This is a genomic window from Ruegeria sp. AH12 (assembly GCF_056541465.1).
This window is the reverse complement of record NZ_JBQFYL010000010.1, coordinates 54,674-110,176: the sequence shown is the minus strand read 5'-3', so window position 1 is coordinate 110,176 and position 55,503 is coordinate 54,674. Positions and strand designations below refer to the sequence as shown.

Genomic DNA, 55,503 nt, shown 5'->3' with positions numbered 1-55,503 from the left:
GACCGCGTAATCGCCGCCGCCGATATAGTTCATGAACTTCTCGGCATCCGGCCCTTCAACGCGGATTTTGCCGAAGGAAGACATGTCATACATGCCGACATTTTCGCGCACGGCCCGGTGTTCGGCGGCAGAGTTTTCGAACCAGTTCTGTCGTTTCCAGCTATACTGATACTCGCGTTCCTGCCCGTCATTGGCGAACCAGTTGGCGCGTTCCCAACCGGCCAATTCGCCGAAAACGGCCCCTTGTTCCTTCAGGTGATGATGGAACGGCGTCCGGCGCACACCGCGTGCGGTGGCCTTTTGGCGATAGGGGTAGTGATCAGCGTAAAGTAGGCCCAATGTCTCTTTCGAGCGTTCAAACAAATACTGCTTGTTGCCCTGAAACGGCTGCATCCGGCTGATATCCACATCGCCCAGATCAAAGGGTTTCTCGCCCGTATCCATCCACTCGGCCAGCGCCATGCCTGCGCCACCGGCGGATTGGATGCCGATGGAGTTGAACCCGGCGGCGACCCAGACATTGTCCATCTCAGGCGCAAGGCCCAGATGATAGGCATCGTCGGGCGTAAAGCTTTCCGGTCCGTTAAAGAAGGTATGAATCCCTGCTTCGGCCAGCATCGGCATGCGCTCACAGGCAGCTTCGAGGATCGGTTCGAAATGGTCGAAATCCTCGGGCAATTGATCGAACTCGAAGCTGTCGGGGATGCCGTTCATCGCCCAGGGCTTGGCGTTTGGCTCAAACGCGCCCAGCAGGATTTTCCCTGCGTCTTCTTTGTAATAGGCACATTCATCCGGTACACGCAGCACCGGCAACTGAGTCAGACCGTCTATCCCTTCAGTCACGATGTAGAAATGCTCACACGCGTGCAGCGGCACATTCACACCCGCCATGCGTCCAACTTCATGTCCCCACATTCCGGCACAGTTCACCACCATTTCGCATTCGATATGGCCCGAAGTACTGCCATCGTCGGCGACCCAGTCCACGCCCGTGACCTTGCGGCCCTGTTTGACGACATCTGTGACTTTCACCCGTTCCTTGACGACACCACCGCGCTGGCGGGCACCTTTGGCCAGCGCCAGCGCAATGTTCGCCGGATCACCCTGCCCGTCCAGAGGCAGGTAAACGGCCCCTTTTACTCCTTCAAGATTGATGTGCGGATACAGCTCTTGCACGCGCTCGTTCGAGATCTCTTCGACCTCAACACCGAACGCGCGGGCCATGGCGGCCTGACGGTAGATCTCTTCCTTGCGCTCATCGGTCAAGGCCACGGTGATCGAACCGCAGCGTTTGAACCCGGTGGCCACGCCAGTTTCCTCCTCCAGCGCGCCATAAAGCTCCTGACTGTATTTCGCCAGTTTGGTCATGTTTGCCGTCGCGCGCAGCTGCGCGATCAGGCCGGCCGCATGCCATGTCGTGCCGCTGGTCAATTGCTTGCGCTCAAGCAGGACAACATCTTGCCAGCCCTTCTTGGTCAGGTGATAGGCAACCGAGCATCCAATTACACCGCCACCGATGATGACCACTCGGGCTTTGCTGGGCAGATCAACCATTGTGCAGACTCCGCTTTGTCAGGTTTTCCCCTGCATCGCATGGAAGATCGACAGAAAACCTGTCAAAAACGTCAGCACAACTACAAAAATCACCTATGCGCGGTTTGCCTCTTCTGGCGCCGCATCGCGAAAGGCGTGACCCCAAAAAAGCTTCGGTAGACCGACGAGAACCCGTTTGGAAAGCCGCAGGCGAGGCCGATCTCACGGACGCTCATGGTTGTGTTCAGCAACAGGTTGTTGGCCTTGGCCAGCCGCATTTCCCGATAAAACCCATTGGGCGTGGTGCCGAAGAAGGCTTTGAATTTCCGTTCCAGCGACCTGTTCGACAGGCCCAGCAGGTCTACGATCTCATGAATCGGCAGCGGTTCTTCGATATTGGCCTGCATCAGCTTGATACATTGATCCAGCTTGAGGTCCCCGGTCGCCGTGGTCTTTGCCCCGGAAAACGGCTGTAAGGACGAAAAATCGCGGATGTTTTCATGCAGCATGATATCAGCCACTGTCATTTGCACAGCGCCTGAGATGTGGCGCCCGATCACCGCCAGCGCGATATCTGTCGTCGCGCCCATCCCGGCGCAGGTGACCACCGCTCCACGTTCGGTTGCGATTGATAGTTTGGCCTCAAAACCTGCGCCACGTTCGCGCAGGAAAGAAGCGTTTTCCCAATGCGTTGCCAAATCGGCTGTGCCCTGTTCGTCTATGTAACGGCTGGCTGCTTCGGCCAATAGGAATACCTGCGCACCGCGATAGGTATAGTCCGATACGACACGGCCCAGTGACAGGTCTGGCTGATCCGGGTTGGTATTGCCTATGACAAAAAGGTAGGTCGCCGTCGGGTTGGGCAAAACGGCTTTGGTCTCAACGGTTGCGTCGCTGCTGCTGGCAATAGGTCCGCCGCGCAGGGATCGGTAGCTGAAAGAAAATCGGGGCGACGGGCAGACCCGGTTTGCAATGCGCAAGACATCCACCAACGAGGCCAGTTCTAGCAGCACATAGCCCGGCGCGACCAGTATGTCGAAATGAACAAGATCAGCGCCTTGATCGGCAGAGGCTGAAACGGGTGTCTCTGTCATTCCGCCCCGCACATGTCTCAGACGATCTTATGGCCGGCAGATTTAAGGCGCTGTGCTAGTGCTTCGATATGGTCCGGGCCGATCTCACAGCATCCGCCGACTATCGTTGCACCTTGATTGACCCAAGCCATGGCATGATCGGCATAGGCCTCGGGGCTCAGGTCATTGCGCCGTTCCAGCGCATCAACAGTCGGGGCGTCTTTCAGGAACCCATCTGCGATATGGGTGAAACCATTGGCATAGGCCCCGAATGGCAGATCCATACCGGACAAAACATCCAACGCCGCCGGGACTGCCTCGGGCCGCGAGCAGTTGATCAGAACGGCGTCGGGGTGATGGTCGGCGACCAGTGGGGCGATTTCCTGCAGCGGCTCGCCTGAGCGCAGGCGTGTTCCGTCCTCATCCATCACCGACACGGCCAGCCAGACAGGCTTGCCACAGTTGGCCGTCCCGCGCAGGGCTCCTTCAGCCTCAAGAACCGAAGACACGGTTTCATGCAGGAACAGATCCACGTCATCCGCCATCAACGCGACCAGTTCGCTGAACTTTTGGGCCGCGTCGTCCGGGTCAGGCATCAGGTCGGGCCGGTATGACGCCAGCAGAGGCCCCAACGATCCAGCGACCCGCCCGACCCCATCCGGCCGCGCGGCCTTAGCCTGGGTCACAGCGGTTTGAATCAGCAACGACAGCTGATCCTCGATCCCTTCGCGCACCAGGCGCGAGCGGTGAACAGCATAGGTGTTGGTCGTGGCAACGGTTGCGCCGCGCGCGAAGTATTCGGCATGAACCTCACGGACCAGTTCGGGATGATCGATCATCACTCGCGTTGACCACAAGGGTGTCGGGCGCTTGCTGCTGCGCTTCACCAGCTCTTGCCCGATTGAGCCATCCAACAAAGTAATCTCCGCCATACCAAACCTTCCTTACGGGATCAGCACCAGTTTCCCCGGCAGCGCTTTGGACTGAAACGCCTCTTGCGCCTGGGTGATATCCTTTAAGGGATATGTTTGGGAGATCAACGGTTTGATGTGACCAACATTCATCAGTTCGACCAAGCGGCCAAAGACCTCGGGCGATTGATGCGTGCAGCCGTGGATGGTGATGTCACGCAGATAGATATCGCGCAGGTCTGCCTGTACAATCGGGCCTGCAATTGCGCCGGATACGGCGTAGTGGCCGCCGGGTTTCAGCGCAAGGATCAGATTTGCCCATGCCGGGCCACCAACCACGTCGATTACAACATCGAACATATCGGTAGGCAGAGGCGCATCGCGGTCAAAGGTTCCGACTGCGCCTTGAGATTTCACCACCTCGGCTTTGACTTCCCCGGTAACGCCCCAGACCTGCACGCCCCGCAGACGGGCCAGTTGCACGGCGGCCAGGCCAACGCCACCCGATGCGCCGGTAATCAGGGCCTTGTGACCAGCGGTGACACCCGCGCGGGTTAGCAGATTCTCGGCGGTCCCAAAGGCGCAAGGTATGGCCGCGATCTCGATATCTGACAGGGGCGAAGCGGAGACGTCATAAAGATCATCCGCCTCAACCAGACAATATTGCGCAAAGGCGCCATCGATCTCGGACCCCAGCGCAATGTACCCGTGTGGGTGACCGGGGCGCGGACGCGGCAGGTTGATCGGGCAGGTCACACGCTGCCCCGGTTTGAACCCCACATCAGAACCGATAGCTTCGACAATGCCGCACAGATCACCCCCCTGAATCCGAGGGAATTGTAACGCACCGTCCCAGCCCCCGGCCTCGACATCCTGATCGACGTCGTCTGTGGACCCCTTTACATCCGAAGAGTACCAGCCGACCCGTGTATTGATATCCGTGTTATTGACCCCGGCAGCTGCAACGCGCACCAGAACCTGCCCTGGTCCAGGTGTTGGCACTGGAATATCCTCGCGCCATTCCAGCGCCTGGGGCCCACCATGGTGGGTCAGGTAAACGCCGGACATTTTGGTCGGGATGGTCATAGGGGTCGCTGGTCAATCTGCGTCATCGGGATGGGGAGGAACGGGGCCCATCGGGACAATGTCGTAGCGGGCATTGAGTGCTGCCATCTTCGCTTCATCGGCAAAGTCAGCCTCACTCATATTCGCCATCTCAGCCAGAAAATCATCAAAACCCGAAGGTTGGTAGATCATCAGCATCCTTGCGGGTGCATTGCCCGCTGTTCGGCACGCGTGCGGTACACCGGGGGGCACGTGCATCGTTGTCCCTGCCCCGCAGCGATGCCAATCGCCATCGATGTAAAAATCAACCTCACCATCCAGAAAATAGAACGTTTCAGCGTGAGTTTCATGACGATGAAGGCCAAGCGCGAAGCTGGCCTTCAGGTTGTCCTCCATCAGGGTATAAGCGCCATTCGTATCGCGACCGGACACTTTCACAAACGTATGGTCGTTTTCCCAGTCATAGTTGGGGCCTTCACCAGGCCCCAGAACTGAATAGCGTTTGCCCATATGGTCTTCCTTTCAACGGTCAGGCGCGCAGCCGCTCGTTCGCCGGATCCCAGAGCGGTTGGTCCTGTTCTACCACAGCGCGGTATTTCTGGCCGTAGATTTCCACCTGAAGCTCGGTTCCGGGGTTCGCAGCATCAGTTTTGACCATGCCCAGCGCGATGGACTTTCCAACGCGATAGCCCCATGCGCCCGAGGTCGTTTCACCCACGATCTGATCGCCCTGCCAGATGCAGGACATGTAAGGCGCGTCGCAATCGCCCGCCTCAACGGTCAGCGTGACAAAGGCTTTCTTCACCCCTTGCTGCTTTTCGTTCAGGATTGCAGCCTTGCCGGGGAAGTCCTGGGGCTTGTCCAGTTTAACGAACCGCTCCAACCCGCCTTCGAGCAGCGAGTAATCGGTCGACAGATCGCCCTTCCACGCACGGTAACCCTTTTCGATGCGCAGGGAGTTCAAGGCATACATGCCGAACGGTTTGGCCCCGGCGTCGAGGATCGCGTCGTAGATGGCTGGCATATCCGCGTTCAGGGCATGGACTTCCCAGCCCAGTTCTCCTGCGAAGGACACGCGGATCAGATGGGCAGGCTGCCCGGCCACAGTGGCGCTTTGATGGGTCAGCCATCCCAGCGACAGGTCGGCATCGGTCAGACCCGAAAGAACCTCGCGCGATTTCGGGCCGGTCACGATCAGCGTGTCGCGTGTTGTGGTGACATCCTCGACACTGACGTTAGCGGGCATCGCGGCTTTCAGGATATCACGGTCATGCCACTGTGCTGTCGCGGCGGTGATCATGACGAACTCATCCTCGCCCAGTCGCAGGCAGGACATCTCGGTTAGGATGCGACCTCGCGGATCGGAGATGTAGACCAGGTTGATACGACCGACCTTGGGCAGGCCGCCCGCGACCAGCCCGCGCAGCGCTTCGGCCGCGCCGTCACCCTTGACCATGAACCGAGAGAACCCGGGCAGGTCCAGCACGCCGCAATGGTCACGCACCGTCTCGCATTCTTCCTTGACCCGCTGCTCCCACGGACCCGAACGTCCCCAGGTATGGGTGGCAGCCAACGAAGTATCGTCGCCCGGCTTCGCGAACCAGTTGGCGCGTTCCCAGCCGTTGTACGCGCCCATGACGCCCCCTTGTGCGATGATCTTGTTATGCACTGGAGACAGCTTCTTGTCTCGCGCGGCAGGCCATTCGTGGTGGGGGAAATGCATGGCGTATTCGTTGCCATAAACCTCCAGGCCCTTCTGGTTACAGTAGTCCTGATCGGTATAATCTGTGTATCGGCGCGGATCGACGGCCCACATATCCCATTCGGTGGCGCCATCAACGATCCATTCGGCCAGCACCTTGCCGGCGCCCCCGCCCTGCGCGATGCCAAAGGTAAAGGTGTGGGCTTCAAACGCGTTCTTCACACCCGGCATTGGGCCGATCAACGGCAGACCGTCCGGCGCATAGGGGATCGGGCCATTGATAACGCGGCCAACGCCCGAGGTCGCCATCAGCGGCACCCGCTCCATCGCATCGGTGACGATGTCTTCGATCCGGTCCAAATCGTCGTTCCAGAGTTGGAACGAGAAATCCTCGGGCATCGGGTCATCTTCGGTCATCCAGTGGCCCTTACAGTTGGGCTCATACGGGCCAAGGTTGAAGCCGTGCTTCTCTTGTCGCAGGTAGTAAGAGATATCCACGTCGCGCAGTAGAGGCAGTTTCTTCCCACCGTTTTCCTTCGACCACGCTTCGACTTCGGGGACTTCGTCGGTCAGCAGATACTGATGGCTCATGACCATGGCGGGCACGGTGCGGCCGCCGAAGGGCTTGAACCATTCACCCACGCGCTGTGCGTAGTAACCGGCGGCATTGACCACATAGTCACAGTCGATGTCGCCTTTGTCAGTATGCACGGTCCAGGTGCCATCATCATGCTGGGTCACACCTGTCGCCGGGCAGAAGCGGATGATCTTTTGACCCATATCGCGGGCTCCTTTGGCCAGCGCCTGTGTCAGCTGTGCCGGATCGATATCACCATCTGTTGGGTCATACAGAACACCTTCAAGATCATGCGTTTCCAGGAACGGATAGCGTTCCTTGGCCTCTTCCGGGGTCCACATTTCCATCGGAATGCCCTGATACAGGCCCATCGACATGGCGTGCTCGAATTCCTGCATCCGCTCTTTGCTGTGAGCCAGACGGATCGAGCCCGAGACGTGGTAGTTCATCGGATAATCGACCTCTTCGGCCAGCCGTGAATACAGCTCGGTCGAATAGCGCTGCATGTTCATGATCGCCCATGAATTCGAGAAGGTCGGCACGTTGCCCGCCGCATGCCATGTCGATCCAGCAGTTAGCTCGTTCTTTTCCAGAAGAACGCAATCGGTCCAGCCCTTCTTGGCCAGATGATACAGCGAGGAGGTCCCCACCACACCGCCACCGATGATAACCACGCGGGCTTTTGTTGGAAAATCGCTCATGTGTCTTGATCCCTGTTACTGTGCCCGTTGGGGCAGGTCGTCCGTGATGTCGTAGTAGTCGCCCTTGTCGACGACGAAGATGTGTTTCGAAAGCGTCAGGCCCGTGGGTTCCCTCAACGCGCCCATGGAGATGGAAATCGTGTCCTCGTCGTTGTGCTGCCAGAACAGGAACGAGCCGCACGTGCTGCAAAAACCGCGTCGGGCGGCCTCTGAAGCACGAAACCAGCGCAGCGTGTCACTGGCGGTAAAACTCAAGTTGTCGTGATGGGTCGAGGTCGACGACCAGATATGCCCCGATTGCTTGCGGCATTGGCCGCAATGGCAGACCGAGGGCGGTGACAGGTCGCCGTCGATCGAAAACGCAACCGCACCGCATAGGCAGGAACCGGACTGCATGTGTCTATCCCTTTGCTGCTGGCGTTGAGCTGGCTCCCAGCAACACGCCATAGATGATGAAACAGGTCGCCATCACGCGGCGCACCCAGATGTTGAACACGGCCCCTAGCGCGGCTTTGCCCATCAACGCACCCAGCACCGTGAACCCGGTATAGCTAAGTGTGGTGATGACCAGCGCGGTCGGCATGATCACCCCCATCTGCTGCCAGATCGGCACATCCGGCTGCACAAACTGCGAGAAAGCGGCAAGATACCCGGCCACACTTTTGGGATTGATCGTCGCGACAGCCAGCGCATGCAGATAGACATGCCGCGCGGGTCTTTCGGATGCCGGTGCCGGTTTCGTCGCGTTCATCCAAGCCCGAACACCAACCCAGATCAAGAACCCCGCCCCCACCAGTTTGGCGATGAAGAACCCGGTCGGCGAGGCCGCGATCAGCGCAGTGATGCCCAGCGCGGACAGGATCAGAAACGCACTGGCTTGGGTTAGGATGGCCAAAACCCCCAGCAGTGCTTTGGGTAGCGGCAGGCTCATCCCATTCGAAATACAATTGACCGCATTCGGCCCCGGGGTGGTGACGAAGACCACCCAGAACAGCGCGAATATGGTCCAGGCTTCAAAGCTCATCAATACACCGGCGGAGCGATCACCCAGATAGCCACTGCAGGCTCATCATAGGGGTTCGCCCATTGATAGGGTTCATGCTTAATCCGAAAACTGTCGCCCGGTTCGACGGTGTATTGACGCGCGCCGATGGTCAGATCCAGCCGGCCCGAGATCATATATCCAACTTCCTGCGTCGGTCGATTGGCAGGCTTTTGCATTTTCGATCGAGGCTCAAATGTGGAATGGACCATTTCGAAATCGTCTGTCAGATCGGGCGAAAGCAGCTCTTCAATCAGCCCTTCCTCGCCCGAGCCCATTGGTCGGCGTGACCCGGCACGGACCACATAACCTTGCTCTTCCGCGGGCACCGAGGAATGCGCAAACAACATTGACATCGGCACGCCCAGACATTCTGCAATCTGGCGCAGGTCCGAGATCGACGGATCGGACATGTCGCGCTCAACCTGGCTGAGCCACCCGACGGAGCGGTTAAGACGCTCGGCAATCTCGGACAAGGTTAGCCCCCGCGCCTTGCGCAGGGCGCGCAGGTCCGCGCCGAGTGTGGCGCTTTGCGGGGCCTGACTGTTCAAAGGGATCTCCGAATCTCGTGAAATTTACATCTCATTTTTCACGATGGCGCAGTTCTGTGAAATTTCCAAGAGTTTTTTCACGACCACTTAGACGGTGTTAATGTATGGATAAGGGCGCGTGAGAATTAGCCGCCGAACGTCTGGGTCAGGATCGATGCAAGGCGATTTGCATCGGTTTGATCAAATGCGTCGGGCTGATCACTGTCTATGTCAAATACCGCGATCAGCGCACCCGTGGCGTCGCGAACCGGCAGAACCAGCTCGGACCGGGTGGACGAGGCACAGGCGATATGGCCGGGAAAAGCGTCCACATCCGGCACCAGTTGCACCTCACCCGTGCGCGCGGCGGCCCCGCAGACGCCGCGTTCAAACGGAATGACCAGACAGCCATGGCCCCCCTGATACGGTCCGATCTTCAGCAGGCCGGGCTCGGTCACGCGGTAGAACCCGGTCCAGTCAAACCGATCATCGGAGTGATGCACCTCGCAGGCGATGGTGGCCATAAGGGCAACATGATCCGTTTCCCCCTCAGTCAGGGACGCAATGGTTTTGGCAAGGGTATCGTAGTCGACGGTCATGACGCACTTTCCGGCAGAGGATACGAGAACCAGCCTCGTATCCCCGAACTATGTAGAAAAAGATAGAGCGTCAAACACGTTCAATGGCGATGGCGGTGCCTTCCCCTCCGCCAATACAAATCGCTGCGACACCGCGTTTGAGGTTCCGTTTTTCAAGCGCGTTCAGCAACGTAACCATGATCCGCGCGCCCGATGCGCCAATGGGATGACCCAGCGCACAGGCGCCGCCGTTCACGTTCACCTTCTCACGTGGCAATCCCATTTCATGCATGAAAGCCATAGGGACCACGGCAAAGGCTTCATTCACCTCCCACAGATCGACATCCTCGGTCGACCAACCGATCCGATCCAGCAGTTTCCGCGCTGCGGGAACCGGAGCCGTCGTGAATAGACCCGGTGCCTGCGCATGATTGGCGTGGCCCAGGATGCGCGCACGGACAGTCAGAGACTGCGCTTCAGCCTGGGCGGCAGACGCCAGTACCAACGCGGCAGCACCATCCGAGATTGAGGAAGCGTTGGCCGCAGTGACTGTGCCATCCTTGCGGAAGGCAGGTTTCAGGGTCGGGATTTTCTCAGGCCGGGCGGATTCAGGCTGCTCATCGGTGGACTGGGTCACCTCACCCTTGCGGGTGCGCACGGATACGGGCGTGATCTCTTGGTCGAAGGCGCCGTTTTCCTGTGCAGCCAATGCGTTAGACAAAGATTGCAGGGCGTATTCGTCCTGCGCCTCGCGCGTGAACTGATACGCCTCGGCACAGTCTTCGGCAAAGGTGCCCATCAGGCGGCCTTTGTCATAGGCGTCTTCCAGGCCATCAAGAAACATGTGATCCACAACCTGCCCATGCCCGATGCGCGCGCCCCCCCGCATTTTAGGCAACAGATAAGGTGCATTTGTCATGCTCTCCATTCCGCCCGCAACCATCAGGTCCGCATGACCCAGCGCGATCTGATCAAAGGCCATCATGGCAGCTTTCATACCCGACCCGCACATCTTGTTCAGCGTTGTTGCGGGCACGTCTTCGCCCAAACCAGCTGCAAACCCGGCCTGGCGCGCGGGGGCCTGCCCCTGGCCTGCGGGAAGAACACAACCCATAAGAACTTCATCCACTGTCTGGGTGCCTGCCTGCGTAAGAGCTGCCCGGATCGCCGTTCCACCAAGCTCTGCCGCCGAGACGCCATCAAACATGCCCTGAAACCCACCCATAGGGGTACGAGCGGCCCCTGCGATCACAACATCTTTCATCCCGGCTTTCCTTTGTTCGATTTCCGCACCCTGAATACCGAATGGTAAGATTTGCCGTCTAGCGTATTTCTACGACGTAGTTTTAGCAAAGAGGGCGGTCACAATGGGTCTGACCAGCAAAACGACCGGGGCCACTCAGGTCATAACAGTTGAATCTGACCGAATCGATGCTGCCATGGCCATCCAGTTCAAAGAGGATATGCGGCGCGAAACCGAAACGGATTGCGACCGCGTCATACTAGATCTGACAGGGGTCGAATTCATCGACTCGAGCGGGCTGGGTGCCATCGTTGCCTCGATGAAACAGCTTGGGGACGGGCGCAGGCTGGATTTGTCAGGCCTGCAACCGGTTGTCGAAAAGGTCTTTCGCCTGACGCGCATGGACACAGTGTTTAAACTGTTCACCACTCTGGACGATGCCTTGGCAGAGACGTTGGACTGATCTGGCAGGAGTGGACTGCGTGACGCCGATACGGAACGAAACCTGCTTGGAGCTCAGCTTTCCCGCCACAGAGGTAGAAGCCAGCGCCGGGATTGCACAGCTCAGCGCCGGGCTATCGCAGCAGGGGTTGCCTGATCATATGGCAGATGATGTTAAGATTGCCCTGGCCGAGGCAATCAATAACGTCGTTGAACATGCCTATGAGGGGATAGCGCCCGCTAAGGTGCAGGTAACCTGTAGGCTGGAACGTGACCGATTGGACATTTTGATCTCGGACACCGGGAACCCGATGCCCGGGTATCAATTGCCTGACGGAACCCCAGCCTCGGTCGAAACGGACCTACAGGATTTGCCCGAAGGTGGTTTTGGTTGGTTTTTGATCAATCAACTGACCAGTGATATCTGCTATGAGCGACATCAGGGATGCAATCGCCTGTCTCTAAGATTCGACTTTGAACGCCAGCCTTAACTGCAGACATAACGCCACAATAACGCCTTTTTCGAACCATTGTGGCGCCGCAAACAACCATCATAAAGTGACTCGTAGCTCAGATAGCTTCCCTCGGCGCCAAGTGTCACAGCCCCCACCCAGTGAACGGCGCCGAGGAACCTCCCTCGCCTTGAAATCACTGGACAATCCCTCCCCTCACTCTACCTTCGCCACGGCAAGGAAGAGGAGAGATGTTATGCGCGATTTGCACCTGCCTGGACGTTCCGAGGTTCTGGTAACCGAGGGAATGTGCGCAACATCGCATCCTCTGGCGGCAAAGGCCGCGCTAGATATTCTGGAACAGGGCGGTAACGCGATGGACGCGGCCATTGCCGGGGCGGTTCTGCTGGGCATTTGCGAACCACAAATGACCGGGCTGGGCGGCGATTGCTTTGTCCTGTTCAATCGGGCGGGCGAAAGCAAGGTGCGCGCGCTGAACGGATCAGGCCGAGCCCCGTTCAGGGCCAATGCTGATGCGTTGCGTGCCCGGTCGCTGACCGCGATCCCCCTGACCAGCCCCGATGCGGTCACAATTCCCGGCGCGGTCGATGCCTTTTGCCATCTGTCTGAAGCTGAAGGGCGGCTAGGTCTGGACGCAATTCTGCAACCCGCCATCCACTATGCCGAGTTGGGTGTCCCAGTCGCGCCACGCGTTGCATTCGACTGGAAAAGTGGGGCACCAACCCTGCAAGGGGCTGCCAAACAACACTATCTGATCGATGGAAAGGTGCCCAAGATTGGTCAGGTTTTCCGATCCCCCGGTCAGGCCGAAGTGTTGCGCCGCCTCGCCAAAAACGGGCGCGAGGCCTTTTACACAGGTGAAATTGCGCAGGATATGCTGGCTGCCCTGTCTCAACTCGGTGGTGTCCACACTGACGGTGATTTTGAACGTACAGAATGCACGCCAACAGATCCGGTGAGCGGCAGCTACGGTGGCATTGATCTGCTTGAACATCCACCGAACGGACAAGGCGCAACCGCCATCCTGCTTCTGAACATCCTGAAACACTTCGATTTGGCGCGCATGGATCCGTTGGGCGCAGATCGGGTTCATATCGAAGCGGAGGCCACCAAGCTAGCCTATGATGCCCGTAACCGATTCATCGCCGATCCGGACCACACCGCGCGCGCGGAACAATTCCTCGACCCAGACGTGGCCGAACGCCTCGCTGCGCTGATCGATCCCAAACGCGCAATGGGGTCTCCCGCACCGCTGACCGAAGCCATTCACAAAGACACGGTTTACATCACAGTTGTTGATCGGGACCGGATGGCGGTGTCGCTGATCTATTCAATCTTTCACAGTTTCGGCTCGGGGATTGCTTCGAAAAAATACGGTATTCTGATGCAAAACCGTGGAGCGGGCTTTACGCTGGAACGCGGTCATCCCAACGAATTGGGCGGCGGGAAACGCCCGATGCACACAATCATTCCGGGCATGCTGACCGAGAAAGGGCGCGTCATGATGCCGTTTGGAGTGATGGGCGGGGCATATCAGCCAACGGGCCACGCCCGGTTTGTATCGAACCTGACAGATTTCAACCTTGGGCTGCAAACCAGCATCGATGCCCCCCGTGCTTTTGCCGATGGCGGAGTTCTGAAACTGGAACGTGGCTTCTCAGAGAAGGTCGCTCAACAATTGGCGGATATTGGCCACACTGTCACGATTCCAGAAACCCCGCTTGGCGGGGCCCAGGCTATTCGAATCCGCGAGGATGGTGTGTTGGAAGGCGCAAGCGATCCGCGCAAGGATGGATGTGCACTCGGCTACTAGACACAGTCGCCTTTGGCCCCACGGGCCCAAAGGTTCAGTTCAGATGAAAGTGCAGCGGATAGGACCCATCTTCGAAAGGACCAAACATATTGGGGATATCCGGATGCTCGACCGGCTCGCCCGATTGATCCTCGATCAGATTTTGTTCTGAAACATAAGCGACATAGAAGGATTGATCGTTCTCGGCCAGCAGATGATAGAACGGCTGGTCCTTGATCGGCCTACTGTCTTCGGGGATGGCTTCGTACCATTCCTCGGTGTTCGAAAACTCCGGATCGACGTCAAAAATCACCCCTCGGAAGGGATGTTTTTTGTGTCGAACAACCTGTCCAAGGCCGTATTTGGCGTGTGTCTTTAGCATTGTTTCAGCCCCCAAAGAAGTTACTACCTCTTTCCGGGCGGAAAAGCCAATCATTGATCTGAAATTCGGGGAAACAGTCTGTGAACCTTCTACTGACAGTGTTCGAAATCGTAGCGCCGGTCTTCATTCTGGCCGGGATCGGCTTTGCCTGGATCAAGTTGGGGTTCGAATATCGACTGCAATTCGTCACCCGATTTGCCATGACACTGGCGGTCCCCAGCCTGATCTTTGTCGCCCTTATGCAAACCGAGATACCCGGCGGTGACCTGTCGCGCTTTACCATCGCTACGATCGTCGCCAACCTTGTTCTGGCAGCTGTCTTCTGGGTCCTCGTTCGCGTACTGAAACTGGACCAGCGCACCTATCTATCACCGTTGATTTTTGGCAATACCGGCAATCTCGGGCTGCCGCTGTGCATCTTCGCCTTTGGTCAGGCGGGACTGGGGTATGCCGTGATTTTCCTGTCGGTGACGGCTTTGTTTTCCTTCACCTACGGTATTTATTTGGTTGCCGGAAAAGGCGCGCATGGGCAGGTCATCCGGCAACCTATGGTCTGGGCCACGATTCTCGGCGCCCTGTTTTTGTGGCGCGGGTGGGAGACTCCAGTTTTTTTGACCAACACGTTGGATTTGCTGGGGCAAATGGCTGTGCCGTTGATGCTGGTCACTGTTGGTGTTGCTATTGCACGGCTCACCACGCGCAGTCTGGGTCGAGCAGTCTGGCTGTCCCTTCTGAAAGTCGCTGTCTGCTTTGCACTGGGTTGGTTTGTTGCTGTTGCATTCGATCTTGAAGCGATCGCCTTTGGTGTGTTGGTCCTGCAGATGTGTACTCCGGTCGCGGTCACATCTTATCTGTTGGCCGAACGGTTTGAAGCGGATGCAGATGCGGTGGCCGGGATGGTTATGGTGTCAACGCTGGTGTCCGTTGCAACACTGCCACTTGTTTTGGCACTTGTGCTCTAGCGATTGTGATTCCATCCACGCTCAATCTGCGCTAGAATGCCAGAAAAAAGGCATGAGGCACATGAGCAGATTTCTTTTCGTACTCCTTGGGGTGCTGCTTTTGGCATCCTGTGGGGGTGGTTCCAAGCAACCGCCCAGCAGATTGAATGACGCGTGCAGTATTGCGCGCGAAAAGCCCGACTATATCCGGGCCTTCCAAAAAACCGAGCGTAAATGGGGTGTTCCCGTTCACGTTCAGATGGCCACCATCTATCAGGAAAGCCGGTATCGCCACGATGCGCGCACGCCACACCGCTATGTTCTGGGCGTGATCCCGATGGGCCGTCAAAGCAGCGCCTATGGCTATGGTCAGGCCCTGGATGGCACGTGGGAGCAATACCAGCGTGAAACCGGCAAGCGCCGCGCCAAGCGGGATCGGATCGGCGATGCGTCGGACTTTATCGGTTGGTACATGAACAAAAGCTACGAGCGGAATGGCATCCACCCCTCCGACACGCGTAACCAGTACCTAGCCTATCACGAAGGGCACACGGGGTATGCGCGTGGCAGCTACAATCGCAAATCCTGGTTGCTTGGCGTGGCCAGCGACGTGGATGCGCGCGCTGATATGTACCAGTCTCAGCTGGCAAACTGCCGATACTAAGCGTGATGGGGTCAGCGGTTTTGCTGACCCTTATTCGCTATTTGTCTGAAAAGAGATCCTGGTCAAAGGTACCGCCCTTGTTCAGCGGGCCCAGCAGCACAGTGGTTTGGGTGCCTGCATTGTCGTGGATCACCCATTTTCGCAGCTCAACAGGATTGTCGGTAAACATCAGCTCGATCCGACCTGAGTCTGGGTTCTTGGGATCCTGCGCCGTGACAACCGTTGCCGTACCGTCAAACTCGTGCCCAACCACCATATTGGCCTGCCCCAGATTGACGTTGCGTGCCAGAACCAAGGACAAAGGTGTGCGCTTCAACGGATATTGCTCGGGTGGTTGGTTTGATTTGGGATCGAAGATCAGAACGCTGCCCGTCCGTGCCAGAACAACAGCGCTGTCCGGCGGATCATATTCGAACCGCATCTTGCCCGGTCTTTGAATCCAAAGCTGGCCGGTGCTCAGCGAGCCATCGTCATTGACCTGGGTAAAACTCGTCTGAACCGTTTTCATTTGGTTCAGGTAGTTCGAAATCTCTGACAACGGCAGTTTGTCCGCCGCCCAGGCCGCAGGCGCGGCCAATGTCAGTGCAAGGGCAAAAGCAATCTGTTTCATAAGGTCCAGATAAGCCTTTTGCCCTTGTTATTAAATATCCTACTGTTCGGGGACGAGGATTTCCCGCTTACCGACGTGATTTGCCGCCGAAACAACGCCTTCGTCCTCCATCTGCTCAACCAGCCGCGCGGCTTTGTTGTAACCGATGGCAAGTTTCCGCTGGATGTATGAGGTCGAGCATTTGCGATCCTTGATCACAATTGCCACCGCTTGGTCATACAACGCATCTTCGCCGTTGGTGTTGCCACCAGTGTTCAGCCCCAAAACGGCGTCTATGTTGTCGGCCTTTTCTTCGGCCGGTCCATCGACGACGCCGCTCATGTAATCCGGCGGGCCGAATTGCTTCAGGTGGTTTACGATTTCCTCGACCTCTTCATCCGAGACAAACGGTCCGTGGCAACGGGTGATCTTGGCGCCACCCGCCATATAGAGCATGTCACCCTGCCCCAGCAGTTGCTCGGCGCCCATCTCACCCAGAATGGTGCGGCTATCGACCTTCGAAGTTACCTGGAACGAAATCCGGGTCGGGAAGTTCGCCTTGATCGTACCGGTGATCACGTCGACCGAGGGGCGCTGCGTGGCCATGATCAGGTGAATGCCCGAGGCCCGCGCCATCTGCGCCAGACGCTGGATGCAGGCCTCAATCTCTTTGCCTGCCACCATCATCAGGTCAGCCATCTCATCGACAATGACGACGATGTAGGGCATCGCCTCGGGCGCGAATTCTTCAGTCTCGAACATCGGTTCGCCGGTTTCATCGTCAAAGCCCGTCTGGACCGTGCGGCTGAACATCTCACCCTTGGATAGCGCATCCTTCACGCGCCCATTGTAGCCCGCGATGTTACGCACGCCCATTTTGGACATCTTGCGATACCGATCCTCCATCTCGCCCACGACCCATTTTAGAGCGACAACCGCCTTTTTCGGGTCGGTCACAACGGGCGACAGCAGATGCGGAATGCCATCATATACGGACAGTTCCAGCATCTTCGGGTCGATCATGATCAGGCGGCATTCATCCGGACTCAGCTTATACAACAGCGACAGGATCATGGTGTTGATCGCCACCGATTTACCGGAACCGGTGGTCCCCGCGATCAGCAAGTGAGGCATCTTCGCAAGGTTCGCCACAACGGATTCGCCGCCGATATCCTTGCCCAGCGCCAAAGGCAGTGCATGGTTACCGTCACCAAAATCACGGCTGGCGAGGATCTCGCGCAACACCACCATCTCACGATTTTCGTTAGGTAGTTCGATCCCGATGACCGAGCGGCCCGGCAAGGTCGAAACCCGCGCCGACAAGGCAGACATCGAGCGTGCGATATCGTCGGCCAAACCAATCACACGGCTGGCTTTAAGGCCCGGCGCGGGTTCTAGTTCGTACATGGTGACCACAGGACCGGGGCGGACGCTGACGATCTCACCTTTGACGCCATAATCGTCCAGCACGTTTTCCAGCATCCGCGCATTTTCCTCCAGCGCTTCGTCGCTCAGGTGGTGGCGCTGAATGGTGGATGGGTTGGACAACAGGCCCAAGGGGGGCAATTCGAAATCTGAATGCCGCTCCTCAAAGGACAATGTCGGCTGCGCCTCGGCCTGCGCACGGCGTGATGGCTGCGGCGTGCGACGCACGGGCTGGGCAACCACCGGCTTGCGCGGTTCAGCCACCGGGATTTTCATCGCAGGGCGCGCCTGCGGTTCAGATGCGTGCATATCTTCGAACACAGTATCGTCGTCTTCAAGTTCCGGCTCAGCCGCAAAATCCTGATGCAGCGGTTCTTGCCACTCTGTCGTGGCATCGGCGCTCAGGGTCGGCTCGGGTGGCAGATCGGTCCAGCTGATCGGTGGTTCGGGCGGCAGTTCCGCCGCAGCACCTGTATTCAGGATCAGGGGATCAGGCCCCCGGCCCCGGCCTTTGGTAAGCGGCAAGTTCGGATCAGGCTCGGGTGTTACTTCACCCGTCGCCACCTTGCGATTACGCACCGCGGCCGAAATCTTGGAACGGATACGATCTTCGCCCGGCATTTCGTCAAAACCTTCGACCGGCATTGCTTCGATCAATTCCGGTTCAGGCATCGGATCAGGGCGGCGGATCAAGGCTGGCATACGAGCCAGCAGGCCGGTTTTAGGGGCAGGTTCGTCCGCTTCCTCTTCCAGCTCTTCAAAGACGGGATCACCAAAAGCAACCGCATCCTGCAAGACAGGCTCAACCCGCGCTGCTCGGTGCTCTTTCCACTGCGCGCGACGATCCCGCGCCGCTTGCGCCGTGGCCGAAGCTCCACGACCCAGCAGGGTCATCAGCATGTCATAGGACACCACCAAACCCAGCAGGAAGGCCCTAAACCCGCGCTGTACATCACTTCTGATGAAGCCCAGGACGAAGACACCTAGCGCAAGCATGCCAAGCGCCATAACCAATGACATCAGTTTGACAACAAAAGCCGACGAGATCGGGAGGATCAGCAGGATAAAGCCCAGCACAGTATCACCACCCAAGCCGCCCAGGCCGTAGCTGTGGGTCGCGCGCCAGGCCTCTCCGGGCACCAGCGTTGCTGCGTAGACGGCCAGAACTGCGATCCAGATAGGTGCAAAGATCAGCCGGGCAATGGCGCGATCCTCGCCGAAATGACCGGCGAACCGCACGCCCCAGACGATCAATGCCAGGGCAAAGCCCCAACTGCCCCAGCCCACAACCATAAAGGAAAACGCTGCAATCCAGGCACCGACCCGGCCCATCCAGTTCTGCACCGGCGCATCGGTCGAAACCATCCAGTTTGGGTCCTCGGGTGTGTAGGACCAGATCATCGCGGCAGCTGCAAAGCCTAGCAGAATCAAGGCGATCCCGATCAATTCCTTGCTGCGCCGCTCGATGGCGGCCTGTGTGGTGCTATCCAACAGCGGATCGCGGTTGCGCGCGTTCAATGATGCCATTTTGCCCTCGTACCTCACGAATAGATGCAGTCGCGGAGCGTGATCAGCCCGCGCTGCAACTCTGTTTTTGGGGCCACCATGGCGGCCCGGATAAAGTGTTCGCCCGGGTTTTGCCCCGGATCACCCTGAGAAAGATATGCGCCCGGCAGAACCCGCACTCCGGTCTCCTGCCACAGCTTCAATGCGGTTTCTTCGCCGTTTTCGACCGGCAGCCATAGGAAAAATCCGGCCTCGGGCGGCATGTAGCCTTGCACATTGGCAAAAACCTCGTCCGCAAGGGCGTATTTTTCCTGATAGAGCGCACGGTTCTGCGCGACATGCGCCTCATCCGCCCAAACCCGCGCGGCAGCGGCTTGCAAAGGCAAAGGCAACGGCGCACCGGCATAGTTGCGCAGCTGTTTGACACGTTTGATCGTTTCGGGCCCGCCAGCAATCAAACCGGACCTCAGACCGGCCAGATTCGACCGTTTCGACAGCGAATTGAACAGAGTGATCCGTTCAGGGTCAGCGCCCATCTCCTGCGCAACGGTCAAGACGCCTATGGGCGCTTCGTTGCGATAAATCTCGGAATAGCATTCATCCGCAAAGATGCGGAAATTGTATTTCTCAGCCAAAGCAATCAGCTCGGCCCAGTAGTCGCGTGATGCAACGGCCCCCTGAGGATTGGCCGGAGAGCAGATATAGGCAACCGCCGTTCGGTTCAGCACGTCCTCGGGCAGCGCGGCATAATTAGGCAGATGACCTGTAGCCGCAGTCGCAGGTACAAAGACAGGCTCTGCCTCAACCGAGATCGAAGCGACCATATAGACCTGATAAAACGGGTTCGGGCACAGAACGACCGGCTTTTGCCCATTCTTCTGCTCGGGGCACAGGGCCATCGCGGCGTTGTACAGCCCCTCTCGGGTGCCGTTCAGGGCCATCACATTGATGTCGGGGTCCATGCTCACGCGATAGCGGCGCTTGATCCAGTCGGTGATCGCACCGCGCAGCTCGGGCGAGCCTTCGTTGGGCGGATAACCCTGAAACCCTGCCGCGTTCTCAGTGATGACATCTGTCACCCAAGCAGGGAAATCATGCATCGGCGCGCCGATGGTCATGTGAATGACATCTCCGCCCGGCTGGTGATGATCCAACAAGGTGCGCAGACGCGGGAATGCATATTCCGGTAGGTTCGAAAACCGCTCGGGAAAATTCATAACTACTGCCTCAAGATCGGGATCGTTTTCGCCCCGTTTTTTGACAGATTACAGATCACACCCCACCCCGTCCAGACAAAGAGACGTCGAATCAGGGGATTGTGGCATTCAGGCCAATGCAGATTCGGCGGCTGATCCCAGCCTTAAAAGCGCCTCTTCCGAACCCGGATAACCCAGCATCATCAGCCCGCAACCGGGTGTTCCGGTCGGCAGGGTCAGGGCAGCCAGCCCCATCAGGTTGCCGATGCGGGTGTTGCGCAGGGCAAGCAAATTCTCGGTTACGTAGTAGTCGTGGTCGCTCATCAACCGGTCCAGATTGGGTGGCAGTATGGGCGCAGTGGGGGCCAGAACCGCATCGAACCCGGCCGTAGCTGCATCCCATGCGGCGCGGCAGGCTTTGAGCTTGGACCAGGCCGCGACATAGTCCGGCCCGGAATGGGCCTGTCCCATGCGGAATCGTTCGAGGATTTCGGGATACATCGCGTCGGGGTTGGCTTCGATCACGTCTTTCCACAGACCATACGCCTCGGTGGTATAGAGCACACCCGACAGGCCCATCGCCTCGTTCAACTCGGGCACCTCAAGCGGAACAATCTCGGCCCCGGCATCCGTCAGGCGGCGTAACGCCACCTCATAAGCTTTGCGCGGTTCATCCCTTAGGTCATCTTTGGCCACGTTTTGAAGATCAGCAAAGCGGCGTCCAACCAGAGACCCACCGCGCAGATCGGTGGGCGCACCGCCCTCTAGCAAAGCCAGCATATGCGCTGCATCCTCGACCGACCGCACCAGTGGGCCAACAGTATCGAAGCGCAAACAGAGCGGCACAGTCCCTTCCAAGCTGACCCGGCCTGCGGTGGTTTTCAGCCCCACCAGATTGTTCCACGCCGACGGAATGCGAACAGACCCGCCCGTATCCGATCCGATCCCGCAGGCCGCCAACCCCCAGGCCACCGAGGCCGCGGCACCCGAAGATGAGCCGCCCGGTACAGCCTCTTCATCATCAACGCAAGGCGGAGTGCCGGTGATCGGGTTCAGACCAAGCCCGGAAAAGGCAAGCTCACTCATATGGGTTTTGCCCAGACAAACCGTACCCATCGCGGTGGCGTTCCGCACAACCACGGCGTCTGCTTCGGGCACACGGCCTTTCAACAGGGCGGATCCCGCCTCGGTCCCGATACCGGCAGTATCGAACAGATCCTTCCAACTGATCGGAACGCCATCCAACAGCGACCGGCGCAAACCCAAAGCGGCGCGGTCCTTTGCAGCCTTCGCCTCGGCCCGTGCGCGATCATGGGTGACGCGCGCATAGATACGATCACGATGCGGATGGGCGTCAATGGCGGCTAGGTAGGTTTCGGTCAGCTCGACCGGGTCGATCTGCCCCATGCCAATACCTCGACCCAGATCACAGGCTGTCATCGTCAACCATTCCTGCATCACCGCGCTCCTTCTTTTTTGGCTGAACCGGACGGTAGCGACAGGACCGCACATGGACAATCCCGAAAGGGCGCGCATAGTGCAGGGCATGACACGAGGCTCGAACATTCTGATCGTTGGCGGAGGGCTAAATGGCCCCGCCTTGGCCCTGGCACTGGCTCAGACCGGTCATTTGGTCACGGTGATTGATGCACTGGCCGAAAAGACACGTAAGACTGCGGGTTTTGACGGGCGGTCCTATGCTTTGGCGCTGGCCTCTCAGCGGTTGCTGGATGCAATTGGGATATGGGATCGGGTTGCTGAACACGCTCAGCCAATGCTTGAAATCAAGGTCACCGATGGGCATGCGGGCTTAGGCCCGTCGCCCTTTTTCATGCATTTCGACCATGCCGAAATCGAAGAGGGCCCGATGGGCTACATGGTCGAGGATCGCCACCTGCGCCGCGCGTTTCTGGACGCGATGGCCGAGGACAAGCGCATCACCCTGATCAACGGCAAGACCGTTGTAGCGCAGGAAACGGATACGAGCGGGGCCGTTCTGACACTGGATGACGGCACCACGATCGAAGGGCAGTTGCTGGTCGGCTGCGACGGACGTCGCAGCGGCACGGCAGCGCGGGCCGGGATCAAACGCACCGGGTGGGACTATGGCCAAACCGCACTGGTTTGCGCGATTGAACATGAGTTGCCGCATCACGGCATCGCGCATCAGTTCTTCATGCCCCCAGGCCCCCTGGCCATTCTGCCCCTGACCGGCAACCGCAGCTCGATTGTCTGGAGCGAACGGACCGAAACCGCGCATCAAATCAACGCCTTACCTGAGGCTGAGTATCTTCAGGCGCTGCGCCCAAGGTTCGGCGACTTCTTAGGCGATATCCGCCTGCAAGGCGACCGATTCACCTATCCGCTGAACCTGACCATCGCCAATTCTTTCATCGCCGATCATCTGGCTTTGGTTGGAGACGCCGCACATGGGATGCACCCGATTGCCGGTCAGGGTCTGAACGCCGGTCTGCGTGACGTGGGCGCGCTGGCCGAAGTGCTGACACTGGCCGGGCGGCGGGGTGAAGAGATCGGCTCAACCCTAGTGCTGCAGCGGTATCAGGAATGGCGGCGGTTCGATACCGCCTCACTCGCCATGGCGACGGATGTGTTCAACAGGCTGTTTTCGAACGACAATCCGCTGCTTCGGCTTGGACGGGATATCGGGATGGGGATCGTTGGCTCACTGCCCGGATTACGCCGCGGTTTCGTACGCGAAGCTGCGGGGCTGACCGGGGACCTGCCGAAGCTTTTACAAGGGCGCTCGATTTAATCCAGCTGACGCGCCTCATCGACCAGCATCACAGGAATGCCATTTCGGATCGGAAAGGCCAGCCCTGCGGCTTTGGACACCAGTTCCTGTTTTTCGGCATCATAATGCAAGGTGGTCTGTGTCTGAGGGCAAACAAGCGCCTCAAGCATATGGCGGTCAAAGGCGTTCACGCTATCGCTCATTGCAAAGTTTCCTCATTTGATCCGCCGCGCATAGCGAATTCAATCAATGTCACCAAGGTCTCGCGCCGGGTCCGCAGGCACGGGGCCTCAAGCAGGGCTTGTTTATCTTCGGGATCAAAGTCCATCAGCATTGATAGGGAATTCACCAAAAGCTCATCATCCGCATCCTTGAGCGAATCCCAATCGGTCGATAACTCACGGGAGTCAAAAAACCGTTCCAGCAAGGTTAGGAACCGGGTCCGGTCGAACCCGTCATCCTTCTCGGATTTCCCAAGATCGCGGTCAAACCCTTCCCAGGACACTTCGCAGCGTCGATAGGGTGTGAACCCATCAAGCTCTGATTTGATGCGGAACCGGGACACCCCGGTCAAGGTGATCAGATAGCGCCCGTCTTCTGTTTCAGAAAACTGGGTAACGCGACCCGCGCATCCGATCCGATGCAGCTTTTTCTCATCATTCAAGGACGGGTTCGGCTGGACCATTGCGATCAGCCGTTCCTTGGTCTTCAGCGCATCGTCCAGCATCTGCAGGTAACGCGGCTCAAAGATATGCAGCGGCAGGCGAGATCGGGGCAGCAACAGCGCCCCGGGCAATGGAAAAACGGATACCGTTTCCGGCAGGTCAGCGGGATGCATCATGTATCCGAGTGTAGCTCTGATCTGGAATTAGGCAAATATCATCGAGCTGAGCTTGCGCCGCCCGTTCAGAACAATGGGATCATTGGGCTTGAGCGCATCGAAGATCGTGAACAGTTGCGTCTTGGCCGCACCGTCATTCCACTCACGATCCCGGCGGAACAGTTCCAGCAATTGCGCGACGGCGTCTTCGACATCCCCATTGGCGTGCAGAGCCTGCGCCAGATCGAAACGCGCCTGATGGTTGTCAGGCTCGGCCTCGACTGTTGCCATCAGTTCAGCTACCGGCCCGGCGTCCGCGGCCTGTTTCGCCAGCTCAAGCTGAGCATGGGCCGCTTCCAACTCGGGCGTGCTGGAGATTTCTGCAGGGGCTCCGTTCAGGATCGCCTCGGCCTGGTCCAGATCGTCGGATGCGATATGCGCCCGCACCAAGCCACCATAGGCTGCTGCATGGTTGGGGTCTTCGCCCAGAATGGCCGCAAAGGTCTGCACCGCATCGACGGCGGCCCCTTCGGCCAGCATTTCCTCGGCGGCCTGAACGGCATCCTCCAACTGACCACCCGGGCTTTCGCCACCTGCCGCTTCGATCACCCTGTCCACAAAGGCCTTGATCTCGGACCCCGGCACAGCCCCTTGAAACCCGTCAACAGGCTGACCCTTAAAGAACGCGTAAACGGTGGGGATTGACTGAATACGCATTTGCGACGCGATCATCTGCGCCTCATCCACGTTGATCTTGACCATCTTCACCGCGCCCTTGGCGGCGGTCACGGCCTCTTCCAGCAGCGGACCCAACGTCTTGCACGGACCACACCACGGCGCCCAGAAATCCACGATCACGGGGGTTTCCTGCGACGCCTCGACCACATCGGCCATAAACGTCGCCTCAGATCCATCCTTGATCAGATCGGTGGCGGCGGTGCTGTCTGAGCTGTTCAGAAGGTCCATGGCAAATACTCTTTCGTTCAAACTTGCGCCCTATATGCAACCGCTTGGCACAGAAACCAAGGGCCGAGTTGCACAGTTACAGATCGAAACTGGCAAAGACCGGGGCGTGATCGCTGGGTTTCTCCCACCCGCGCGCGTCGCGCAGAATACGGCTGGAATGGCCTGCGTTGGAAATATCCGGCGTAGCCCAGACGTGATCCAGCCGCCGCCCCTTGTCTGCCGCATCCCAATCCCGCGCGCGGTAAGACCACCAACTATAAAGCTGCCCTTCGGGGATATCCTGACGGGTGATATCGACCCAACCGCCTGCATCCTGCGTCTCGGCCAGTTGCTCGACCTCGATCGGGGTATGAGAGACAACCTTGAGCAGCTGCTTGTGCGACCAGACATCATCTTCGCGCGGGGCAATGTTCAGATCGCCGACCAAGATGGATTTTTCAGGCTTTTTCGCATGGAACCAATCGCGCATGTCGGTGAGGTAATCGAGCTTTTGCCCGAACTTCTCATTCACCTCACGATCCGGCACATCCCCGCCCGCCGGGACGTAGAAGTTGTGGATCGTGACCCCATTCTCCAACCGCCCTGCGATGTGGCGGGCATGGCCGAGACCGGCAAAATCCTTATCGCCCACCTCCTCCAGCGGCAAGCGCGACAGAATGGCGACGCCGTTGTAACCCTTCTGCCCACGCGCCACCATGTGCGTGTAGCCCAGTTCCGCAAAGCCTTGGGTCGGGATCTTTTCAACCGGAGATTTACATTCCTGCAAACACAGCACATCCGGAGCCTCTTCCTGCAGCAATTTCAGCACGATAGGCTCACGCAAACGGACCGAGTTGATGTTCCAGGTGGCAAGGGTGAAGGGCATGGTCGGGGAATCCTCTGTCGCAGTTGGGCGGAGGTTAGCGTGGTAGAACACCGGGCACCACGAGAAAAAGTCACTTAGCCGGTTGGGTTAACAAACAACAACAATACGCACCTGCCCGCCAAGATGCGGACGCGACTTCAAAGATAAAGCTTGCAGCGGACATTGTTCTTCTTTTTTGTAACTGTACCCTGTAACTCCTTGTTTCCTCAAAAGGCTATCTGGAAAACGATATGAGGCGCTGGCTATCGCGTACATTCAACCACCTGATCTATGTGCGCTTATTTTTATACAAAGAGTTTAAGCTTGGCCCGTTCAACGGTATAGACGTCAGGGCTTATCGCAAGCCATCGAGCCATACGATTTCTCACGTAATACTGGAGCGCACAAGCAGTGGCGCAAAAACCAGCTTTGCCGATACATACCCAACTTGGTCATTCGATCCCCACGGTCCCAAATGGCGCGCTATTGTTGAAAACTCACGGTTGGCTTGCCCTTCAGAAATTCCCAAGAGTGTATCCTACGGCATCTATGGCAGGTCCGTTAGTTACGACCAAGATGGCGACTTCTTTTCTGAGGACTTTGATGGAGAAATTTTTTCCATCCGTCGCCAGTGCGTCATCGAAATTGAATTGGAAATCGCCGCGAACGAAAATCGCAAAGAATAAGCGGTTTCTATTTATCAAAGAGTGAGGCTTCGTGAGAGTTCCATTCGTGGTCTCGTTAGTGCTGGATTCTTGAACTTAAACCCAAAAAACTGACGTCTTGATACCGCACCATTACAAAAAAAGCCGGGCCATCAGGCCCGGCAGTCCAACAGGGAGGTACATGTCATAACCCGGACATGCGCGGGATGGGAGTAACCTAATTATGAGTGCAGAGTATCACTTTGATCCAAATCAATCCATAGGCGATCAAGACACTAATCGATATCCGCCCGATTCTGTGACCAAAAGGCGCGCATTGGACGGATCGGGCTCGATTTTCTGACGCAGGCGATAGATGTGGGTTTCCAGCGTGTGAGTCGTGACACCCGCGTTATAGCCCCAGACCTCATGCAGCAGCACATCGCGGGCGACCACCCCATCGGTCGAACGGTAGAGGAACTTGAGGATGTTCGTCTCTTTCTCGGTCAGACGGATTTTCCGGTCTTCCTCGGTGATCAGCATCTTCATGGCTGGCTTGAAGGTATACGGCCCCAGCACAAACACCGCGTCCTCAGATTGCTCATGCTGTCGCAGCTGTGCGCGGATACGGGCCAGCAGAACCGGGAATTTGAAGGGTTTCGAGACATAGTCGTTAGCGCCAGCATCCAGGCCCAGGATGGTGTCAGCGTCGCTGTCATGGCCGGTCAGCATCAGGATCGGGCTTTTGACGCCCTGTTTGCGCATCAGGCGGCACAGCTCTCGCCCATCGGTATCAGGTAGACCAACATCCAGAATGACCAGATCGTAGATCGCCTCGCGGGCCCGCTCCATTGCTGATGCACCGTCCGAGGCTTCGAAGACGTCAAAGTCCTCGGTCATCACCAACTGCTCACTAAGCGCTTCGCGCAGGTCTTCGTCGTCATCCACCAGCAGGATTTTCTTGAGCTGAGCCATCTGCGGTCCTCCTAAGCCTTTTCCATCACTTGCGTTTGGAATATGCAATCAGCAAGCTTTGCTGCAATCGTCTCACGCCTTCGTGTCGGACGCAGCGGAAATGTTTCACTTTTCCGGGTGAAACCGGTAGTAATTCGCCGGATGTTGTAAGGTATCATCGATGAGTCTCAGCCCTGACATGACCGAATTGCTGGCCCGCGCACGGGCCGATTTGCGCATGGGTGTTCCGGTGGCACTGACCGATGACACCGGGTTTTGCGTGTTGGCGGCGTCGACAGAAACGCTCAGCCCCCAACGGTTGACCGATCTGCGCAAGCTTGGTGGCACGCCTGTTGTGGCGATCACCGGACGGCGGGCCGAGACGCTGAAGGCGCGGGCCTATGACGGAGATCTGGCGCGGGTTCTTGTTCCTGCGGACGCAGATATCAGTTGGGTGCAGGCCGTTGCTGACCCGTCGGACGATCTGAACGCGCCCATGAAAGGCCCGCTGATGACCGAGCGGCAGGGCAGTGCCAACTTGCATCGCATCGCCATTGCGCTGACCAAATCGGCGCGTCTTCTGCCCGCTGCGGTGGTCGTTCCCGTCGAAGATGGCCGGTCCTTTGCTGCTGAGCGCGGGCTGACATGTATCGACCACGCGCGCGCCGCGCCGCATCTGGCAGAACGCAGTACGTTGCACGAGGTTGTCGCCGCGCGCCTGCCGATGGAAGTGTCCGAGGCCGGTCGCCTGCACGTGTTCCGCCCCGAAGATGGCGGCGAAGAACATTATGCGGTGGAAATCGGGCGTCCGGATCGCAGCAAGCCGGTCCTTGCCCGCCTGCATTCAGCCTGCTTCACGGGTGACCTGATGGGTAGCCTTAAATGTGATTGCGGGCCTCAACTGCGCGGGGCTCTGGCGCAGATGGGGAATGAAGGCGCGGGCGTATTGCTGTATCTGAATCAGGAAGGTCGCGGGATTGGGTTGGCCAACAAGATGCGGGCCTATTTCCTTCAAGATCAAGGGTTTGACACGGTTGAGGCCAACCACCGGCTGGGCTTTGAGGATGATGAACGGGATTTCCGGCTGGGTTCGGACATCCTGAAATCGCTGGGCTTCAGCTCGGTTCGACTGCTGACGAACAACCCTGCCAAGATCGCCATGATGGAAAAAACCGGCATCGCCGTAACCGAGCGTGTGCCGCTGAAGGTCGGTGAAACTGCACATAATCAAGGCTATCTGGCCACCAAGGCCGCGAAGTCCGGGCATCTGCTTTGACACCTAGTGATCTAGTACTAACCCCGCGCGGGGCCCGGTTCATGGGGCGCGTGTTTCCCTGTTCCATCGGGAAAGGAGGGCTCAGCAACGCAAAGCGCGAAGGCGATGGCGCGACGCCGACCGGAACCCATCGAATCGTAGGAATGCTCTACCGCCCTGATCGCATCTCACCGCCTGCCGGATGGGCCCAGCCCATTGGCCCTTGGGATCTGTGGTCAGATGATATGTCGGATGATAAATATAACTCTTTGGTCACAGCACCTTATGAGTTTAGTCATGAGAGACTGCGCCGCGCGGATCCGCTATATGATCTGGTTTTGATCACCAACTGGAACTGGCCCAATGCGGTGCCGGGTTCCGGGTCAGCCATTTTTATTCATCAATGGCGCAGACCCGCGTATCCGACTGAAGGGTGCATTGCCTTTCGGCGTGATCACCTGCACTGGATTGCCCGCCGTATCATACCCGGCACGCGTTTGATCATCCCTGAGGTTTGACACGCTCGCCAAAAATGGCCGAACCAACGCGTATGTGGGTGGCCCCTAGTGCGATGGCCTGTTCAAAATCACCGCTCATCCCCATCGACAGGCCCGTCAAACCATTTCGCTTTGCGATTTTGGCCAGAAGAGCAAAATGTAGTGCGGGTTCTTCTTCGATTGGCGGAATACACATCAGGCCTTGGATAGGTAGATCAAGCGCACGGCATTCGGCTACAAAACTATCCGCCTCTAACGGCAAAATCCCCGCCTTTTGCTCTTCTTCACCTGTATTGACTTGAATGAAAAGCGCGGGGCAGCTTCCGACCTCCTGCGCCAGTCGAGCCAGGGTATTGGCCAGCTTCGGGCGATCAACCGAATGGATGGCGTTGCATAACTCCATCGCCTGACGTGCCTTGTTGGTTTGCAGCGGGCCAATGAGATGCAAATCAATTCCTTCGAAGTGTTCCTTGAACATCGGCCACTTGCCCGCCGCCTCCTGCACCCGGTTCTCACCGAAGCAACGATGGCCCTGCTCTAGTACAGCCTGCACCCGCTCATTCGGCTGCACCTTGGAAACAGCGATCAGCTTGACCGACCCCGGATCGCGCCCAGCTTTGGCTTCAGCACTGGCGATGCGGGTGGTGATGTCTTGCAGCGACATAGTGTTCCTTGAATCTGTCCTTTGAGGGACACAACACCATGTGACGGCAAAAGAAAAGGGCGGGTCCGAAGACCCGCCCTAAGAACTTTGTGGTTCAGATCAACTTAGAAGTTGAACTGGGCACCGAAGTCAGCGCGGGTCGTACCGTCTGCAGAACCAACTTTGGTGCGACCGATACCACCGCGCAGCGATGCACCGCCGCCCAGATCATAGATCGCGCCAATGCCGTACTGCTGGGTGTCACCATCTGCCGAACCGTCGCCGTAAGCGGCGGTCAGGGTCAGAGCGGAACCAACGTTGTAGGCAGCCGAAATACCATAGTTGGTGCCATCGGTTTCTTCACCAGCGTCGTTAAGCGGCGTGTCGCTATCGCGACCAACGAACAACGTACCCGAGAAATCACCGAATTCCGCACCCAGGGTCAACACAACCAGGCTTGGATCATCAGCACCGGCAGGACCATCGGTTTGACCGTAGGCCAATGCGGCGGTGATGTTGTTGAAGGTGTAGGTCGCGCTGATGTCCCACTGGTCAGCACCGCTCAAAGCGGCGTTGCCGTTGTTTTCGGTGTTCTGGTCATAAGACGCGCCAAACGCGAAGTCGCCAACCGCATACTGGAAGAACACGGCGTTGGCACCGGAGCCGGTCGAGCTGTAGGCTAGGAATTCATAGTCAACACCGGAATACTGACCGATGAAGTTTTCCAGACCAGGCTCGTTACCGTAGTAGTTTGCCAGGTTGTCGAACGCGCCAGCTACGTTGCCCGCGTCAACACGCAGACCGCCGAAGATGACCGAGAAGCGGGCACCGTTCAAACCAGCAGACCCTGCTTCACCAGTGTCAGCATCGTCATCGGCCTGCAAACGAACACGGCCCTCGAAGCGGACGCCACCGTCAGTTTCAGTGATGCCGTCGATGTTCAGACGGAAGCGAGAAACCAATGCGGTATCGCTTACATTGTCGTTGGTCGAACGATCTTCGATATAACCAATACCAAAGCGACCATAGCCGCTGAACTTGACTTCAGCTGCTGCAACGCCTGCGGTCGCGATCAGCGCCGTCGTTGCAAAGAGAACTTTTTTCATCTTGTTTCCCTCGGTTTCAAAGATTTATCTACTCGACACATGCCTAGCACATGTCTCAGCACGGACATCGTTTCGCTCTTTTTGCCCCCTTTACGCAAGCTTGGCCTAATCAACGCGCTGTCATTGGCAAAATATTGGTGCAAGGATGCCACAGTCATCTCCTCGCCCCGCCGCGCAGCGGCACCCTCAATAAATACTAAAGAATAGGGTTGTTGCACACAGGGACCTTAGTTAGGAGTATCCCCTGACGATGACAGCGAGTGAAAACAGGACCTGCTTACGATGCGTGTGCCTACGATTTTGGGTTTGATTGCAACAATTGCCGCCGTTTCGGCCTGCGGCCCGAATCGAGGCGCGGCGCCTAACCCGGCTTATAGCAACACCGACAGCAGCCGGTCGTCCGAGCGCGAGCTGAACGATCCTGAGCGCACATCGATCTGGGATGTGTTTGATCGCGGCACCGCCGAGCAGACGACCAATGTGAATCGCTATCTTTGGTCTGCCTCTCTGGACGTTCTAAGCTTTCTTCCAGTTCAGGAGGTCGATCCCTTCACCGGCGTGATCGTTACGGGGTATGGTACTCCTCCGGGCGGTGGACGCTCCTATCGGGCGACCGTACATATCAGCGACCCGGCCCTTGCTGCGCGGTCTTTGTCGGTCGCCTTGCAAAGCAGCGGCGGCGCGCCTGTCAGCGATGCGACCGCGCGCGCGGTCGAGGATGCGATCCTGTCCCGCGCCCGTCAGCTACGCATTGCAGACAGTAAGTTCTAGCAACCCGATGAAATACACTCTAATACCACGCCGGGTTCTGACCCGGCGTTTTCATTCACGAAGGACCGCATGATGTCGCGCTATTCGGCCAACGAAATCGAAGCAAAGTGGCAAAAGGCCTGGGACAAGGCCGGGATTTTCACGGCAAGCAGCAAGGCAGACAAGCCGAAATACTATGTGCTTGAGATGTTTCCTTACCCGTCCGGGCGCATTCACATGGGTCATGTGCGCAACTATACGATGGGCGACGTGATCGCGCGGCACAAGCTGGCGACCGGCCATAACGTATTGCATCCAATGGGTTGGGACGCCTTCGGGATGCCAGCCGAAAACGCGGCAATGGCGATCGGCGGGCACCCGAAAGATTGGACATACAGCAACATCGCCGACATGCGCGGGCAGATGAAACCTCTGGGCCTGTCCATCGACTGGTCCCGAGAATTCGCCACCTGTGACCCTGAATACTATGGCCAGCAGCAGGCTTTATTCCTCGATATGCTTGAAGCCGGGCTGGTCTATCGCAAGAACGCCGTCGTGAACTGGGACCCGGTCGACATGACCGTTTTGGCCAATGAACAGGTGGAAAACGGGCGCGGCTGGCGTTCGGGCGCATTGGTGGAACGGCGAGAGCTGACCCAGTGGTTCTTCAAGATCAGTGACTATTCCGAAGAATTGCTTGAGGCGCTGGATACCCTCGATAACTGGCCCGCCAAGGTCCGCCTGATGCAGGAAAACTGGATCGGCAAGTCGCGCGGCATCGAAATCCCGTTTGAGCGCACGGATGGCGGTGAGCCCATAATTTGCTACTCGACCCGTCCAGATACGCTGCGGGGTGCAAGTTTCATTGCAGTCTCGCCGGAACATCCTTTGTCGCGCAAGCTGGCAGAAAACAGCCCCGAAGCTGCTGAGTTCATCGCCGAATGCCGCAAGATGGATACCACCGAAGCAGCCATGGAAAAGGCCGAGAAAAAGGGCATCGATACCGGTATCTCCGTGCGTCATCCCGTCTGGCCGGATCAGGAACTTCCGGTTTGGATCGGCAACTTTGTCATGATGGACTATGGCACGGGCGCGGTTTACGCCTGTCCAGCGCACGACCAGCGTGACTTGGATTTTGCCCGCAAGTACCAGCTTCCCGTTGTGCCTGCGTTCCATATGCCAGGTGATGAATCCGAGATCGAAACCCAGGCGCTGGTGCCACAGAAGTCCGAGAAAGTCGTCTATATTGACCACTTTGCCGGTTTGGGCAAAGCCACCAGCCACGACGGGATCGACAAAACAATCGACTGGTTCGAACAGCGTAATTTGGGCACAGCGCAGGTCAAATTCCGTCTGCGCGACTGGGGCCTCAGCCGTCAACGCTATTGGGGCTGCCCGATTCCCGTGGTTCATTGCGAGAAATGCGGCACAGTTCCCGAGAAGAAAGAGAACCTGCCGATCGAACTGCCCTATGATGATGGCAACGGCAAACCCATCGACTTTTCGATCCCCGGCAACCCACTGGACCGCCACCCCAACTGGCGCGACACCCCGTGCCCTGCCTGCGGCGCTCCATCCAAGCGCGAAACCGACACGATGGACACGTTTGTCGATTCGTCCTGGTACTATGCCCGTTTCACAGCCCCGCATGCCGAAACGCCCACAGATTTGGCCGAGGCCGAGTACTGGATGAATGTCGACCAGTATATTGGCGGGATTGAGCATGCAATTCTGCATCTGCTCTATTCCCGGTTCTTTGCGCGGGCGATGCAGATCACCGGACATCTGCCGAAAAAGGCTATTGAGCCGTTCGATGCGCTGTTCACCCAAGGCATGGTGACGCACGAAATTTACCAGACCCGCGACACCAAAGGTCGTCCGGTCTATCACCTGCCTGAAGATGTGACTGACGGGAAACTGGCTGACGGCACCGAGGTCGAGATCATCCCATCGGCCAAAATGTCGAAATCCAAGAAGAACGTGGTGGACCCGGTCAGCATTATCTCAGCCTTTGGCGCGGACACTGCGCGCTGGTTTGTTCTGTCCGATTCTCCGCCTGAACGGGACGTGGAATGGACTGCTTCCGGGGCCGAGGCCGCCTTTAAGCACCTCAGCCGCGTGCACCGCATTGCGTCTGAGATCGCCGAGTCGGATATCCCGGCCAATGACGAGGATGCGACTCTTCTACGCGAGATGCACAAAGCGATCCATGATGTATCTGGCGGGGTCGAATCCTTTGGCTTCAACGCCTCTATCGCTAAGCTTTATGCGTTCACCAATACGCTTGCGAAATCCAAAGCAGGGTCAGATGCCAAACGCCAGGCAGCGAAGATATTGGCGCAGTTGATGTCGCCGATGACGCCGCACCTGTCCGAGGAGCTCTGGCAACTGTTAGGAGGTGAAGGGCTGGTAGCAACTGCCTCATGGCCAGAGGCGGATGAGGCGATGCTGGTGGATGATACCGTTACCTTGCCCATTCAAATCAACGGCAAGCGCCGCGCAGAAATCAGCGTTCCGAAGGATATGCCCAAGGACGAGGTTGAAAAAATCGCGCTTAGCACCGAAGCTGTCGAAAAGGCGCTGGATGGTGCCGCACCGAAGAAAATCATCGTTGTTCCGGGTCGGATCGTGAATGTCGTCGTTTGATCGCAGAAAAGTTCTACTGATGCCACTGGCAGCCTGCCTTGCCGGGTCTGCCTGCGGATTTGAACCTGTTTACGCCCCAGGTGGGTCTGGTTCCGAGCTGTTTGGCCGGGTCGAACTGTCGGCCCCGAGCACGGTTGATAGTTTTCTTCTGGTTGAAAACCTTGAACAAAAACTGGGCCGCAGCGCCACATCCGGCAAGGACTACAAGCTGGACGTCCAGGTTGCGACCGACATTCAAGCCGCCGCGATCACGACAACCAACGAAACCAACCGCTATACCATCAATGGCCGAGCCGAGTATTCGCTGCGATCCAACGAAACGGGTCAGATCATGGCGTCGGGTACGGTTACCGATTTTGTGGGCTATTCAGCTGCAGGTTCGACCGTTTCCACACTGGCGGATGAGCGGGATGCGAAACGGCGATTGATGTCGATTCTGTCGGATCAGATCGTCAATCGGCTGTATGCCACGCCGGACCTGACCGCATGAAGCTGAGCCCGCGTGAGGCGGACGGCTATTTCGCCAAGCCTGATGCGGATAAAGTTGGGCTGCTGATTTACGGTGCCGATGCCATGCGGGTGGCGTTGAAACGGCAACAGGTTCTGGCCGCTCTGCTTGGAGATAATGCCGAAGAGGAAATGCGCCTGACGCGGATGCCGGGCAGCGACCTGCGCGGCGATCCTGCGCTGTTGCTGGATGCGATCAAGGCAGTGGGCTTCTTTCCGGGCCCACGCGCGGTATTTGTGGAAGAGACCACCGATACCGCCGCGCCGTCGATTTTGGCGGCGCTTGAAGATTGGGCGCCCGGTGATGCGCAGATCATCGTCACCGCGGGTCAGCTGAAACCTAGCTCGAAAATCCGCAAGGCCTTTGAGGCGCATCCACAGGCCTACGCGGTTGGCATCTACGATGATCCCCCTTCACGAGCCGAGGTCGAGCGGGTTCTGACCCAGGCTGGGCTGCGCGACATCCCGCGCGATTCGATGTCAGCACTCAGTGAACTGGCCGTCAGCCTCAGCCCAGGTGATTTCGCCCAAACCATTGAAAAGATTTCACTTTACAAACGCGGCGATGATACCGAGCTAAGCATGGATGACATAGAGGCCTGCGCGCCCCGCTCGACCGAGGCGGCGTTGGATGATGTCCTGAACGTTGTTGCCGAAGGACGCGCCGGAGAAATCGGGCCGCTGATCCGGCGGTTGCAGGCACAAGGCACCAATGGGGTAACGCTGTGCATCGGTGCGACCCGGCATTTTCGAACACTTTATGCCTGCGCCTCGGATCCTGGCGGCGCGGCGCAAGGCATCGGCAAGCTGCGGCCTCCGGCCTATGGCAAACGGCGCGACCGCATTCTGCGTCAGGCGCAGGGATGGGGCGCGCCAAAACTACAAACGGCACTGACGGTGCTGACAGATACCGACCTGTCCCTACGATCTGCCGGTCAAACCGCCCCCGCAATGGCATTGGTCGAACGCGCAATGATCCGATTGGCGATGCTGGCGCGGTCACGCTGACCCCGCGTATGTCTTGATGTACGCGCGATCCGGGTCACATTCGGGCAGACATTTGGCAGGAGGATAGCATGTACAAAGTCTATGGGAGCGTTCGAAGCCGCGCAGCGCGTGTCATCTGGCTGCTTGAGGAGTTGGGTCAGCCATATGAGCTGATAAAAGTCGGACCACGCGACCCCCAGGTCGTGGCGTTGAACCACACTGGCAAGATCCCTGTACTGGAGGATGATGGCCAGCTGATCTCGGATAGCTCCGCGATCATGACCTATCTGGCTGATAAACATGGCGCTTTCACCTATCCCGCTGGCAGCTACGAGCGCGCCGTTCAGGATTCGATGTTCCATGCGATTCTGGACGAATTGGATGCAGTCCTGTGGGTCGCGGCACGCCATGGCTTCATTTTGCCGGAAGACAAACGCGCGCCAGGCGTCAGCGCGGCGGCCAAATGGGAGTTCGACAGAAACTTCCAGCGGTTAGAAAGCCGGTTTCAGGGTCCGTTCCTGCTGGGCGATCAGATGACGATTGCAGATATCCTGCTTGTCCATTGCATGAGCTGGGCCAAAGGCGCGGATTTCCCGCTAAACTCCGACGTATTGAAAGCCTATGGCAAAGAGATGCGGAAACGGCCTGCCTATAAGAAACTGGCCGAGCTTAGCTAATCCGCAGCCAGTCAGCGGCTGATCGACCGGCCCAGCGCCCGGTGGCGAAACAGGCGGTGAGAAGGTAGCCCCCTGTGGGGGCTTCCCAATCCAGCATCTCACCTGCACAGAACACGCCCGGCAGGGCGGTCAGCATCAGGCCATCGTTCAGCGCATCGCGTGAAACGCCCCCCGCGGTCGAGATCGCCTCGTCCATCGGGCGCAATCCAGCATGATGGACGGGCAGCGCTTTGATCAAGCTAGCCAGCGCTTCGGGCCCAGATGGAAGGGGGCGTCCAAACTCGACCAATAGCGCAGTTTTGGTCGATCCCAGTTTCAGCACTTTGCGGATATGGTTTGACAGGCTGGCCTTGCCGCGCGGTCTACCAAGGCGGTGCGCCACATCTTGCACTGAAAGGTCGGGCATCAGATCCATGAACAAAGGCTCTCCTTCCCGCACCGCCTTGCAGGTGGTGTAGATGCCACCCCCTTCCAACCCGCGGGCCGAGATCACGGCCTCACCCCGCGTGCGCAGCGACCCGGCCTGTAAGGCGACACCTTTGATCGGTGCGCCGAAATGCTGTGACATGTGATCTGACCAATCGACTATGAGCCCTGCATTGGCAGGGGCGAACGGCGCAAGCTTGACACCTTTTTGGGCAAGGTCATCCGCCCAGGCACCATCTGATCCCAAGCGCGCCCAACTGGCACCACCCATCGCAAGGATCGTCACGTCTGCCTTGATCGCCTGTGCCCCATCTGGCGTGTCAAAGCTGAGCGTATCGCCCTGCCAGCCGGTCCAGCGCCAACGGGTTTTGATCTCAACGCCAGATTCAGACAGGCGCGCCAACCATGCGCGCAACAAAGGGGAGGCTTTCATGACCGTCGGAAACACGCGCCCGGTAGAACCCGTGAACAGCTCCTGCCCCAGCTCTCGGGCCCAATCTTGCACCGCCTGCGCGTCAAACTCGGAGATCATCGGGCGTAACCAATCGGCGGCCTCATCATAGGATCGGATCAGCTTAGAAAGTGGCTCATCCTTGGTCAGGTTCAGACCCGATTTCCCCGCCATCAGAAACTTGCGCGCAACCGAAGGCTTGGCCTCGGCCACCAGAACCGCGTGACCGGCCAGCGCAAGCTGTTCCGCGGCCATCAACCCGGCGGGCCCTGCCCCGATCACCACTGCCTGCGCCATTCTCACCCTCTTGCCTTCAACGCCCATAGGCGCATCATTTCACACCATGACGAACAGCCATCCAATCTGCCCGCTTTGCGACCGCCCGATCCCCGAGGGCGGCGGCAGCCTGCATCATCTGATCCCAAAACTCAAAGGAGGCAAGGGCGGGCCCACCGTGCTACTGCACAAGATTTGCCATAAAGAGGTCCACGCCACCCTGTCCGAGGCTGAACTGGCGCGCAGTTTCAACACGGTCGAGGCCCTGCGCAGCCATCCACGGCTTGAGACATTCCTGAGCTGGGTTCGCAAACGACCACCGGGCTTTCAATCGAAAGTGCCGGGCAAGCGCCGGGGCCGGTGATCAGCCGGGCAGGATGGGATCGCCGAACGCATCACGGATCGAGTCGGCCAAGCCTTCGAATTCCAACCCCTTGTAGTCCGGTACAGGCACGAGTTGCGCACCCGGAATGTGTTGGAATTCAAGCGTTGTGTAAGGGCGTTTCCAAAGCCACTCCCGGTTAGACACCGCCCAAAGATCAGGATCGGGCGGCGCCTCTTGCGTGAACGCATAGAAATGCAGATCGAACCCATATGGCGCGACCTCCTGCATCGATAGCAAGGACATGCCCTGAGCGCGGCAGGCTGCATCTTCGGCAGCAATGTTCCCGGTCCGCAGGGTGATCTGACCTATCCGCGCCTGCGCGAAGGGCTGCTTAAGATCGGCTGCGGTTTCAGGCCGATTGCCTTCGAAATCATGCTGCAAAAGCTCGATCACGAACCCTTCAGGGTCGCTTAGATGGGCCATATAACCGATGTCCAGAAACTGGCGGGGCGCGCTGACCGCGTGATCCTGTTGGCGCAAGGCTTCCACCGCCATGTCCACATCCGGCAGAGTGATCCCGATCTTCCAATAGCGCTGGCCAGGGTCGTGGGCGTATCCACCGCCGCCCGGCATCAGCAATAAGTCCGCATCCTGCCCGTCATATCCAACACGGCGATTCTGCCCCTCGGCCCTCACCGACATGCCCAGCGCATCCCGATAAAAACCGGCCAGACGATCCGGGTCAGCGACGCGCAATCGCAGTGCGGACAGCCTCATCGGCACAGCCCAGCAATACCCGCCGCGATGTCGGGCTTTGCAGCGACACTGTCCGCAACCAGTTCGCGCGCTGTGGGCATCAGGTCTTCGGGTGCGACGATGCGATCGACGAGGCCAAAAGCATAGGCCTCCTCGGCCGAGATTTTCTGGCCAGACATCAGGATCAGTTTAGTCCGCGCCGGGCCAATCAGGGCCGCCATGCGCTTCGGATCAGACGGTTGCGGCAAGAAGCCAAGTTTCATCACCGGATAGAAGAACTTGGCGGAAGGTACTGCAATGCGCAGATCACAGGCCAACACCATCCCGTTCGCCCCACCCGCCAGCGTGCCGTTCAAGGCGGCAACCGTCAGGCAGGGCAAGGCGGCAATGGCACCCGACAGGCGTTCCCAGACATCCGATGTCGCCAGCCCGGCGCGCGCCTCGTCCAGATCGGCACCGGCACTAAACACTTTGCCTGCACCTGTCAGGATCAGGGCGCTGGCCACAGTCGCCGCCTCTGCAATCTCGGCCAGTTCGGTCAGCATCGCCCCGGTCAGGGCGTTCGCCTTGCCGGGGTTGTTGATCGTGACGGTCCAAAGCCCGTCGTCTTGCGTCAGTTCAATCACGTCAGGCCGATCCTTTGGCGGATGTCGTCCTGCCGCAGGGAAATCTCGGCCCCTAGAAACTCATCCGCGTCAGGCGAGCACATCCACAACAGCGCCCGCGCAGGCCAGTCCGCCGGGATATGAACATCCCAGTCCAACTGGCTGACCGGGTTGATGCCGCTGGCCTTAATGACACGCTGCATATCCGTGGCCACCGTACCCGGCGACAAGCCCATGGCGCGGATACCGTTATGCACCTCTTCCAGATGCAGGCATTCGGTCAGCATCTTTGCCCCCGCTTTCGAGGAGCAATAGTGACTCCAAGCCTCAACAGGGTTCGACGCCGCGCCGGATGAGACGGTCAGTATCGTCCCTCCGCCCGCGGCACGCATAACTGGCAGGGCGGCGCGCATCCCGTAGAACACGCCTTTAAGGTTGATGTCGATGGCTTGGCTCCAGGATTCGACATCTGCATTGGCCAGATGAAAGATCGGCTCGATCACCCCGGCATTACCTATTAGCACATCCAATCCGCCAAAACGGGCGACGCAATCAGCCACCGCCTGCTCGACCTGTGCGAAATCGCTGACATCGCAAGCCAACGCAATCGCATTGTCGCCCAGCGCAGCCGCCAGCGCATCAATCTGATCACGACTGCGTGCGACAAGCGCGACATTGGCCCCGGCTGCGGCAAAAACGCGCCCTGCCTCGGCCCCGATGCCCCGGCTGGCGCCGGTTATGAGTACTGTTTTTCCCTGCATTTGCCCCTCCTGACGTACTGAGTTTGAATTTGGCTACAGGCGTAGCGCGGAAACGGGGAAAGGGTCCAGCCCTTGCCCCCTTGACGATGCCCGCCACAACCCCGACCATGCGCATCAAATTGATCAAGAAGGGTTACCTTATGTCTGTTTTCCTCCGCCGCAGTTGCGGCGCTGCCTTAGCCTATACCATCGCCACCCAAGGCGCCTGGGCCGACCTGACCGCCAATGATGTCTGGGCGGACTGGCAATCTTACTTTCAGTCGATGGGCTACACCATCACCGGCGATGAAAGCAGTGCCGGGGACGTGACGACTATCGCGAACATGACTGTACTGATGGATCTGCCCGAAGATGAGGCCGAGTTCAGCATGATGATGCCTGAAGTTACGCTGACAGAAAACGGAGATGGCACGGTCAGCATCGGCTTCCCAGAAAGCTTTCCATTGACTCTGTCCGGCACCGCCGAGGATGAGGTGTTTTCCGTCGATCTGGTCTATTCTCAGACCGATCTGGACATGGTTGTCTCAGGCACACCTGAGGACATGACCTATGACTATTCGGCATCCCAGCTGAGCGTCGCGATTGAAGAGCTGGAGGCAGGCGATGAAGCACTGCCCGCTGATGCATTTGACGTCCAGTTCGATATGGTCGATGTGACCGGCAGCTCGCGCATGCTCATCGGTGAAGATCGCACCATCGCTCAGACCCTGGAGGCCGCGGAGTTGTCTTACAACGTCGCGTTTGAAGACCCTGAACTTGGGGATTCGGGCCTGTTCGTTGGACAGTTGAATGATCTAACATTCGAAGGCGATAATGTTCTGCCAAGCGGGCTAGACCTGAGCGATCCCAGCGCGTTTTATACCTCCGGTTTCGAATTTGATGGTGAATTCACTTACAGCTCGGGCGAGACAAATGTCAGCGGGGTCGCAGAGGGTAGCGAGTTCACCATGGCAAGCTCCTCCGAAGGTGGGCGTTTCGCGGCCAGTATGGACGCCGAGAGCTTGGCTTATGATCTTGAACAGAACAAAACCCAGATGGCAGTGACCACAGCCGACCTGCCTTTCCCACTGGAACTGGCGATGGAAAAGGCTGGTCTGAAGCTTGATATCCCGGTGCAGCCCTCGGATGAGGTCAAACCGTTTGGGTTTGCGATGAATCTGACCGATTTCACCATGTCCGACGTTTTGTGGAGCATGTTTGACCCCGCAGGCACCCTGCCCCGCGACCCGGCAACAATTGCACTGGATACAAACGGAACGGCCAAGGTGCTGATGAACATCTTCGACCCGGAACAGGCGGCAGCTCTTGAAAGCTCCGACGAATTGCCTGCCGAGTTGCATTCGTTGACGATCAACGAGCTGCTGGTCTCGCTGGTTGGCGCGCGCCTGTCAGGTGACGGCGACTTTGCCTTCGACAACGAAAACACCCAGGAATTCGGCATGCCCGCCCCATCGGGTGTCGCTAATCTTGAGTTGGTGGGCGCAAATGCACTGATCGACAAACTGATTGGAATGGGTCTGGTGTCCGAGAATGACGCGCTGGGTGCGCGTATGATGATGGGCATGATGGCCGTACCGGGTGATGAGCCGGATACGCTGACATCGAAGATTGAGTTCACCGAAGACGGCCAGATTCTGGCCAATGGTCAACGCATTAAGTAAATGTGATCGAACAAGGGCGCCCCAATGCGCCCTTGTTCATGACCTTGGATGCAAACACCACGATTGCATCCGGCTGCAGGTCTTGCGAGACGGGCTGTGCAAGGCTAGGTCCTGTGCAAAGAAACCGGAGACGCCATGACCCGCACGCCACAAGAGTTGACCCAGAACCTGTTGGATGCTGCCCGCAAAGCCGGGGCCGAGGCAGCGGATGCCATCGTGATCGATGGCTCTTCGGTCTCTGTCGAGGTGCGGCACGGAGCGTTGGAGCATGCCGAACGCTCGGAAGAAACGGAATTTGGGCTGCGCGTGTTTGTGGGCAAGCAGCAAGCGATTGTCTCCAGTTCTGACGCGCGACCCGACACGCTGACCAAAATGGCGGAACGCGCAGTGGCCATGGCCAAGGAGGCGCCGGAGGACCCGTTTACGGGCCTAGCTGACAGCGCTCAACTGGCGACAGATTGGGATATCGACGCGTTGGAGCTGTTCGATCCTGCGCCGGAACCCGCAGCAGATGCCTTGATGCAGGATGCGATTGCCGCCGAGGCGGCGGCAATGGCCGTGTCCGGCGTATCGCAAGTGTCGGATGCAGCGGCCGGTTACGGCACCCATCGGGTTAGTTTGGCGGCGACCAACGGGTTTTCCGGGCAGTACACGCGCAGCTATCGGTCAACCTCCTGCGTGGCGATCTCGGGCGAAGGCACGGGGATGGAGCGTGACTATGACAGCGACGCCCGAACCTTTCAATCGGACCTGCGCACGCCCCAGGATATTGGCCGCTCGGCAGGCGAACGGGCCGTGTCGTTGGTGGGCGCGCGCAAACCCAAGACCGGAAGCTTTCCGGTTTTGTTTGACGAGCGCATATCGACCTCTTTGATCGGACACTTGCTGGCAGCCAGCAACGGCGCTGCAATTGCACGCGGGGCATCCTGGCTGAAAGACAATCTGGGGGAACAGGTTCTGCCCGCGCATCTCTCCTTGATCGAAGACCCGCATCGCCCGCGCATCTCGGGCTCTCGCCCCTTTGATGCCGAAGGCCTGCCAACCCAACGTCGTGCGATTGTCGAAAACGGGGCACTGACCGGCTGGACGATGGATTTGTCCAGCGCGCGCAAGTTGGGCATGGCATCGACCGGAAATGCCGCCCGTGGCGTTTCAGGTCCGCCCTCGCCCAGCAATTGGAACCTGAGCCTGACTCAAGGCACGCAAAGCCGCGCCGATTTGCTGCGTGATATGGGAACCGGGTTGTTGGTTACTTCGATGATTGGCTCAACGATCAACCCCAATACTGGTGACTACTCACGCGGGGCGTCCGGTTTCTGGGTCGAAAATGGCGAAATCACCTTTCCGGTCAACGAATGCACCATCGCAGGCAACCTGCGAGAAATGCTTATGCGGATGATCCCGGCCAATGATGCGCGGCCCTATTTGTCGCGGGTCGTGCCCTCGGTACTGATCGAAGGAATGACGCTTGCCGGCAACTGATCTGCCACTTCTGATCGACGCGGCCCTTGAGGCTGGCAAGATCGCGTCCCGCTATTCGGGACCGCAGGCGCAGCGCTGGGATAAACCCGACGGTGCCGGACCCGTGACAGAAGCCGATCTGGCCGTGAACGCGATGCTCGAACAACGGCTGCCGGCGGCCCGCCCGGGCTATGGCTGGCTTAGCGAAGAGACCGAAGACACCGCCGCGCGCCTTGATCGAGACCGAGCCTTTATCATCGACCCAATCGATGGCACCCGCAGCTTTGCCGAGGGGTCCCGGACATGGGCCCATTCGCTGGCCGTTACCGACAACGGCGAAGTGACTGCTGCCGTGATCTACCTACCCATGCGCGATCTGCTTTATGCGGCCAGCAAGGGCCAGGGGGCCACGCTGAATGGCGCGCCGATCCACGCGACAAAGGCCGAGGTTTTGGACCAGTCCGAGCTACTGGCGGCCAAGCCGAATTTGGCTGCGCATCATTGGCGCGCGGGTCAGGTGCCACCCTTCAAACGGGCGTACCGTCCATCGCTGGCCTATCGCATGGCTCTGGTCGCCGAGGGCCGGTTTGATGGAATGCTGACGCTGCGCCCTAGCTGGGAATGGGATATCGCGGCAGGCGATCTGATCGTGCGCGAAGCGGGCGGAATATGTACGGATCGCCAAGGTCAGCCGCTGCGCTTTAACAACGAACATCCCCGATTGAACGGGGTGGTCGCCGCCGGTGAAGGACTGCATACCATTCTGGCCGCGCAACTCGATGAGGATGGTCCGGGGATCCCGGTATGAGCCAGCCCCAATCGCTTAGCCTTATGGCCTATCGGATTCTGTCGTGGCGTATGCCGAAAAACGACGGCCGAACCGATCTGCCACGCCCGACAGGCGAGGTTATGTGGGTGCATATCGCTGATCCGGACCGCCTGCGCGTGATCGTCGATCTATGCGAGCGACTGAAACAGGTCCGGCCGGGATTGTCCGTGCTGCTAACCGCCCCTCCGGATGCTGATCTTTCGCGTTGGGCGGAAACCAGCTTTCCCCTGATCACACTCCCTTTGGAACATACTGGCGCAGCCCGAAGTTTTTTGGATCATTGGCACCCGGATATGGGTCTGTGGGTCGGTGGTGGGTTGATGCCAAGTATCATCACCTGCGCCGCAGACCAGAAAATCCCTCTGATCCTGATCGAAGCAACACCCGAGGTTGTAAGTGTCAAACTTGCGCGCTGGCTGCCGGATATCAGCCGGTATACTTTCAATTGCTTTGATCATATTCTGACGCCATCAGAAGAGATCGCGCGCCAGATTCGACGGCTGGGCATTCCATCGTCAAAAGTCGAGGAATCCCCACCCCTTCAGATCAGTCCGAACCCGAAGCCATGGCCCGAAGACGAGCTGATCGAGGTCACCCATACCCTGTCCAGCCGACCCGTCTGGCTGGCGGCCTGGGTGCAGGATAAAGAGTTTATCTCGATCCTTAGCGCCCACCGTCAAGCCTTGCGCATGATGCCCCGGCTAGTTCTGGTGTTGCATGTCGCCGACATGGGCGAAGCACACCCCTTACAGCGGCGGCTAGCATCGATGGACTTACGCTGTAGCAACTGGGACAAGGGTGACCAGATCGAAGACGCGACACAGGTCATCCTGACCTCAGAGCCCGAAGATCTGGGCCTGTGGCAACGGGTCTGCCCGGTGACATTCATGGGCAGCTCGCTTGAGCGCGGCGCAGGCGGGTGCGGCCCGCTGGAAACGATTGCCCTTGGCTCGGCCATCGTGCACGGACCATTTGTGCATCGATACCAGGGACTTTACGATCAGTTGGAACAGATCAAAGCAGCCCGCATGATCAAATCCGCAACCGAGCTGGGCGACGCGGTGGCCGAACTGCTGGCACCGGATCAGGCGGCGGGAATGGCACTGGCCGGGTGGAAAATGATCACCGAAGGCGCGCCTCAGGCCGACAGGTTGATCGAGATGGTGCAGGACGCGCTGGACCAACGGAGTTCGGACAATGCGAGCACCTGAATTTTGGAACACACCCCCGGATCAACTGGATCTAAGGGCGCGCATATTGGCCCCGCTGGGTCGAATCTATGCGTCGGCTACGGCCCGCCGCGTCGCACAGGAGGCCGGTGTCAAACCGGGCGTGCCGGTCATATGCATCGGCAATCTTAACGCAGGCGGTACGGGCAAGACACCCACTGCAATCTGGATGGTCGAGCAATTGCGCGACAGCTGGCACACGCCGCATATCGTAACACGTGGCCACGGCGGCACACTGGAAGGCCCGGTGCGGGTCGACCCCGGCAAGCACTCGGCAGCGCAAGTGGGGGATGAACCGTTGCTGCTGGCCATGTTCGCCGATGTCTGGGTCGCAAAAGACCGGGCCGCCGGGGCACGCGCGGCGGCGGAGGATGGGGCAACGGTCATCGTTTTAGACGATGGGTTTCAAAACCCCTCGGTCGCCAAGGATTTCTCGATCATCGTGGTGGACGCCCAGCGCGGGTTCGGGAACGGACTTTGCTTGCCCGCAGGTCCGTTGCGCGAACCGGTCGATATTGGCCTGAAACGCGCCGATCTGGTGCTTTCGCTTGGAGATGCCGCCGCACAGGCAAGTTTTGCCGAGCAGTGGGGTGACGCGATCACCGTGCCGCTTGCAACCGGAGTGGTCGAGCCCTTGCAGACCGGTATGGACTGGGCAGGCTCAAAAGTGCTGGCCTTCGCCGGGATCGGCCACCCCGAGAAGTTCTTTCAAACCCTCCGCCAACAGGGGGCAGAGCTTGCGCGCGCCGAAGCGCTGGATGACCACCAGCCTCTGACCACAGCCCTGATGACCCGCCTTGAGAACGAAGCGCGCCTAATGGGCGCACAAATGGTAACAACCGAGAAAGACGCCGTCCGCCTGCCCGAAGCCTTTCGGCGAAAGGTCGTGACCCTGCCGGTTCGTCTTCACATCTCGGATGCAGACGCCGTCAAAGAGATGTTGGCAAAGGTCGCGCCGTCACCCTAGGGCCGGCCCTGTTCGGGCCGACCGGATAACAGCTTAGCTGCCCAGTTCGGATTCGATCAGCTGCTTGAAATCGTCATAAGACTGGTTGGACACTTTCTTGCCGTTGACGATGAAAGACGGTGTCGCCTCAATCCCGTCACGCTCGGCGTTTTCCTGATACCAGGCAACCAATGTCTGAGCGCGTGTGCCATCTTGCAAGCAAGCTTCAAGCTGATCGTTGTCGATCCCTGCGAGGCGACCGATCTTGCGCAACTCATCCACGATCTCAGTCGGGCCACCGGCGCGGGTCCATTCGGACTGACCCTCGTAAAGCAGATCGGTGATGCCAAAGAACTTATCGGGACCCGCGCAGCGCGCTATCATCGAAGCCCACAGACCATAGCGGTCAAAATAGACCTCACGATAGGTGAACTTGACCTTGCCGGTGTCGATGAAATCCTTCTTCAACTGCTTATAGGCGCCTTTATGAAAGGTGGCGCAATGCGGGCAGGTGTAGGATGCGTATTCGATGATCTCGACCGGGGCATCTTGGGCCCCCTGAACCATTTCAACGATGGTTGATGTATCCAGCTCTGCCTCTTGTGCGATGGCACTTCCGACCAGCGGGTTGGTGGGGGTCGAACTTGTGGTTGTCAGCCAATACCCACCAGCGGCAATGGCGACAGCCGCACAGATTCCTGTTGCAATACGGCTCATTCTCAGCCCTTTCTCAGCGTTTGTGCTTAGATAAAATGTTGCGGCCCAGACGTTCAAGGGCAGCGCGCAAATCACCATCGTGAATGTCACGCGACACTTTGTCTGCCTCGGCTGCGATTTCAGGTTCGATTTCGGGTTTTGGCGGCTTCGGTTTGTGATCGAAACTGGCCTGCCCCTCGGCAAATCCGGTCGGAGCGGTCTGTGTGATGCGGATGCGGCTGATTGCGTTGTAACCGTAAACAGCGTTGACCTTACCGCGCAGATGCTCCTTCTGCATTTCCAGCATCGGAGCCTGCGGCCCGGTGGTCAGCAGCGTCAATGTGGCACCAATCCCGCCTTTGCCATACCCCACATTCACTGGACGCGCGATCGAGGCAGTATCCTGCCCCACAATCTCGGCCCAGTGAGTCAGCAGACGCGACACAGCAAATCCCCGGCTTTCCCCGGCGCGCCGAATCTGATCATTCAGCAAACTGGCGGTGCGTTTGAACCCGCGGGTCGAGGAACGTCTGCGTTGCATCTGGTTTCCAACTCCTGCGCCGCTATTGTAATGGGCAGGATGGCAGGTGCCAGCGAAACCCGACAGGGAGTTAGATAAAACTTGCGTGACATCACTGAATTCAGCGTGAGCACCACGCTTTTGGACTGGTACGACCGCCACGCCCGCGAAATGCCATGGCGCGTGGGTCCGGCGGATCGTGCGGCTGGTGTACAGCCTGACCCATACCGCGTCTGGCTGTCCGAGGTGATGTTGCAGCAAACAACCGTGGCCGCCGTGCGTGATTACTTCACAAGCTTCACCACGCGTTGGCCCACGGTTCAGGCGCTGGCCGCCGCACCCGATGATCAGGTCATGGGTGAATGGGCCGGACTTGGCTATTATGCCCGCGCCCGCAACCTGCTGAAATGCGCGCGGGTCGTGGCCGAGGATCACAATGGGCAATTTCCGGACACTTACGATACGCTTTTGCAATTGCCGGGAATTGGTCCCTATACCGCCGCTGCGATCTCGGCCATTGCCTTTGACCGGCCCGAGACTGTGCTGGACGGCAATGTGGAACGGGTGATGGCGCGGCTTTATGACATACACGATCCGCTGCCCGGATCGAAACCCGTTCTGAAGGAAAAAGCTGCCACGCTGACGCCCAACCTGCGACCCGGAGACTATGCGCAGGCCGTCATGGATCTGGGCGCAACCATCTGCACTCCGAAATCCCCCGCCTGTGGCATCTGCCCGCTGCGCGATCCCTGTTCAGCCCGGATCGCCGGAACACAGGCAGATCTGCCAAAGAAAACACCGAAAAAGCCCAAACCCACCCGTTACGGCCATGTCTACATCGCCCAGCATCTGGACGGATCACTGCTGTTGGAACGCCGTCCTGATAAGGGCCTATTGGGCGGCATGCTCGGCTGGCCTGGGTCTGACTGGTCTGGAACTGCTGCCGAAGCGCCCCCTTTCCCAGCGGATTGGCGTACCCTGCCGGGCGAAGTGCGCCATACTTTTACGCATTTCCATCTGGTGCTGAAAATCTGGACAGCCGAGCTGCCGGCCAACACCATACCAGATGGGCTGACACTTCTGACCAAGCATGAGTTCAAACCCAGCGACCTGCCTACTGTGATGCGCAAGGCTCACGATTTGTGGAGGGGGCAATAAGCCCGCTGTCCAAGCGCGATTGCTCGGGCTAGGCTGCGCTCCAAGGTTCGGAGCACTAGATGATCGCAACTCAAACCCTGACCCGCTGGCAGACCGCGATGCCCTTCTGGGTATCGTTCCTGTTGATCCCCTTGATCTGGGCCACAGCAATAGCAGGCGGATGGTGGGTTCTACTGATCCCCTTATCCACCTGGTGGGCCTTTGCCGCTCTCGATCGGCTCACCGGGCTGAATCTTGATAATGCAGACCCGGAAACGCCCGATGACGTCCTGCATTGGTATATCCTGCTGACCAAACTCTGGGCCCCGGCCCAGCTCGTCACGCTGTTTGGCCTGATCTGGTATGCAACCCATACCGACCACCTGACGACCTGGTCCAAGATTGGCCTGTTCTTCGGTATGGGCATCCTTTCGGGCACGGTGGGTATCAATTACAGCCATGAACTGATGCACCAGCGGTCTCGGCTGGAACGCTGGCTGGGGGATATCCTGCTGGCAATGGTATTGTATTCCCATTTCCGATCCGAACATCTGCTGGTGCACCACCGCTATGTCGGAACGCCGCGAGACCCGGTTACCGCGCGCTATAACGAAGGGTTCCATCGCTTCTATCCACGCGTTTTGTTGCAATGTCTGGTCTCAGCCTTTCACGCCGAGAAGGACAAGCTTGCCCGCAAAGATCGCCCTTGGACAGACCGCGCAAACCCGTTCTGGCGCTATTGGGCGCTACAGGGTGGGATGCTTCTGTTGGCCGGGCTGCTCGGAGGATGGGTCGGGCTGGGATTGTTCCTGCTGCAGGCGGGCGTTGCCATCTGGCAACTGGAATTGGTCAACTATGTCGAACATTACGGGCTGACGCGGAAACACATGGGTGACGGCAAATACGAACATGTCCTGCCCCGCCATTCTTGGAACGCCGCGCAAAAAGCATCGAACTGGCTGTTGATCAATCTCCAGCGCCACTCGGATCACCATTACAAACCAAACCGGCGCTTCCCCTTGTTGCAAAACCACGCGCAAGAGGACGCGCCGCAACTGCCCTATGGCTATCCCGTGATGACCGTTGCCGCGATGATCCCGCCTCTGTGGCGGCGCGTCATGAACCCTCGGGTCCGGGCCTGGCGGCGGCAATACTACCCCGAAATCACGGATTGGCACCCTTACAACAAAGCGCTGAACCCGCAGCCAAATGCCTGACCGCTGCGCGCCCTGCGCGCTGCCCCGCCCAACGGATGGGGTTGCATCTTTGATGCGGCCCCTCCGGGCGGGAGCCTCTTAGTTGACCCAGATATCCATAGGGTCTTCAACGCCACGCACCGGTTGGCTGGTTTTCTGTGCGAACCCTTCCAGCAATGACTGGCTCGTCGGGCTTTCTTTCAACGCTTGTTCCCGCAGCGCATCGCTGATTACAATATCCGCTTTAAATTCACGGGTCATCGCCTCAAGCTTGGCCGCAACGTTCACCGCATCGCCGATCACCGCAAACTCCAACCGGTTGGCACCGATATCTCCCAAAACGACCGAGCCATAGTGGACCCCGATCCCGACGTGAATCTCGACCTCACCTGCGCGTCGGCGTTCAAGGTTCCATCGCTCGATAACCTCGGCCATGGCCCGCGCGCAGCCCAGCGCGTTGGTCGCATCCAACGGCGTTGTGACCGGCGTTCCAAACGTGGCCATCAAGCCATCGCCAAGATACTTGTCCAACGTACCGTTATGCCGGAATACCTCGGTCTCCATCCGCCCATGAAATCCGCGCAGAACCTCGATCACCTCATATGGATCGCGACCCGCCGCAAACCGGGTGAACCCAACAATGTCGATAAACAAAACCGCTATGTTCTCTTTGCGAACCTGTTTCAGTGGCTCATCGTTATGGCTCAATGACTCAACCACATTCGGCGAGAAATACCGCGACAGGTTTGCGCGCTCCCTCTCCAGTCCTGCATTGCTGAGCAGAAGGCGATTGAGCCGTCGCATCGAAATGCCCAAGGTCACAGCAACCATCACAAATACGATGACTTCCTGAACCCGCAGAGACACGAGGAAGTTGTTGGGATCAAGCAATCCCTGCAGATCGGGATACCCTTGCAGCGCGACAAAGACCCTGTCACCCAATTCAGGGAATGGCGTTGCAACCCACCAGGCAATGACCCAGCCAACGGTCCAAACCATAGCCGTCCAGGATCCGATCGCAACAACAGTGCGCCATGAATAGGCCAGCGTTCCCGCAGCAAGAATAATGAAAAAGTACTGGAAGTTGTCGAACCGAAATTGTGTCGCAAGGGGCCGTACATCATCGCTGAACGGGTTCGGGACGATCATACCAAGCGTCATGATCAGCAGATCGGCAAAGATCAAAAGCAGCTCGACCCTGGATTGCCCGACGCGCCCCGCACGTTGGATCAACCAGCCGTTTGCGCAAATCAGCAAAAGGATGAAGTGATAGTACAGAACCTCCCAGTTTGGGTTCAGGTAGATCAGCAAAATCCCTGTCAAACCCATCGCAACCCAGCGGGCTCTGACAGCCAGCTCCAGCCCCTCGCGCTTGTGCCGTTCCAGCGCCTCTTCGGCGTATTTGTGGTCCAGATCAAAATCGTCCGGCTGAGTTATAAAGAAACGGCTAAAGCGGGACGGGCTGGGTGCAATGTCGGTCAAGGGTCAGCGCTCCTATACGGTCTGACGGGGTTGGCTTATGCAATCATTCCTTGGTCAAAAACAAAAGACCCCGCCGTAGGATCGGCGGGGCAAGGCTAAGTGCCTTGTGTCAGGCCACAGGCACCGGCGGTATTCTTGAAATCAGTTGTGCATCTCGGACCGGATTTGCTGACGCAACACGTCGATGGGCACTGTCTTGCCATCGCGCTTGAAGCACCAATATGTCCAGCCGTTGCAGGAGGGGGCGTTTTCCAGATGTGCGCCAACCTGATGGATCGAGCCTTTGACATTGTCGCCCACGAGGGTGCCATCTGCCCGAACCTTGGCCTTATGGCGCTGGTTCATGGAATAAAGCTCCTCGCCCGGACGCAGCATGCCGCGTTCGACCAACTGTCCAAAGGGCACGCGCGGCTCGGCGCGTTTGCTGGCGCTGACCTCCAGCGCCTCGCGGTCGAACTTGCGCACTTTTGCGATGCGCTTTTCAGCAACTTTGCGATAGCTTTCTTCGCGCTCGATGCCGATGAACTCACGACCAAGCATTTTCGCGACGGCACCCGTGGTGCCAGTACCAAAGAACGGGTCCAACACCACGTCACCCGGGTTGGTCGACCCGATCAGAACGCGATGCAGCAGCGATTCCGGTTTCTGTGTGGGATGTGCCTTATCGCCGTTGTCGTCTTTCAGGCGTTCGTGTCCGGTACAGATCGGCAGTACCCAGTCGCTGCGCATCTGCACGCCTTCGTTCAGGGCTTTCAGCGCCTCATAGTTGAACGTGTATTTCGCGCCTTCCTGTTTCGAGGCCCAGATCATCGTCTCATGCGCGTTGGTGAAACGCTTGCCACGGAAATTCGGCATCGGATTCGATTTGCGCCACACGACGTCATTCAGAATCCAATAACCCGCATCCTGCAGGGCCGAGCCGACGCGGAAGATGTTGTGATACGAGCCAATGACCCAGATCGCACCATTTGGTTTCAGCAGACGATGCGCCGCCTTCAGCCATTCGCGGGTGAACTGATCATAGGCACCAAAACTGCTGAACTGATCCCAGTGATCGTCAACCGCATCGACCTGAGAGTTATCCGGGCGATGCAACTGGCCCTTCAGCTGCAGATTATAGGGCGGGTCTGCGAAAATCAGGTCAACTGACGCCTTAGGCAGACTGTTCATCACGTCGATGCAGTCTCCGGAAAGAATCGTGTTTAAAGGGAGCGCAGCTGCGCCCTTTGTCTTAATGATGGTCATATCACTGCCTCAGTTCCACGGCGCTTTTGCGCTCATTTGGTTGAGACAAGGATGATTCAAAGATGATTCGCCGTCAAATTCTTTTTTGAATCAGTGGCTTACGATTTACTCTTGATACAAGATATTGTGGACCGGTTTGAATGAACGTCTATGGTGTGGGGTCACACCAAGATTTTGCAGCGCGTCGCGGTGTTGTTTTGACGGATAACCGGCGTTTGTCTCCCATCCATATCCCGGATGCTGTTGCGCCAAATCCACCATCAGTTGATCACGCCAGTTTTTTGCCAGGATCGAGGCCGCCGCAATCGACACTGATCGGGCGTCTCCTTTGACCACGGCTTGGGCGGGGATCTTCAGGTCGCGCGGGATCATATTGCCATCGATCAGCAGATAATCAGGCGCCGGGGTCAAAGCTGCCACCGCGCGCTCCATTGCCAAATGCGAGGCGCGCAGGATGTTGATCTCATCAATCTCAGCCACGGATGCTTCGGCCACTGCAAATTCTGCCCGGTCCCGCAACGCCGCATCCAAAGCGGCGCGGCGTTTGGCGGTCAGCTTCTTGGAATCATTCAACCCTTCGGGAATGTCTTGCGGGTTCAGGATCACGGCGGCCGCAACCACCGGCCCAGCCAATGGGCCGCGCCCAACTTCATCCACACCCGCGATGCGAAGACGCCCGCTGTCCAACAGGGCCTGCTCAAGCTCAAAACTCGGAACCATCATCCCTTTGGAAAACCGTGTTTCATCACCGACCGCAAGAAAAAAGAGAGGGCCGCCTGCGCCGCCCCCTCTCTTGCGCGGTGCTTCTGCGGCACCGCTCCTGCTCGTGACTGATTACTGATAAACCACGCGGTAACCTTGTTGGCGCAGGCATGCGGGCTCGTAGGCCCGTTTGACCTTTTTGCCATTCCAGAAACCGACCTTGCACTCTTGTGGCAGGCTATTGGCGTGTTTGTAGTGCTTGTTGAGACAACCGGTCCCCAACAGCGGCCGGTCCCCATAGGCATTGAAAGTTCGTAAACAGCGCTGCGGTAAATCATAACGCGCCACCCGTCTGGGCAGTGGTTTCACATGGTGCGGCTTTGGGTCCACATGGGTATACTGCCGCGAGGCACGCTCACGATCTTTGCGTTTTTCCTTGTTGTAGTGATTTACCGCCGCGCCAATGATCGCAATCGCAGCCAGCCCGCCCAGTATGTCACGCGTGTCCGCTGCGCGCGCTTGCGAGGCGGAAACCCCCGTTACAGCCATGGCAACCCCAATGATCAGAGCGATGAATTTCTTGTGCATCTTGCTTGTCCTTTCGGATGTGGATGCGACCGCATGACGGGTCGCGCATTCGATGCATCCAGACTGGGCCCTCACCTTTCAGACAGGCAATAACAGGCCTCTGCTATCCAATATCAGCCTGCGCAAACCCCTTGCGTTATTGAATATCGGGCCAACTCATGCGCAGGATGCGGCCTATGAAACAGATCATCTCTTCTTTGGCCCTGGCGTCCCTGATATCGGTGGGCTCAGTCGCGTCCGCAGCAGACTGCTATGCGGACTACAAGGCGAAACAGGACAACCCGTTGCGCCTGCACTACGGTGTGATGCAGGTGACCTCGTGCGACAAAGGTCAGGCGAAGCAAGAGGTCGCCCAGCGCCTGCAAGGCTCTGGCTGGACCTTGCTGAATGTAATGACGGTGTTCGGGCCGGAAGGGTTGGATCAAAGGAAGGCCAATGCCGGAAAATTCTATCTCCGTTTCTGATGCAAGACGGTCTGGTACCCGGCTGGTGGGGCTGGGAATCGCTGCGATCCTGATCATCCTTGTCACCGCCGCCGCTTTTTTGTTGTGGACATTGCCGGATGCCAATGCCTTCAACGCGCGGGTTGAGCGGCTGTTCGTCGAAAGTGATCTGACTTCGCAGGCAGAAATCCGGCTGCTGGAGATTCTGGCACAATCCGGCACCGCCTTTGCGGACACGCTGGCAAGCTATCGGATGGTGATCTACGTCTTGTTGGTCTTTTCCTGCGCGATGCTGATTTCCGCGTTTGTGTTTCTGGTCATGCTGGTGCTGCTGAACCGTCGCATGGCGCAGATCGAACGCACCGGGATACAGGTTACTTCCCTGCTGATCAGCCGCGAGGAAAACACCGTTTACCTCAACAACATGGATTTCAAACTGACCCCTGCGGCAATGGAAACCCTGTCGGTTCTGGCGGAATCCCGTCTGGATGATGAGGTGCTGTCCGGCGCGCAGATCGAAGGAATGATCTCGGGCCGCGACGCCTCAGATTGCGACGAAGCGGCAGGTGCGACACGGATCAAACGTTTGCGCGATGCCTTGGGCAATCAGATGGTCAGCGAGCTGTTGGTGAAAAACATCGCAAAGAAAGGCTATATGCTATCGATCGAGAAAGATGTCATTCAGATGGTCTGACATCACTGGGGGATCAGACCCGCACCCGATAAAATCTGCATGATCCCTCTTGGAATGGACGGCGGAAAGCCCCATTCTTTGTGGACCCATGGCAAGGGAGGTCGATCATGAACGTCCACGCCACACCAAGAACCACGGGCTATGGAATCTCGGTTGAACCGCTAAAGGGCAAGATCGCCATTTATCGGAACGATACTCTGTTGGCCGAAAGTCATAGCGCCAAGGTGATGTATGAAACTCGCTTGCCGCCGACCATCTACATCCCCCGCGATGATCTGTGCGTCGACCTGAGCGCCGAAACCGAGTTGCAAACCTTCTGTCCGTTCAAAGGCACCGCGACGTATCACGACATAACAGTACACGGCGAGCATCTGGCCAACTCCGTCTGGGCCTATGAGCAAGCTTTGCCAGAAAGCATCGCCATTCAGGGCCATATCGGATTTATGCCCGGCGCTTACACCGATATCGACCTGGGTCAGAACCAGCTGCGCGATCCAGATGACGGTAACATCAGCGGCCCATTGATCGATTGGTTGATGCGAGGTGCTTCAACCGCGACGACGCCCGAGGCTTTTACCAAAGCCCTGGCCAAGAAAATGCTGGAACACGGGATCGCCATCCAACGCCTAAGCATCCTCGCCTGGTCCCTGCACCCGCTGATC

Annotated in this window: 58 protein-coding genes (2 of these 58 only partly in view); 25 read left to right on the top strand and 33 right to left on the bottom strand. The window is 58.3% G+C overall.

What is annotated here, in order from left to right; translation table 11 throughout:
• From ACR0EL_RS15075 to ACR0EL_RS15025, 11 genes are all read right to left on the bottom strand, one after another.
• Positions 1-1,554, bottom strand: the 5' portion of a protein-coding gene (locus ACR0EL_RS15075) for a GcvT family protein (RefSeq protein WP_480500766.1). Its footprint begins 900 nt before the window's first position; the window shows 1,554 of its 2,454 coding nt (coding positions 1-1,554); it begins with the start codon at positions 1,552-1,554; the stop codon falls past the left edge of the window.
• A gap of 89 nt (positions 1,555-1,643) precedes the next feature.
• Entirely contained in the window at positions 1,644-2,627 is a 984-nt protein-coding gene (locus ACR0EL_RS15070) for a GlxA family transcriptional regulator (RefSeq protein WP_480500765.1), read from the bottom strand.
• A gap of 17 nt (positions 2,628-2,644) precedes the next feature.
• Positions 2,645-3,538: a homocysteine S-methyltransferase family protein gene (locus ACR0EL_RS15065; RefSeq protein ID WP_480500764.1), complete on the bottom strand. Its 894-nt coding sequence runs from the start codon at positions 3,536-3,538 to the stop codon at positions 2,645-2,647.
• Positions 3,539-3,550: 12 nt separating this feature from the next.
• Positions 3,551-4,603, bottom strand: coding sequence for an alcohol dehydrogenase catalytic domain-containing protein (locus tag ACR0EL_RS15060; protein ID WP_480500763.1), 1,053 nt, complete (start codon positions 4,601-4,603; stop codon positions 3,551-3,553).
• Positions 4,604-4,615: 12 nt separating this feature from the next.
• Positions 4,616-5,092 carry a cupin domain-containing protein gene (locus ACR0EL_RS15055; protein ID WP_480500762.1) on the bottom strand — a complete coding sequence of 159 codons (477 nt, stop codon included), beginning with the start codon at positions 5,090-5,092 and terminating at the stop codon, positions 4,616-4,618.
• Between the two features lie 19 nt (positions 5,093-5,111).
• On the bottom strand, positions 5,112-7,562 hold the full coding sequence (locus ACR0EL_RS15050) for a GcvT family protein (RefSeq protein WP_480500761.1): 2,451 nt from the start codon (positions 7,560-7,562) through the stop codon (positions 5,112-5,114).
• Between the two features lie 15 nt (positions 7,563-7,577).
• Positions 7,578-7,958 carry a GFA family protein gene (locus ACR0EL_RS15045; protein ID WP_480500760.1) on the bottom strand — a complete coding sequence of 127 codons (381 nt, stop codon included), beginning with the start codon at positions 7,956-7,958 and terminating at the stop codon, positions 7,578-7,580.
• Between the two features lie 4 nt (positions 7,959-7,962).
• Positions 7,963-8,586: a LysE family translocator gene (locus ACR0EL_RS15040; RefSeq protein ID WP_480500759.1), complete on the bottom strand. Its 624-nt coding sequence runs from the start codon at positions 8,584-8,586 to the stop codon at positions 7,963-7,965.
• Positions 8,586-9,155, bottom strand: a complete 570-nt coding sequence (locus tag ACR0EL_RS15035; protein ID WP_480500758.1) for a helix-turn-helix domain-containing protein — start codon at positions 9,153-9,155, stop codon at positions 8,586-8,588. The genes ACR0EL_RS15040 and ACR0EL_RS15035 overlap by 1 nt, the downstream gene beginning before the upstream one ends.
• Before the next feature lie 125 nt (positions 9,156-9,280).
• Positions 9,281-9,733, bottom strand: coding sequence for a GAF domain-containing protein (locus tag ACR0EL_RS15030; RefSeq protein ID WP_480500757.1), 453 nt, complete (start codon positions 9,731-9,733; stop codon positions 9,281-9,283).
• Between the two features lie 70 nt (positions 9,734-9,803).
• Positions 9,804-10,976, bottom strand: coding sequence for an acetyl-CoA C-acyltransferase (locus ACR0EL_RS15025; RefSeq protein ID WP_480500756.1), 1,173 nt, complete (start codon positions 10,974-10,976; stop codon positions 9,804-9,806).
• Positions 10,977-11,079: 103 nt separating this feature from the next.
• Here ACR0EL_RS15025 and ACR0EL_RS15020 point away from each other — a divergent pair, with 103 nt between their 5' ends.
• From ACR0EL_RS15020 to ACR0EL_RS15010, 3 genes are all read left to right on the top strand, one after another.
• Complete coding sequence (locus ACR0EL_RS15020) at positions 11,080-11,418, top strand: STAS domain-containing protein (protein ID WP_480500755.1); 339 nt, start codon at positions 11,080-11,082, stop codon at positions 11,416-11,418.
• A gap of 19 nt (positions 11,419-11,437) precedes the next feature.
• Complete coding sequence (locus tag ACR0EL_RS15015; RefSeq protein WP_480500754.1) at positions 11,438-11,887, top strand: ATP-binding protein; 450 nt, start codon at positions 11,438-11,440, stop codon at positions 11,885-11,887.
• 217 nt (positions 11,888-12,104) lie between these two features.
• Entirely contained in the window at positions 12,105-13,682 is a 1,578-nt protein-coding gene (locus ACR0EL_RS15010) for a gamma-glutamyltransferase family protein (RefSeq protein WP_480500753.1), read from the top strand.
• A gap of 34 nt (positions 13,683-13,716) precedes the next feature.
• On the opposite strand, the gene hspQ is transcribed toward ACR0EL_RS15010, so the two are convergent.
• Positions 13,717-14,043 (bottom strand): heat shock protein HspQ, encoded by a 327-nt coding sequence (gene hspQ / locus ACR0EL_RS15005; RefSeq protein ID WP_170533369.1) that lies wholly within the window; start codon positions 14,041-14,043, stop codon positions 13,717-13,719.
• 80 nt (positions 14,044-14,123) lie between these two features.
• On the opposite strand from hspQ, the gene ACR0EL_RS15000 reads away from it, so the two are divergent.
• Together ACR0EL_RS15000 and ACR0EL_RS14995 are read left to right on the top strand one after the other, a co-directional pair.
• On the top strand, positions 14,124-15,005 hold the full coding sequence (locus tag ACR0EL_RS15000; protein WP_480500751.1) for an AEC family transporter: 882 nt from the start codon (positions 14,124-14,126) through the stop codon (positions 15,003-15,005).
• A gap of 61 nt (positions 15,006-15,066) precedes the next feature.
• On the top strand, positions 15,067-15,648 hold the full coding sequence (locus ACR0EL_RS14995) for a transglycosylase SLT domain-containing protein (protein WP_480500750.1): 582 nt from the start codon (positions 15,067-15,069) through the stop codon (positions 15,646-15,648).
• 37 nt (positions 15,649-15,685) lie between these two features.
• Here ACR0EL_RS14995 and ACR0EL_RS14990 read toward each other — a convergent pair whose 3' ends face one another.
• The 4 genes from ACR0EL_RS14990 to ACR0EL_RS14975 all read right to left on the bottom strand — a co-directional run bounded on the left by ACR0EL_RS14990 (position 15,686) and on the right by ACR0EL_RS14975 (position 21,822).
• Positions 15,686-16,258 (bottom strand): LolA family protein, encoded by a 573-nt coding sequence (locus ACR0EL_RS14990; protein ID WP_353009051.1) that lies wholly within the window; start codon positions 16,256-16,258, stop codon positions 15,686-15,688.
• Between the two features lie 39 nt (positions 16,259-16,297).
• Positions 16,298-19,189 (bottom strand): DNA translocase FtsK, encoded by a 2,892-nt coding sequence (locus ACR0EL_RS14985; RefSeq protein ID WP_480500749.1) that lies wholly within the window; start codon positions 19,187-19,189, stop codon positions 16,298-16,300.
• A gap of 14 nt (positions 19,190-19,203) precedes the next feature.
• Positions 19,204-20,385: an aminotransferase class I/II-fold pyridoxal phosphate-dependent enzyme gene (locus ACR0EL_RS14980; RefSeq protein WP_480500748.1), complete on the bottom strand. Its 1,182-nt coding sequence runs from the start codon at positions 20,383-20,385 to the stop codon at positions 19,204-19,206.
• Between the two features lie 108 nt (positions 20,386-20,493).
• Positions 20,494-21,822, bottom strand: a complete 1,329-nt coding sequence (locus tag ACR0EL_RS14975) for an amidase (RefSeq protein ID WP_480500747.1) — start codon at positions 21,820-21,822, stop codon at positions 20,494-20,496.
• A 52-nt stretch (positions 21,823-21,874) separates the two neighbouring features.
• On the opposite strand from ACR0EL_RS14975, the gene ACR0EL_RS14970 reads away from it, so the two are divergent.
• On the top strand, positions 21,875-23,137 hold the full coding sequence (locus ACR0EL_RS14970) for an FAD-dependent monooxygenase (RefSeq protein WP_480500746.1): 1,263 nt from the start codon (positions 21,875-21,877) through the stop codon (positions 23,135-23,137).
• On the opposite strand, the gene ACR0EL_RS14965 is transcribed toward ACR0EL_RS14970, so the two are convergent.
• The 4 genes from ACR0EL_RS14965 to ACR0EL_RS14950 all read right to left on the bottom strand — a co-directional run bounded on the left by ACR0EL_RS14965 (position 23,134) and on the right by ACR0EL_RS14950 (position 25,767).
• Positions 23,134-23,319, bottom strand: coding sequence for a Trm112 family protein (locus ACR0EL_RS14965; protein ID WP_480500745.1), 186 nt, complete (start codon positions 23,317-23,319; stop codon positions 23,134-23,136). The genes ACR0EL_RS14970 and ACR0EL_RS14965 overlap by 4 nt on opposite strands.
• Positions 23,316-23,957, bottom strand: a complete 642-nt coding sequence (locus ACR0EL_RS14960) for an LON peptidase substrate-binding domain-containing protein (protein ID WP_480500744.1) — start codon at positions 23,955-23,957, stop codon at positions 23,316-23,318. The genes ACR0EL_RS14965 and ACR0EL_RS14960 overlap by 4 nt, the downstream gene beginning before the upstream one ends.
• A gap of 27 nt (positions 23,958-23,984) precedes the next feature.
• On the bottom strand, positions 23,985-24,902 hold the full coding sequence (trxA, locus tag ACR0EL_RS14955; RefSeq protein WP_480500743.1) for a thioredoxin: 918 nt from the start codon (positions 24,900-24,902) through the stop codon (positions 23,985-23,987).
• Between the two features lie 76 nt (positions 24,903-24,978).
• The gene (locus ACR0EL_RS14950; protein WP_480500742.1) at positions 24,979-25,767 is read right to left on the bottom strand and encodes an exodeoxyribonuclease III; all 789 of its coding nucleotides are present in this window, start codon (positions 25,765-25,767) and stop codon (positions 24,979-24,981) included.
• Positions 25,768-25,997: 230 nt separating this feature from the next.
• On the opposite strand from ACR0EL_RS14950, the gene ACR0EL_RS14945 reads away from it, so the two are divergent.
• Entirely contained in the window at positions 25,998-26,432 is a 435-nt protein-coding gene (locus ACR0EL_RS14945; protein ID WP_480500741.1) for a hypothetical protein, read from the top strand.
• Positions 26,433-26,678: 246 nt separating this feature from the next.
• Here the strand turns inward: ACR0EL_RS14945 and ACR0EL_RS14940 are convergent, their stop codons facing one another.
• Positions 26,679-27,365, bottom strand: a complete 687-nt coding sequence (locus tag ACR0EL_RS14940) for a response regulator transcription factor (protein ID WP_170533404.1) — start codon at positions 27,363-27,365, stop codon at positions 26,679-26,681.
• Positions 27,366-27,525: 160 nt separating this feature from the next.
• Here ACR0EL_RS14940 and ribA point away from each other — a divergent pair, with 160 nt between their 5' ends.
• Positions 27,526-28,620 carry a GTP cyclohydrolase II gene (ribA, locus tag ACR0EL_RS14935; protein ID WP_480500739.1) on the top strand — a complete coding sequence of 365 codons (1,095 nt, stop codon included), beginning with the start codon at positions 27,526-27,528 and terminating at the stop codon, positions 28,618-28,620.
• Positions 28,617-29,117, top strand: coding sequence for a L,D-transpeptidase family protein (locus ACR0EL_RS14930; protein WP_480500738.1), 501 nt, complete (start codon positions 28,617-28,619; stop codon positions 29,115-29,117). The genes ribA and ACR0EL_RS14930 overlap by 4 nt, the downstream gene beginning before the upstream one ends.
• On the opposite strand, the gene ACR0EL_RS14925 is transcribed toward ACR0EL_RS14930, so the two are convergent.
• Together ACR0EL_RS14925 and ACR0EL_RS14920 are read right to left on the bottom strand one after the other, a co-directional pair.
• Positions 29,101-29,760 carry a YggS family pyridoxal phosphate-dependent enzyme gene (locus tag ACR0EL_RS14925; RefSeq protein WP_480500737.1) on the bottom strand — a complete coding sequence of 220 codons (660 nt, stop codon included), beginning with the start codon at positions 29,758-29,760 and terminating at the stop codon, positions 29,101-29,103. The genes ACR0EL_RS14930 and ACR0EL_RS14925 overlap by 17 nt on opposite strands.
• A gap of 104 nt (positions 29,761-29,864) precedes the next feature.
• Positions 29,865-30,845 (bottom strand): porin, encoded by a 981-nt coding sequence (locus tag ACR0EL_RS14920; RefSeq protein WP_480500736.1) that lies wholly within the window; start codon positions 30,843-30,845, stop codon positions 29,865-29,867.
• Between the two features lie 282 nt (positions 30,846-31,127).
• Here ACR0EL_RS14920 and ACR0EL_RS14915 point away from each other — a divergent pair, with 282 nt between their 5' ends.
• The 5 genes from ACR0EL_RS14915 to ACR0EL_RS14895 all read left to right on the top strand — a co-directional run bounded on the left by ACR0EL_RS14915 (position 31,128) and on the right by ACR0EL_RS14895 (position 36,412).
• On the top strand, positions 31,128-31,616 hold the full coding sequence (locus ACR0EL_RS14915) for a DUF3576 domain-containing protein (protein WP_353009023.1): 489 nt from the start codon (positions 31,128-31,130) through the stop codon (positions 31,614-31,616).
• A gap of 72 nt (positions 31,617-31,688) precedes the next feature.
• A complete protein-coding gene (leuS, locus tag ACR0EL_RS14910; RefSeq protein WP_480500734.1) occupies positions 31,689-34,241 on the top strand; it encodes a leucine--tRNA ligase in 2,553 nt (850 codons plus the stop codon).
• Entirely contained in the window at positions 34,228-34,731 is a 504-nt protein-coding gene (gene lptE, locus ACR0EL_RS14905) for an LPS assembly lipoprotein LptE (RefSeq protein WP_480500733.1), read from the top strand. The genes leuS and lptE overlap by 14 nt, the downstream gene beginning before the upstream one ends.
• On the top strand, positions 34,728-35,756 hold the full coding sequence (gene holA / locus ACR0EL_RS14900; RefSeq protein ID WP_480500732.1) for a DNA polymerase III subunit delta: 1,029 nt from the start codon (positions 34,728-34,730) through the stop codon (positions 35,754-35,756). The genes lptE and holA overlap by 4 nt, the downstream gene beginning before the upstream one ends.
• A gap of 68 nt (positions 35,757-35,824) precedes the next feature.
• Positions 35,825-36,412, top strand: coding sequence for a glutathione S-transferase family protein (locus ACR0EL_RS14895; RefSeq protein ID WP_480500731.1), 588 nt, complete (start codon positions 35,825-35,827; stop codon positions 36,410-36,412).
• Here the strand turns inward: ACR0EL_RS14895 and ACR0EL_RS14890 are convergent.
• A complete protein-coding gene (locus ACR0EL_RS14890) occupies positions 36,405-37,586 on the bottom strand; it encodes a TIGR03862 family flavoprotein (RefSeq protein WP_480500729.1) in 1,182 nt (393 codons plus the stop codon). The genes ACR0EL_RS14895 and ACR0EL_RS14890 overlap by 8 nt on opposite strands.
• Before the next feature lie 46 nt (positions 37,587-37,632).
• On the opposite strand from ACR0EL_RS14890, the gene ACR0EL_RS14885 reads away from it, so the two are divergent.
• Complete coding sequence (locus tag ACR0EL_RS14885; RefSeq protein ID WP_480500728.1) at positions 37,633-37,929, top strand: HNH endonuclease; 297 nt, start codon at positions 37,633-37,635, stop codon at positions 37,927-37,929.
• Here the strand turns inward: ACR0EL_RS14885 and ACR0EL_RS14880 are convergent, their stop codons facing one another.
• Genes ACR0EL_RS14880 through ACR0EL_RS14870 form a run of 3 tightly spaced genes read right to left on the bottom strand, consistent with a single transcriptional unit; the run spans position 37,930 to position 40,012 of the window.
• Positions 37,930-38,667, bottom strand: a complete 738-nt coding sequence (locus ACR0EL_RS14880) for a VOC family protein (RefSeq protein ID WP_480500726.1) — start codon at positions 38,665-38,667, stop codon at positions 37,930-37,932. It abuts the gene before it with no gap.
• Positions 38,664-39,272: an enoyl-CoA hydratase/isomerase family protein gene (locus ACR0EL_RS14875; protein ID WP_480500724.1), complete on the bottom strand. Its 609-nt coding sequence runs from the start codon at positions 39,270-39,272 to the stop codon at positions 38,664-38,666. Before ACR0EL_RS14875 ends, ACR0EL_RS14880 begins: the two co-directional genes overlap by 4 nt.
• Positions 39,269-40,012 (bottom strand): SDR family oxidoreductase, encoded by a 744-nt coding sequence (locus tag ACR0EL_RS14870; protein ID WP_353009004.1) that lies wholly within the window; start codon positions 40,010-40,012, stop codon positions 39,269-39,271. Before ACR0EL_RS14870 ends, ACR0EL_RS14875 begins: the two co-directional genes overlap by 4 nt.
• Positions 40,013-40,152: 140 nt before the next feature.
• Between ACR0EL_RS14870 and ACR0EL_RS14865 the strand changes: the two genes are divergently transcribed.
• The 5 genes from ACR0EL_RS14865 (at position 40,153) to lpxK (ending at position 46,159) form a co-directional block, all read left to right on the top strand.
• Positions 40,153-41,673 carry a DUF2125 domain-containing protein gene (locus ACR0EL_RS14865; RefSeq protein WP_480500722.1) on the top strand — a complete coding sequence of 507 codons (1,521 nt, stop codon included), beginning with the start codon at positions 40,153-40,155 and terminating at the stop codon, positions 41,671-41,673.
• 135 nt (positions 41,674-41,808) lie between these two features.
• Positions 41,809-43,155: a TldD/PmbA family protein gene (locus ACR0EL_RS14860; RefSeq protein ID WP_480500721.1), complete on the top strand. Its 1,347-nt coding sequence runs from the start codon at positions 41,809-41,811 to the stop codon at positions 43,153-43,155.
• Positions 43,142-43,942 (top strand): inositol monophosphatase family protein, encoded by an 801-nt coding sequence (locus ACR0EL_RS14855; protein ID WP_480500719.1) that lies wholly within the window; start codon positions 43,142-43,144, stop codon positions 43,940-43,942. The genes ACR0EL_RS14860 and ACR0EL_RS14855 overlap by 14 nt, the downstream gene beginning before the upstream one ends.
• Positions 43,939-45,174, top strand: a complete 1,236-nt coding sequence (locus ACR0EL_RS14850; RefSeq protein WP_480500718.1) for a 3-deoxy-D-manno-octulosonic acid transferase — start codon at positions 43,939-43,941, stop codon at positions 45,172-45,174. Before ACR0EL_RS14855 ends, ACR0EL_RS14850 begins: the two co-directional genes overlap by 4 nt.
• Positions 45,161-46,159, top strand: a complete 999-nt coding sequence (lpxK, locus tag ACR0EL_RS14845) for a tetraacyldisaccharide 4'-kinase (RefSeq protein WP_480500717.1) — start codon at positions 45,161-45,163, stop codon at positions 46,157-46,159. The genes ACR0EL_RS14850 and lpxK overlap by 14 nt, the downstream gene beginning before the upstream one ends.
• A 33-nt stretch (positions 46,160-46,192) precedes the next feature.
• Here lpxK and ACR0EL_RS14840 read toward each other — a convergent pair whose 3' ends face one another.
• Positions 46,193-46,855, bottom strand: coding sequence for a DsbA family protein (locus ACR0EL_RS14840; protein WP_480500716.1), 663 nt, complete (start codon positions 46,853-46,855; stop codon positions 46,193-46,195).
• A gap of 13 nt (positions 46,856-46,868) precedes the next feature.
• Positions 46,869-47,375, bottom strand: a complete 507-nt coding sequence (locus tag ACR0EL_RS14835; RefSeq protein ID WP_480500714.1) for a DUF721 domain-containing protein — start codon at positions 47,373-47,375, stop codon at positions 46,869-46,871.
• A gap of 150 nt (positions 47,376-47,525) precedes the next feature.
• Between ACR0EL_RS14835 and ACR0EL_RS14830 the strand changes: the two genes are divergently transcribed.
• Together ACR0EL_RS14830 and ACR0EL_RS14825 are read left to right on the top strand one after the other, a co-directional pair.
• The gene (locus ACR0EL_RS14830) at positions 47,526-48,512 is read left to right on the top strand and encodes an A/G-specific adenine glycosylase (protein ID WP_480500801.1); all 987 of its coding nucleotides are present in this window, start codon (positions 47,526-47,528) and stop codon (positions 48,510-48,512) included.
• A 59-nt stretch (positions 48,513-48,571) separates the two neighbouring features.
• Positions 48,572-49,708 (top strand): alkane 1-monooxygenase, encoded by a 1,137-nt coding sequence (locus ACR0EL_RS14825; RefSeq protein ID WP_480500713.1) that lies wholly within the window; start codon positions 48,572-48,574, stop codon positions 49,706-49,708.
• 78 nt (positions 49,709-49,786) lie between these two features.
• On the opposite strand, the gene ACR0EL_RS14820 is transcribed toward ACR0EL_RS14825, so the two are convergent.
• The 4 genes from ACR0EL_RS14820 to ACR0EL_RS14805 form a co-directional block, all read right to left on the bottom strand.
• Entirely contained in the window at positions 49,787-51,169 is a 1,383-nt protein-coding gene (locus ACR0EL_RS14820) for an adenylate/guanylate cyclase domain-containing protein (RefSeq protein ID WP_480500712.1), read from the bottom strand.
• 141 nt (positions 51,170-51,310) lie between these two features.
• Entirely contained in the window at positions 51,311-52,414 is a 1,104-nt protein-coding gene (locus ACR0EL_RS14815; protein ID WP_480500711.1) for a DNA methyltransferase, read from the bottom strand.
• A 105-nt stretch (positions 52,415-52,519) separates the two neighbouring features.
• A complete protein-coding gene (locus tag ACR0EL_RS14810; RefSeq protein WP_480500710.1) occupies positions 52,520-53,137 on the bottom strand; it encodes a ribonuclease HII in 618 nt (205 codons plus the stop codon).
• Between the two features lie 111 nt (positions 53,138-53,248).
• On the bottom strand, positions 53,249-53,704 hold the full coding sequence (locus ACR0EL_RS14805; RefSeq protein ID WP_480500709.1) for a hypothetical protein: 456 nt from the start codon (positions 53,702-53,704) through the stop codon (positions 53,249-53,251).
• 176 nt (positions 53,705-53,880) lie between these two features.
• Here ACR0EL_RS14805 and ACR0EL_RS14800 point away from each other — a divergent pair, with 176 nt between their 5' ends.
• The 3 genes from ACR0EL_RS14800 to ACR0EL_RS14790 all read left to right on the top strand — a co-directional run.
• Positions 53,881-54,168 carry a hypothetical protein gene (locus ACR0EL_RS14800; protein WP_353008971.1) on the top strand — a complete coding sequence of 96 codons (288 nt, stop codon included), beginning with the start codon at positions 53,881-53,883 and terminating at the stop codon, positions 54,166-54,168.
• A complete protein-coding gene (locus ACR0EL_RS14795; RefSeq protein WP_353008969.1) occupies positions 54,140-54,841 on the top strand; it encodes a winged helix-turn-helix domain-containing protein in 702 nt (233 codons plus the stop codon). The genes ACR0EL_RS14800 and ACR0EL_RS14795 overlap by 29 nt, the downstream gene beginning before the upstream one ends.
• 107 nt (positions 54,842-54,948) lie before the next feature.
• Positions 54,949-55,503, top strand: the 5' portion of a protein-coding gene (locus ACR0EL_RS14790) for a DUF427 domain-containing protein (RefSeq protein WP_480500707.1). It continues 1,017 nt past the right edge of the window; the window shows 555 of its 1,572 coding nt (coding positions 1-555); its start codon is at positions 54,949-54,951; its stop codon lies beyond the right edge, outside the window.

Bases quoted from the DNA above. Each gene is read 5' to 3' on its own strand.
- ACR0EL_RS14825 (WP_480500713.1), top strand. From the start codon at position 48,572: ATGATCGCAACTCAAACCCTGACCCGCTGGCAGACCGCGATGCCCTTC.
- ACR0EL_RS14835 (WP_480500714.1), bottom strand. From the start codon at position 47,375: ATGCAACGCAGACGTTCCTCGACCCGCGGGTTCAAACGCACCGCCAGT.
- ACR0EL_RS14925 (WP_480500737.1), bottom strand. From the start codon at position 29,760: ATGTCGCTGCAAGACATCACCACCCGCATCGCCAGTGCTGAAGCCAAA.
- ACR0EL_RS15030 (WP_480500757.1), bottom strand. From the start codon at position 9,733: ATGACCGTCGACTACGATACCCTTGCCAAAACCATTGCGTCCCTGACT.
- ACR0EL_RS14920 (WP_480500736.1), bottom strand. From the start codon at position 30,845: ATGAAAAAAGTTCTCTTTGCAACGACGGCGCTGATCGCGACCGCAGGC.
- ACR0EL_RS14800 (WP_353008971.1), top strand. From the start codon at position 53,881: ATGAAACAGATCATCTCTTCTTTGGCCCTGGCGTCCCTGATATCGGTG.
- ACR0EL_RS14850 (WP_480500718.1), top strand. From the start codon at position 43,939: ATGAGCCAGCCCCAATCGCTTAGCCTTATGGCCTATCGGATTCTGTCG.
- ACR0EL_RS14980 (WP_480500748.1), bottom strand. From the start codon at position 20,385: ATGAATTTTCCCGAGCGGTTTTCGAACCTACCGGAATATGCATTCCCG.
- ACR0EL_RS14815 (WP_480500711.1), bottom strand. From the start codon at position 52,414: ATGACCATCATTAAGACAAAGGGCGCAGCTGCGCTCCCTTTAAACACG.
- trxA (WP_480500743.1), bottom strand. From the start codon at position 24,902: ATGGACCTTCTGAACAGCTCAGACAGCACCGCCGCCACCGATCTGATC.
- ACR0EL_RS15040 (WP_480500759.1), bottom strand. From the start codon at position 8,586: ATGAGCTTTGAAGCCTGGACCATATTCGCGCTGTTCTGGGTGGTCTTC.
- ACR0EL_RS15060 (WP_480500763.1), bottom strand. From the start codon at position 4,603: ATGACCATCCCGACCAAAATGTCCGGCGTTTACCTGACCCACCATGGT.
- ACR0EL_RS14870 (WP_353009004.1), bottom strand. From the start codon at position 40,012: ATGCAGGGAAAAACAGTACTCATAACCGGCGCCAGCCGGGGCATCGGG.
- ACR0EL_RS14945 (WP_480500741.1), top strand. From the start codon at position 25,998: ATGAGGCGCTGGCTATCGCGTACATTCAACCACCTGATCTATGTGCGC.
- ACR0EL_RS14830 (WP_480500801.1), top strand. From the start codon at position 47,526: ATGCCATGGCGCGTGGGTCCGGCGGATCGTGCGGCTGGTGTACAGCCT.
- ribA (WP_480500739.1), top strand. From the start codon at position 27,526: ATGAGTCTCAGCCCTGACATGACCGAATTGCTGGCCCGCGCACGGGCC.
- lpxK (WP_480500717.1), top strand. From the start codon at position 45,161: ATGCGAGCACCTGAATTTTGGAACACACCCCCGGATCAACTGGATCTA.
- lptE (WP_480500733.1), top strand. From the start codon at position 34,228: ATGTCGTCGTTTGATCGCAGAAAAGTTCTACTGATGCCACTGGCAGCC.
- ACR0EL_RS14950 (WP_480500742.1), bottom strand. From the start codon at position 25,767: ATGCCCTTCACCCTTGCCACCTGGAACATCAACTCGGTCCGTTTGCGT.
- ACR0EL_RS14970 (WP_480500746.1), top strand. From the start codon at position 21,875: ATGGACAATCCCGAAAGGGCGCGCATAGTGCAGGGCATGACACGAGGC.
- ACR0EL_RS14880 (WP_480500726.1), bottom strand. From the start codon at position 38,667: ATGAGGCTGTCCGCACTGCGATTGCGCGTCGCTGACCCGGATCGTCTG.
- hspQ (WP_170533369.1), bottom strand. From the start codon at position 14,043: ATGCTAAAGACACACGCCAAATACGGCCTTGGACAGGTTGTTCGACAC.
- ACR0EL_RS15050 (WP_480500761.1), bottom strand. From the start codon at position 7,562: ATGAGCGATTTTCCAACAAAAGCCCGCGTGGTTATCATCGGTGGCGGT.
- ACR0EL_RS15070 (WP_480500765.1), bottom strand. From the start codon at position 2,627: ATGACAGAGACACCCGTTTCAGCCTCTGCCGATCAAGGCGCTGATCTT.
- ACR0EL_RS15045 (WP_480500760.1), bottom strand. From the start codon at position 7,958: ATGCAGTCCGGTTCCTGCCTATGCGGTGCGGTTGCGTTTTCGATCGAC.
- ACR0EL_RS14895 (WP_480500731.1), top strand. From the start codon at position 35,825: ATGTACAAAGTCTATGGGAGCGTTCGAAGCCGCGCAGCGCGTGTCATC.
- ACR0EL_RS14810 (WP_480500710.1), bottom strand. From the start codon at position 53,137: ATGATGGTTCCGAGTTTTGAGCTTGAGCAGGCCCTGTTGGACAGCGGG.
- ACR0EL_RS14990 (WP_353009051.1), bottom strand. From the start codon at position 16,258: ATGAAACAGATTGCTTTTGCCCTTGCACTGACATTGGCCGCGCCTGCG.
- ACR0EL_RS14860 (WP_480500721.1), top strand. From the start codon at position 41,809: ATGACCCGCACGCCACAAGAGTTGACCCAGAACCTGTTGGATGCTGCC.
- ACR0EL_RS14840 (WP_480500716.1), bottom strand. From the start codon at position 46,855: ATGAGCCGTATTGCAACAGGAATCTGTGCGGCTGTCGCCATTGCCGCT.
- ACR0EL_RS14795 (WP_353008969.1), top strand. From the start codon at position 54,140: ATGCCGGAAAATTCTATCTCCGTTTCTGATGCAAGACGGTCTGGTACC.
- ACR0EL_RS14940 (WP_170533404.1), bottom strand. From the start codon at position 27,365: ATGGCTCAGCTCAAGAAAATCCTGCTGGTGGATGACGACGAAGACCTG.
- ACR0EL_RS15020 (WP_480500755.1), top strand. From the start codon at position 11,080: ATGGGTCTGACCAGCAAAACGACCGGGGCCACTCAGGTCATAACAGTT.
- leuS (WP_480500734.1), top strand. From the start codon at position 31,689: ATGTCGCGCTATTCGGCCAACGAAATCGAAGCAAAGTGGCAAAAGGCC.
- ACR0EL_RS14975 (WP_480500747.1), bottom strand. From the start codon at position 21,822: ATGCAGGAATGGTTGACGATGACAGCCTGTGATCTGGGTCGAGGTATT.
- ACR0EL_RS14995 (WP_480500750.1), top strand. From the start codon at position 15,067: ATGAGCAGATTTCTTTTCGTACTCCTTGGGGTGCTGCTTTTGGCATCC.
- ACR0EL_RS15065 (WP_480500764.1), bottom strand. From the start codon at position 3,538: ATGGCGGAGATTACTTTGTTGGATGGCTCAATCGGGCAAGAGCTGGTG.
- ACR0EL_RS14965 (WP_480500745.1), bottom strand. From the start codon at position 23,319: ATGAGCGATAGCGTGAACGCCTTTGACCGCCATATGCTTGAGGCGCTT.
- ACR0EL_RS14890 (WP_480500729.1), bottom strand. From the start codon at position 37,586: ATGGCGCAGGCAGTGGTGATCGGGGCAGGGCCCGCCGGGTTGATGGCC.
- ACR0EL_RS15010 (WP_480500753.1), top strand. From the start codon at position 12,105: ATGCGCGATTTGCACCTGCCTGGACGTTCCGAGGTTCTGGTAACCGAG.
- ACR0EL_RS14805 (WP_480500709.1), bottom strand. From the start codon at position 53,704: ATGCACAAGAAATTCATCGCTCTGATCATTGGGGTTGCCATGGCTGTA.
- ACR0EL_RS14985 (WP_480500749.1), bottom strand. From the start codon at position 19,189: ATGGCATCATTGAACGCGCGCAACCGCGATCCGCTGTTGGATAGCACC.
- ACR0EL_RS14885 (WP_480500728.1), top strand. From the start codon at position 37,633: ATGACGAACAGCCATCCAATCTGCCCGCTTTGCGACCGCCCGATCCCC.
- ACR0EL_RS14915 (WP_353009023.1), top strand. From the start codon at position 31,128: ATGCGTGTGCCTACGATTTTGGGTTTGATTGCAACAATTGCCGCCGTT.
- ACR0EL_RS15025 (WP_480500756.1), bottom strand. From the start codon at position 10,976: ATGAAAGATGTTGTGATCGCAGGGGCCGCTCGTACCCCTATGGGTGGG.
- ACR0EL_RS14960 (WP_480500744.1), bottom strand. From the start codon at position 23,957: ATGATGCATCCCGCTGACCTGCCGGAAACGGTATCCGTTTTTCCATTG.
- ACR0EL_RS14865 (WP_480500722.1), top strand. From the start codon at position 40,153: ATGTCTGTTTTCCTCCGCCGCAGTTGCGGCGCTGCCTTAGCCTATACC.
- ACR0EL_RS15055 (WP_480500762.1), bottom strand. From the start codon at position 5,092: ATGGGCAAACGCTATTCAGTTCTGGGGCCTGGTGAAGGCCCCAACTAT.
- holA (WP_480500732.1), top strand. From the start codon at position 34,728: ATGAAGCTGAGCCCGCGTGAGGCGGACGGCTATTTCGCCAAGCCTGAT.